General features: G+C 67.7%; 36 protein-coding genes, 1 tRNA gene and 1 pseudogene. 31 read left to right on the top strand and 7 right to left on the bottom strand.

The window, feature by feature from the left end:
- Positions 1-2: 2 nt before the first annotated feature.
- Positions 3-1,130: pseudogene (locus NBW77_RS10525) on the top strand (recombinase family protein); the annotation flags it as partial.
- Between the two features lie 581 nt (positions 1,131-1,711).
- Here NBW77_RS10525 and NBW77_RS10530 read toward each other — a convergent pair.
- Positions 1,712-1,784 (bottom strand) — tRNA-Leu (locus NBW77_RS10530).
- Between the two features lie 173 nt (positions 1,785-1,957).
- Between NBW77_RS10530 and NBW77_RS10535 the strand changes: the two genes are divergently transcribed.
- From NBW77_RS10535 to NBW77_RS10575, 9 genes are all read left to right on the top strand, one after another.
- Complete coding sequence (locus NBW77_RS10535; RefSeq protein ID WP_131746698.1) at positions 1,958-2,557, top strand: ANTAR domain-containing response regulator; 600 nt, start codon at positions 1,958-1,960, stop codon at positions 2,555-2,557.
- A complete protein-coding gene (locus tag NBW77_RS10540) occupies positions 2,554-4,032 on the top strand; it encodes a branched-chain amino acid ABC transporter substrate-binding protein (RefSeq protein WP_242605813.1) in 1,479 nt (492 codons plus the stop codon). Before NBW77_RS10535 ends, NBW77_RS10540 begins: the two co-directional genes overlap by 4 nt.
- 303 nt (positions 4,033-4,335) lie before the next feature.
- On the top strand, positions 4,336-5,499 hold the full coding sequence (locus tag NBW77_RS10545) for a branched-chain amino acid ABC transporter substrate-binding protein (protein WP_131746699.1): 1,164 nt from the start codon (positions 4,336-4,338) through the stop codon (positions 5,497-5,499).
- 97 nt (positions 5,500-5,596) lie between these two features.
- Positions 5,597-6,526: a branched-chain amino acid ABC transporter permease gene (locus tag NBW77_RS10550; protein ID WP_250279636.1), complete on the top strand. Its 930-nt coding sequence runs from the start codon at positions 5,597-5,599 to the stop codon at positions 6,524-6,526.
- A complete protein-coding gene (locus NBW77_RS10555) occupies positions 6,523-7,968 on the top strand; it encodes a branched-chain amino acid ABC transporter permease (RefSeq protein WP_131746727.1) in 1,446 nt (481 codons plus the stop codon). The genes NBW77_RS10550 and NBW77_RS10555 overlap by 4 nt, the downstream gene beginning before the upstream one ends.
- Positions 7,965-8,855: an ABC transporter ATP-binding protein gene (locus NBW77_RS10560; protein ID WP_250279637.1), complete on the top strand. Its 891-nt coding sequence runs from the start codon at positions 7,965-7,967 to the stop codon at positions 8,853-8,855. The genes NBW77_RS10555 and NBW77_RS10560 overlap by 4 nt, the downstream gene beginning before the upstream one ends.
- Positions 8,855-9,565 (top strand): ABC transporter ATP-binding protein, encoded by a 711-nt coding sequence (locus NBW77_RS10565; RefSeq protein WP_131746700.1) that lies wholly within the window; start codon positions 8,855-8,857, stop codon positions 9,563-9,565. Before NBW77_RS10560 ends, NBW77_RS10565 begins: the two co-directional genes overlap by 1 nt.
- A gap of 552 nt (positions 9,566-10,117) precedes the next feature.
- Positions 10,118-12,772 (top strand): DNA polymerase I, encoded by a 2,655-nt coding sequence (gene polA / locus NBW77_RS10570; RefSeq protein WP_250279643.1) that lies wholly within the window; start codon positions 10,118-10,120, stop codon positions 12,770-12,772.
- 500 nt (positions 12,773-13,272) lie between these two features.
- Positions 13,273-16,725 (top strand): EAL domain-containing protein, encoded by a 3,453-nt coding sequence (locus tag NBW77_RS10575; RefSeq protein WP_131746701.1) that lies wholly within the window; start codon positions 13,273-13,275, stop codon positions 16,723-16,725.
- 31 nt (positions 16,726-16,756) lie between these two features.
- Here the strand turns inward: NBW77_RS10575 and NBW77_RS10580 are convergent, their stop codons facing one another.
- The 3 genes from NBW77_RS10580 to NBW77_RS10590 form a co-directional block, all read right to left on the bottom strand.
- On the bottom strand, positions 16,757-21,322 hold the full coding sequence (locus tag NBW77_RS10580) for an alpha-(1->3)-arabinofuranosyltransferase domain-containing protein (RefSeq protein ID WP_250279638.1): 4,566 nt from the start codon (positions 21,320-21,322) through the stop codon (positions 16,757-16,759).
- A gap of 273 nt (positions 21,323-21,595) precedes the next feature.
- Positions 21,596-23,191, bottom strand: coding sequence for a polysaccharide biosynthesis protein (locus NBW77_RS10585; protein WP_165486061.1), 1,596 nt, complete (start codon positions 23,189-23,191; stop codon positions 21,596-21,598).
- An 89-nt stretch (positions 23,192-23,280) separates the two neighbouring features.
- Complete coding sequence (locus tag NBW77_RS10590) at positions 23,281-24,198, bottom strand: class I SAM-dependent methyltransferase (RefSeq protein ID WP_242605815.1); 918 nt, start codon at positions 24,196-24,198, stop codon at positions 23,281-23,283.
- A gap of 334 nt (positions 24,199-24,532) precedes the next feature.
- On the opposite strand from NBW77_RS10590, the gene rpsA reads away from it, so the two are divergent.
- Together rpsA and NBW77_RS10600 are read left to right on the top strand one after the other, a co-directional pair.
- A complete protein-coding gene (gene rpsA, locus NBW77_RS10595) occupies positions 24,533-26,014 on the top strand; it encodes a 30S ribosomal protein S1 (protein ID WP_131746705.1) in 1,482 nt (493 codons plus the stop codon).
- A 219-nt stretch (positions 26,015-26,233) separates the two neighbouring features.
- Entirely contained in the window at positions 26,234-27,448 is a 1,215-nt protein-coding gene (locus tag NBW77_RS10600) for an RtcB family protein (protein WP_131746706.1), read from the top strand.
- Positions 27,449-27,527: 79 nt separating this feature from the next.
- Here NBW77_RS10600 and NBW77_RS10605 read toward each other — a convergent pair whose 3' ends face one another.
- The 3 genes from NBW77_RS10605 to NBW77_RS10615 form a co-directional block, all read right to left on the bottom strand.
- On the bottom strand, positions 27,528-28,685 hold the full coding sequence (locus tag NBW77_RS10605; RefSeq protein WP_131746707.1) for a maleylpyruvate isomerase family mycothiol-dependent enzyme: 1,158 nt from the start codon (positions 28,683-28,685) through the stop codon (positions 27,528-27,530).
- Positions 28,682-29,287, bottom strand: a complete 606-nt coding sequence (locus tag NBW77_RS10610) for an RNA polymerase sigma factor (RefSeq protein WP_242605816.1) — start codon at positions 29,285-29,287, stop codon at positions 28,682-28,684. The genes NBW77_RS10605 and NBW77_RS10610 overlap by 4 nt, the downstream gene beginning before the upstream one ends.
- 192 nt (positions 29,288-29,479) lie before the next feature.
- Positions 29,480-29,677, bottom strand: a complete 198-nt coding sequence (locus NBW77_RS10615; protein ID WP_131746709.1) for a hypothetical protein — start codon at positions 29,675-29,677, stop codon at positions 29,480-29,482.
- 162 nt (positions 29,678-29,839) lie between these two features.
- Here NBW77_RS10615 and NBW77_RS10620 point away from each other — a divergent pair, with 162 nt between their 5' ends.
- The 19 genes from NBW77_RS10620 (at position 29,840) to NBW77_RS10705 (ending at position 52,161) form a co-directional block, all read left to right on the top strand.
- Positions 29,840-30,229: an SHOCT domain-containing protein gene (locus NBW77_RS10620; protein WP_131746710.1), complete on the top strand. Its 390-nt coding sequence runs from the start codon at positions 29,840-29,842 to the stop codon at positions 30,227-30,229.
- A gap of 80 nt (positions 30,230-30,309) precedes the next feature.
- Complete coding sequence (locus NBW77_RS10625; protein WP_131746732.1) at positions 30,310-31,947, top strand: MFS transporter; 1,638 nt, start codon at positions 30,310-30,312, stop codon at positions 31,945-31,947.
- Between the two features lie 988 nt (positions 31,948-32,935).
- On the top strand, positions 32,936-33,163 hold the full coding sequence (locus NBW77_RS10630) for a ferredoxin (RefSeq protein ID WP_131746711.1): 228 nt from the start codon (positions 32,936-32,938) through the stop codon (positions 33,161-33,163).
- Positions 33,164-33,259: 96 nt separating this feature from the next.
- On the top strand, positions 33,260-33,958 hold the full coding sequence (locus tag NBW77_RS10635) for a LuxE/PaaK family acyltransferase (RefSeq protein ID WP_165486062.1): 699 nt from the start codon (positions 33,260-33,262) through the stop codon (positions 33,956-33,958).
- A gap of 80 nt (positions 33,959-34,038) precedes the next feature.
- Positions 34,039-34,527 carry a GNAT family N-acetyltransferase gene (locus NBW77_RS10640; protein WP_165486063.1) on the top strand — a complete coding sequence of 163 codons (489 nt, stop codon included), beginning with the start codon at positions 34,039-34,041 and terminating at the stop codon, positions 34,525-34,527.
- Positions 34,528-34,621: 94 nt separating this feature from the next.
- A complete protein-coding gene (locus tag NBW77_RS10645) occupies positions 34,622-35,404 on the top strand; it encodes a DUF3050 domain-containing protein (protein WP_131746714.1) in 783 nt (260 codons plus the stop codon).
- 560 nt (positions 35,405-35,964) lie between these two features.
- Positions 35,965-38,136, top strand: coding sequence for an MMPL family transporter (locus tag NBW77_RS10650; RefSeq protein WP_131746715.1), 2,172 nt, complete (start codon positions 35,965-35,967; stop codon positions 38,134-38,136).
- A gap of 30 nt (positions 38,137-38,166) precedes the next feature.
- Positions 38,167-38,538, top strand: coding sequence for a helix-turn-helix domain-containing protein (locus tag NBW77_RS22395; RefSeq protein ID WP_349816993.1), 372 nt, complete (start codon positions 38,167-38,169; stop codon positions 38,536-38,538).
- A gap of 81 nt (positions 38,539-38,619) precedes the next feature.
- A complete protein-coding gene (locus tag NBW77_RS10655) occupies positions 38,620-39,165 on the top strand; it encodes an IS30 family transposase (protein ID WP_242605818.1) in 546 nt (181 codons plus the stop codon).
- 181 nt (positions 39,166-39,346) lie between these two features.
- The gene (locus tag NBW77_RS10660) at positions 39,347-40,705 is read left to right on the top strand and encodes a TrpB-like pyridoxal phosphate-dependent enzyme (protein WP_131746716.1); all 1,359 of its coding nucleotides are present in this window, start codon (positions 39,347-39,349) and stop codon (positions 40,703-40,705) included.
- On the top strand, positions 40,702-42,303 hold the full coding sequence (locus tag NBW77_RS10665) for an aldehyde dehydrogenase family protein (RefSeq protein WP_131746717.1): 1,602 nt from the start codon (positions 40,702-40,704) through the stop codon (positions 42,301-42,303). Before NBW77_RS10660 ends, NBW77_RS10665 begins: the two co-directional genes overlap by 4 nt.
- A 4-nt stretch (positions 42,304-42,307) precedes the next feature.
- Positions 42,308-43,762 (top strand): NAD(P)/FAD-dependent oxidoreductase, encoded by a 1,455-nt coding sequence (locus tag NBW77_RS10670; RefSeq protein ID WP_250279640.1) that lies wholly within the window; start codon positions 42,308-42,310, stop codon positions 43,760-43,762.
- 1 nt (position 43,763) lies between these two features.
- Positions 43,764-45,221, top strand: a complete 1,458-nt coding sequence (locus NBW77_RS10675; RefSeq protein ID WP_250279641.1) for a flavin monoamine oxidase family protein — start codon at positions 43,764-43,766, stop codon at positions 45,219-45,221.
- Positions 45,214-46,365 carry a saccharopine dehydrogenase family protein gene (locus NBW77_RS10680; RefSeq protein WP_250279642.1) on the top strand — a complete coding sequence of 384 codons (1,152 nt, stop codon included), beginning with the start codon at positions 45,214-45,216 and terminating at the stop codon, positions 46,363-46,365. The genes NBW77_RS10675 and NBW77_RS10680 overlap by 8 nt, the downstream gene beginning before the upstream one ends.
- A 2-nt stretch (positions 46,366-46,367) precedes the next feature.
- A complete protein-coding gene (locus NBW77_RS10685; protein ID WP_131746720.1) occupies positions 46,368-46,751 on the top strand; it encodes a hypothetical protein in 384 nt (127 codons plus the stop codon).
- Entirely contained in the window at positions 46,748-48,130 is a 1,383-nt protein-coding gene (locus tag NBW77_RS10690) for a flavin-containing monooxygenase (RefSeq protein WP_131746721.1), read from the top strand. The genes NBW77_RS10685 and NBW77_RS10690 overlap by 4 nt, the downstream gene beginning before the upstream one ends.
- Positions 48,131-48,135: 5 nt before the next feature.
- Positions 48,136-49,848: a class I adenylate-forming enzyme family protein gene (locus tag NBW77_RS10695; protein WP_165486066.1), complete on the top strand. Its 1,713-nt coding sequence runs from the start codon at positions 48,136-48,138 to the stop codon at positions 49,846-49,848.
- Positions 49,849-49,914: 66 nt separating this feature from the next.
- Positions 49,915-51,351 carry a flavin monoamine oxidase family protein gene (locus NBW77_RS10700; RefSeq protein ID WP_165486067.1) on the top strand — a complete coding sequence of 479 codons (1,437 nt, stop codon included), beginning with the start codon at positions 49,915-49,917 and terminating at the stop codon, positions 51,349-51,351.
- A 234-nt stretch (positions 51,352-51,585) separates the two neighbouring features.
- Positions 51,586-52,161: a spheroidene monooxygenase gene (locus tag NBW77_RS10705; protein ID WP_131746724.1), complete on the top strand. Its 576-nt coding sequence runs from the start codon at positions 51,586-51,588 to the stop codon at positions 52,159-52,161.
- The last annotated feature ends 137 nt before the right edge of the window (positions 52,162-52,298 follow it).

Genomic DNA, 52,298 nt, shown 5'->3' on the forward strand with positions numbered 1-52,298 from the left:
TCATGCGTCAGCTCGAACGGTGCAAGTCCGTCCTCCCCGAATCCTGGCTGATCGTCGGCCATTATTACGATGTCGAATCCGGGCGGAAGGAACTCGACGCGCGCGGGCACGGAGCGGACGTAGCCCGGTTCGATATCCCGATCGCCCGCGACGGCGGGATCGACGACCTGCTCGCCGAAGCCGCGCATCCGAACCGGCGATTCGACGTGGTGATCTGCGAGTCCATGTCCCGGATCGCCCGGCGGATGTATGAGAATCTCTCCATCGAGCGGGCGCTCGAACGTGCCGGGGTTCCGCTGTTTGCCTGGAACGAACCGATCAAGATCGACGGCCCGCGGGCCTCGCAGATCCTCCAGCGGCGGATCAATCAGTCCGTCGCCGAGTACGAGGTGTGGAACACCCTGGAGAGCTCGTGGGGCGGGCTGTGCATCCACGTCCGCGAGGGGTGGAACATCGGTAAACCGCCGTATGGATACCGGGCCAAGAACTACCGGCATCCCAACTCGGCCAAGGCGGACCGTGGGATGACCAAAACTCGACTCGAACCCGACGGGACACGCGGGGAGACCGTCACCCAGATCGCGCACTGGCGCTACCACGAGAATCTCGGTTACGGCACCATCGCCGACCGGCTCAACGCCGACCCCGAGCGCCACCCTCCGCCTGAACCGGTCGGCGGGCGGTACCGGGCGCGGGGCGCCTGGTCGAAGTCCACCGTGGCCGACCTGCTGCGCAACCCCAAATACACCGGCTACCAGGTGTTCAACCGGCGTGCCAGCCGTTCTGGAAGTGGCAAGGTCAACGGTCCGGAGAAGTGGGTGTGGTCACCCGAACCCGTTCACGAGCCGCTGATCCCAAGGTGGATGTTCGACGAGGTGAACGCCCGTCGGCAGGCTCACCGCGGCTCCCGCGACGGCAACGAGCCCAACACCCACCCGGCCACCCTGCGCACCTATGTGTTCCGGGAGATGACGCTGTGTGCGTGTGGACGGCGGATGTGGGGTGAGTACCGGCGGCCCGGCAACATCGTCTACTACACATGCTGGCCCCGGGCGAACAACCGGGGGAGGGAGGACAAACTTGTCGGACACCCCAAAACCGTCCGTATCCGCGAGGACGTCCTGCTCGATGCCGTCGCCGCCTTCTATGCCGAGCGGGTCTTCGGCCCCGACCGCATGGCACTGCTGGCGGCCGAACTTGCCACGGTCGACGACCGGGCCGCCCACGAACGCACCGCCGAACGTGACCGGCTCCGGCGAAAGATCGCCGATCTGACCCGGCGACAGGACAACCTTCTGCGCCAAGCCCAGACCGGCGACCCGGACGACCCGTTCACGCAAGGGCTCCGCCGCACCTACAACGATCTCGACGCCGAGCACCGCGCCGCAGTCGCCCTCCTCGCCGAGCTTGACGCGACTGACGAGTCCGACCCCGCACGACCCGGGCCCGACAGCCTCGCGCTTCTCGACGCCATGCCGCATCTGCGGCTCAACCTCGACCGCGCACCTGAACGGCTGCAGCGACGCCTCTACGAGATCACGCAGCTCACCGTCCACGTCCACCCCGACACGCAGGAGGTAGCCATCATGATCAAAATTCCGGTTGGCGAGTTCGGCCAGATCGCAAACCTCGCAGAGACGGTCGCCGACACCCCTGCGTACGGCACAACAGCTGCCGCGGCGACCCCGGTTTCCCGTGTAGATGCTGTATGTGCCCCCGGTGGGATTCGAACCCACACTGTCGGTGGTTTGAGCACCGTCTCTCTGCCGTTGGAGTACAGGGGCCTGTCGTCCGAGTTCGTAGGTATTGGTGTTGAAGGTGCTACCGGACCGGTCGATGTGCAGGTAGTGCTTCCTCCCCGACTCTAGCCGGGTAAGGTGCGGATCGACCGCCCACCCCCGTCCCGCGGTGGGTCGACACTGTGATCCTAGCCCTGCGAGCCCAGGAGTCCGACTCGATGAGCCAGCCATCCTCGACCCCCCGCCGGGTGCTGATCGCCGAGGACGAGGCGCTGATCCGTCTCGATCTCCGGGAGATGCTGCAGGAGGAGGGCTACGAGGTGGTCGGCGAGGCCGGCGATGGCGAGATGGCTGTCAGCCTTGCCTCCAAACTCCGTCCCGACCTGGTCATCCTCGATGTCAAGATGCCCCGGATGGACGGGATCGAGGCCGGTGCGCACATCGCCAAGGAGCGCATCGCGCCGGTCGTGATCCTGACGGCCTTCAGCCAGCGGGAGCTTGTGGAGCGGGCTCGTGAGGCCGGGGCGATGGCCTATGTCGTCAAGCCGTTCCAGAAGAAGGACCTGCTGCCGACGATCGAGATGGCCATGAGCCGTTTCACCGAGATCGTGAGCCTGGAAGCCGAGGTCGAGGACCTACAGGGCCGCCTCGAGGCAAGAAAGATCATTGAACGGGCGAAGGGTGTCCTGCAGACCGAGCACGGTATGACCGAGCCGGACGCCTTCCGCTGGATCCAGCGCACCTCGATGAACCAGCGGCGCACGATGCGAGCGGTGGCCGAGACGGTGCTGTCCGGCGAGGCACTACCGGGAACGTGACCGGGCGGATCCGGCCTCGCCGGCCGTCGCGTTCCCGGATCCAGCCTTTCCCGCTGCCACGTCTGCGGATCCTGTTGCGGACGCGGCGGGTCCAGGTTCTTCTTGCCTGCGCGGTGGCGCTGGTCGTGGCGGCCGTGGCGGTCCTTACGGCGGTGTCGCGCGCGGGTTCGCCGGACGGCGGTCCGTCCGGATCGCAGACCCGGACGGCCACCATCGGGCTGATGGCTCCGATGTCGGGGGATCTCGCGTCGGTGGGCACGGCCGTGCGCAACGCGGTCCGGCTCGCGGTGGACGAGGCGAACGCCGACGGAGCAAGCCCCGGCTGGAAGATCCGGGTGAGCGTCCAGGACGACTTGTCCCGGCCGGACGGAGGCGCCCAGGCGGCGGGTGAACTCGCCGCCGACGACACGGTGATCGGCGTTGTCGGCCCGTTGAGTTCCACGGTGGCGATGGTTGCCATGCCCACGCTGAGCGCTGCCGGGATAGCGGTGGTATCACCGTCCAACAGCCAGCCCGGGTTGACCGGCCTGGACACCGCACCCCCGCGTGCGCGTCCGTACCGCACCTACTTCCGGTTGAGTGGTACGGACGCGCTGCAGGCCCGGACCGGTGCCGAGTACGCCGTACGGACCATGGGCCGCAGTCGGATCGCGGTGGTGGACGGCGGCCCCGACTTCGGAGTCTCGCTCGCGGAGCGGTTCGCGTCGGACGCCCGCGATCTCGGTGCCACCGTCACCGGCATCCACAAGGTGCACGGCAGCACGGACGACCCGGCCGAGCTGGATGCGGTGGCCGGGCAGCTGCGGGATGAGATTCCGGATCTGGTCTACGTGGCAACGGGTTACGCCTTTGCCGCGAAACTGCGCAACGAGTTGGACGCGCACGGCCCGTCGGTGTCCGTTCTCGGTTCTGACGGGCTGTTCGACCCCCGTTATCCCCGGCGGACGCAGAGCGCATCCGAGGGTGACGTGGTCACGGACCTCGGTGCGCCGCTGTCGGAACTGCCGCAGGCCGGGTCGTTCGCGGCGGCCTACCTTCAGCGTTGGGGCGGTGACGTCACCAACCATGACACCAACCGCGACGGCAGCGGTCACGGCAGTGGCGGTGACCGGACAGCGACATCGGCGGCGACACACGGCAAGGTGCCCCGGGCGAGTGACAGGCCGAATCCTGCGGCGTCCCCGTTCCCGTCCCCGTCCCCGTCGCCGGACGTCGACGCGATCCCGCCGGTCGCCGCCTACGCCTACGATGCGACGCGGACGCTGCTGCGTGCCGCGGGCGGCGTCCTTCCCGGCCGCGGCCAGGTGGATGCGGCGACGAGGGCCGCGATCGTCACCGCTGTCGGGGAGGGCCGTTTCCCCGGGGTGACCGGTGAAGTCGGTTTCGACGTGTGGGGCGACGCCGTGGCGCCGGTGGTGACCGTCTACGCCGTTCGCGTCCAGCTGTTCGTGCCTGTCGGGGTGTATCGGCCGTAGAGCCGGGTCGGACCGCGTCGATCTGCAAACTGTGACGACACGGGCACTTCATGCTTCCGACTACTTGCCGTAGCGGATAGGTTGCCGACAGTCCGGTAAACGAGCCGGGCAGGGCAGGCACGGCAGGTGGAAACGGCGGCTCCGGCTCACCCGGGCACAACGCACCGCGGCAGTGCCGCGGTGCGGCGGTACCGGCCGTGGCCGGTCGGACGACCTTCCTGGTGGGGGCAGCGGACGCCGTCCGCGCCATGCCCTGCGGGAACTGTCCGGGATGCCCTACCGGAACGGGTGAAGGGAAAAGGCATGGCCAGGCGAACAACGACGGGTCTCGCCGTCGGACTGCTCGCGGTTACGCTGACCGCCGGCGGATGCGGGGGAGGGTCCTCCGGCAGCGGGCACAAGGAATACCTCATCGGGTTCCAGGGCCCGCTGTCCGGGGAGAACCAGCAGCTCGGCATCAACGCGATCGACGGCGTCCGAACGGCGGTCGACGTCGCCAACAGCAGCGGTCAGCTTCCGTTCACCCTCCGCCTGGTCGAGGCGGACGATCAGGGTACGCCGGAACAGGGTCCAACGGCCGCCCAGAAGCTGATCGATAATCCGGACGTCATCGGTGTCGTCGGCCCGGTCTTCTCCGGCGCCACCAAGGCGAGTGAACCGCTCTACACCCAGGCGAAGCTGTTGTCCGTCAGCCCGTCCGCGACAAACCCACAGCTCACCGCGCTCGGCTTCGGGACCTTCTTCCGAGTGATCGCCCCCGACACCGTGCAGGGTGCCGCTGCCGCCAACTACGCCGCAAAGGCACTCAAGGCCAAGAAGATCTTCTCCCTCGACGACAAGAGCGAATACGGAACGGGCCTTTCCGAGGTCTTCGAGAAGGAGCTTCGGGCCGAAGGGGTGAACGTCGTGCACGACGGCATCAACCCCACCAAGGACTACACGTCCGAAGCCACGAAGATTATATCGGAGAAGCCGGACGTGCTGTTCTACTCCGGTTATTATGCGGAGTTCGCGCTGCTGACCAAGGCGTTGAAGGCAAAGGGATTCACCGGCGCGGTCATGAGCGGCGACGGAGCCAACGACGACCAGTTCATCGCGCAGGCGGGCGCCACCACGGCCGAGGGCGCGTACCTGACCTGCCCGTGCGGTGACGCGAACAGTGACCCGAAGGCGGCCGGGTTCGTCGCGGACTTCAAACGGTCCAACAACGGCGCGAATCCGGGCACCTACTCGGGTGAGGCCTACGACGCCACGAACGCGATCATCTCGGTGCTGCGCAAGCTCGGGCCGAACGCCACCCGTGATGCGGTGGTCCAGGCGTTCGGGGCCGTCGACATCACCGGGGTGACCAAGCAGATCCGCTTCCAGCCCGACGGCGAGGTCACGGGCTCGACCGTGTACGTCTACCAGGTTCGGGGCGGCCGGCGAGAGGTGCTCGGAACCACCACGGAACTGATCAAGCCGTAGCTCGGGCCGGGCACGCCGGGCCTGCCTGGGCGTGCCCGGCGTGGCCGTGGGCCACAGGCACACCGGTACGGCGATCGGCGATCGGGGATCGGTCTCAATGGGCTTCGCGCACGAGTTCTGGCAGCTGACGGTCGACGGGGCGACCATCGGCTCCCTCTACGCGGTCATAGCGCTCGGTTACACCCTGGTGTACGGGGTTCTCACACTCATCAACTTCGCCCATAGCGAGGTCTTCATGCTCGGCGCGTTCGGTGGTCTTTTCGCCGCGCGGGCGCTGGTGTCCGGTGGCCCGACGCCGTCGGGGCCCGCGTCGGTCGCCCTGGTGGCGGTGGGCCTCGGTGTCGGCGCGGCATCCGGAGGGCTCGCCGCATTCGCCCTCGAACGCGGCGCCTACCGTCCGCTGCGCCGACGTGGCGCACCCCGCCTCGCCTACCTCATCAGCGCCATCGGCGCCTCCCTGTTCGCCTACAACCTGGCCGGCAAGGAGTTCGGCCGCCAGAGTGTGCCCGTTCCCGACCTGTTCACCAACGGGACCGTGATCGGGGTTCTGGGCGCCGAGATCTCCACCCAGGCACTCGTCATCTTCGGGGTGGCGGCAGTGATGCTCGTACTGGTCGACCGGGTGGTCACCGTGACCCGGCTGGGCCAGGCGATCCGCGCGGTCGCGCAGGACGCCGACACCGCGAGTCTGATGGGGGTCGACGTGGAGCGGGTGATCGTAGCCACCTTCGTGATCGGGGGTCTGCTCGCAGGCGCCGGCGGCTTCCTGTATGCGATGACGTTCAACGCCTCGTACACGATGGGATTCGTCCCCGGTATCAAGGCGTTCACCGCCGCGGTGCTCGGCGGTATCGGCAACGTCCGTGGCGCGGTCGTCGGCGGACTGCTCCTCGGCCTTGTCGAAAGCTACGGAGGTTACGTCTTCCAGGCGTCCTACAAAGATGTGATCGCCTTCCTCGTACTCGTCGGAGTTCTGCTGGTCAGACCGTCCGGGTTGATGGGCGTACGGCAGCTGAGAGCCGCATGAACACCGGCGATGCGGACACCTTGGACGTGAACGCCGACGGCGCGAGGACCGACGGCGGCAGGACCGACGGCGCGAGGACCGACGGCGGCAGGCCGAGCCGTGGCCGGACGCGCGAACTCGCGCTGTTGCTGGGCGCCGGTGCACTGCTCGCCGTCGTCACCGGACCGTCCGCAGACGCGGGGCATCCCTTCGCCGGTCTACAGGGATCGCTGTTCGCCCCACGCATCCTTGCGTTCTGGGGTCTCGCGGCCGGGGCCTGGGTGGTCATCGGATGCGCCAGGCGGCTGCGCACCGGTGGCGGCACCGGTGGCGGCACCGGTGGCCGGCTCGCCGAGCTGTCCGCGCGGGTCGCGGGTATCGCCAGCACCGACCGGGCAAGGGCCGCGACGACCGCCGGCCTGCTGGGCCTTGCCCTGGTAGTGCCGCTGGGGTTGTCGACGGCGGCGACGCAGTCCCTGGTCAGCGATATCGGGATCTACGCGCTGCTCGCGCTGGGCCTGAACGTCGTGGTCGGTTACGCCGGCCTGCTGGACCTCGGCTTCATCGCGTTCTTCGCGATCGGCGCCTACACCACGGCCTACTTCACCTCCCAGTCGGCCATGCCCTGGCACTCGCCGGTCGTCCTCAACCCGTTCGTGGTGTTCCCGATCGCGGTGGTCGCGGCGATGACCGCGGGGGTGGCTCTCGGCGGGCCCACGCTGCGCCTGCGCGGCGACTACCTGGCCATCGTGACACTCGGGTTCGGCGAGATCGTGCAGCTCCTCGCGAACAACTCCGACGGCGTGACGAATGGTTCACGTGGGGTGTTCGGTGTGCCGCCGCTGTCCTTCCACGTCGCGCGGGTCCACTACGCCTGGGGCCTGCGTCCCCTGCCCTACTACTATCTGCTGCTGGCCATCATCATCGGGGTGATGGCCGTCTTCGGCCGGCTGGAACGGTCCCACATCGGTCGGGCATGGGCCGCGATCCGCGAGGACGAGTTCGCCGCCGAGGCCTGCGGGGTCGCGACGGTACGCATGAAACTGCTGGCATTCTCCATCGGCGCGTCCGTCTCGGGTTTCGCCGGCGTGCTCTTCGCCACCAAGCAGTTCTTCAATCCCCAGACGTTCAGCCTGCAGGCGTCGATCCTGGTGCTCACCATTGTGATCTTCGGTGGGATGGGTTCCCGGCTCGGGGTGGTACTCGGCGCGGCGGTTCTTCAGGGCCTGGCGTTCATCCTGCGTGACATCGTCCCCCCGGCCGACCGGTACATCTACTTCGGGGCTGTCGTGGTCATCATGATGACCTACCGGCCGCAGGGTCTGCTCCCGCCCCGGCGCCGTGAGCGGGTAGGGGTGTCCGCGTCCGACGACGCCGGTGCCGCGGGTGTCGGTGGCATCGCGGGTGTCGGTGGTGTCGGCGGTGTCGGCGGCCGGTTCCCCGTCGGGGGGCAGACCGGATGAGCCGGACGAGCGAGAGGAGCGGTACCGCGCATGATGGCCCCGGGCCCGTCCTCGACGTACACGGCCTCGTCCTGCGCTTCGGCGGGATCACGAGCCTGGACGGGGTGTCACTGCGTCAGCAACGGGGTGAGATCCTCGCGGTGATCGGGCCGAACGGCGCGGGCAAGACGTCCCTGTTCAACTGTCTCACCGGCGTCTGCCGCCCGCAGGTCGGCAGCGTGACGCTGTGGGGCCGTGACGGCCGGCGGACCGACCTGCTCGGCCGTCGCCCACATGTGATCAGCCGGCTCGGGGTGGCCCGGACGTTCCAGCACATCCGGTTGTTCCCCGGGTTGAGCGCGCTGGCGAACGTTCAGATCGGTGTGGAGGCGCGGGCCCGCCCGGGGGTACGGCGGGTTCCGGAGACACTGCGGGTTCCGGAGACACTGCGGGTGATGCTGGCCACGCCCGGGACCCGACAGCAGGACGCCGAGAACGCCCGGCGGTCGATGGAACTGCTCTCCCTCGTGGGTCTGGCCCACCGTGCGCACGTCCCGGCCGCGGCGCTCGCGTACGGTGAGCAACGCCGCCTGGAGATCGCGCGGGCCCTGGGCACGGATCCCTGCCTGCTGCTGGTGGACGAGCCGGCCGCCGGCGCCAACACCGTGGAGAAGGCGGAGATGGCAGGGCTGCTGCGTCGCGTCGCGGCGGACGGGATCTCCATCCTGCTGATCGAACATGACATGGGCCTGGTGATGACGGTCGCATCATCGGTGGTCGTGCTCAACTTCGGGCGGGTCATCGCCGGCGGTCCGCCGGCGCAGGTCCAGCAGGACCCGGCCGTACTCGAGGCCTACCTCGGAACCTGCGCGGCGAGTCCCGTCCCCGACGGGGACGGACCCGGCTGATGGTTCTCGAACTCGTCGACGTCGAGGTCCGGTACGCCTCGGTGACCGCGCTGCGGGGGGTGAGCCTGCGGGTCGGCGCCGGTGAGGTGGTGACTCTGCTGGGGGCGAACGGTGCGGGGAAGACCACGACGTTGCGCACGATCTCGGGGTTGCTGCGGCCGGTGTCGGGTGAGATCCGGATGGACGGGGAGAGCCTGGCGGGACTGCCCGCGCACGAGATCGTCGCGCGTGGGATCAGTCATGTTCCCGAAGGCCGGCGGGTGTTCCCGGCCATGTCGGTCCGGGAGAACCTGCTGATGGGAGCCTATCGGGACCGCCGCAACGCGCGGACCGGCATGGACACGGTGTTCGCCATGTTCCCGCGGCTCGCCGAGCGTCACGGGCAGGCGGCCGGGACGTTGTCCGGCGGTGAACAGCAGATGCTGGCAATCGGCCGGGCCCTGCTGGCACGGCCGCGGGTGCTGCTGTTGGACGAGCCGTCCATGGGGCTTGCGCCCCTGGTCGTGGCCAGGATCTTCGAAGCGATCACGGAGATCAACCGTGCCGGTGCGTCGGTGCTGCTGGTGGAGCAGAACGCCCACCAGGCGTTGACGGTTGCCGGTCGCGGCTATGTGCTGGAGACCGGCCGGATGGTACTGGCCGGTCCATCGGGTGTTCTTCGTGCGGATGACCGGGTCCGGCAGGCGTATCTGGGGGAGAACGTCGTCTGAACGGCCCTGTCGTCACGGCCCTGTCGTCAAAATGGCCCTGTCGCGGACGGAAATGACGCGGCGACCAGACGGCGAAAGCTACGGATGAATACAGTGAATCCCGGGACGGTCTTTGGTGCCGTCCGCACCTTCCCCGTGTCCAGACGTTTTCTACTCGTCCGTCCCAGGTCCCACCGGTAAGAACGCTAGGCCGTAACCGCTGGTCGCGTCAATTCGCCGGGCGGAGGACATCCGCCTGTTGTCTGCATAATTTCTTCCGCGAGCGGCAGCTGATACCAATTGTCGGCGTTACCGGCCACGGTGAGTGACGCGGCACCGGGGCGGCCCGCGGGCACCGGGGCGGCCCGCGGGCACCGGGGCGGCCCGCGGCGGGCTGCCTTGGCCGGCCCCGGACGGTGCACAAATAGACTCGTGGTCGTGTCCGCCACAACCGCCGCTCCCGGCAACCCGGCACCCGGTCGTTCCGCACGTTCAACCGGCGGCAAGGCACCGGCCCCAGCCCACGGACCCGCCGCCCGGCCGGCCGCTGCCGGCGGCGGTGAGCCGCGGCTGCTGCTCCTCGACGGCCACTCCCTGGCCTATCGGGCGTTCTTCGCGCTCCCGGTCGAGAACTTCTCCACGACGACCGGACAGCCGACCAACGCGGTCTACGGTTTCACGTCGATGTTGATCAATGTGCTGCGCGATGAGCGCCCCACCCACGTCGCGGTGGCGTGGGATCTGCCGACGCCCACCTTCCGGCACGCCCAGTACGCCGAGTACAAGGCGGGACGCGCCGAGACGCCCGCGGACTTCGTCGGGCAGGTCAGCCTCATCCACCAGGTGTGCGACTCGCTCGCGGTGCCCGGGGTCAGCGCCGAGGGCTACGAGGCCGACGACGTCATCGCGACGCTTGCCACCCAGGGCGCGGCCGTGGGCATGCAGGTGCTGGTCGTCACCGGTGACCGGGACGCGTTGCAGCTCGTCAACGACCAGGTGACGGTGTTGATGACCCGGCGTGGGATCAGTGACATGACCCGGTTCACGCCGGCGGAGGTCGAGGCGAAATACGGTCTCACCCCCGTGCAGTACCCGGACTTCGCGGCGCTGCGCGGCGACCCGTCGGACAACCTGCCGTCGGTGCCGGGGGTGGGGGAGAAGACCGCCACCAAGTGGATCCAGCAGTTCGGGTCGTTGGCCGACCTCGTAGACCGGGCGGACGAGGTCGGTGGCAAGACCGGCGTATCGTTGCGTGCCCACCTGGCCAGCGTGATCCGTAACCGGGCACTGACCGAACTCGCCCGTGATGTGCCCCTAGACGTCGGCCCCGATGACCTCAGGCTGCATCCGTGGGACCGTGAGGCCGTCCACCAGCTTTTCGACACCCTTCAGTTCCGGACGCTGCGGGAGCGGCTGTACGTGGCGCTGGCCACGGTCGAACCCGAGGCCGACGAGGGCTTCGAGGTGACCACGCAGGTGCTGGGGCCCGGCGAGGTGCCCGAGTGGCTGACCGAACACGCCCGCACCGGCGAACGCACCGGCGTTCACCTCCGAGGCACCTGGGGCCGGGGCACCGGCACCGTCACCGCGCTCGCGCTTGCCACCGCCGACGGTGCCGGCGCGTGGATCGACCCGACCGGGCTCACCGCCGACGACGAGAAGGCGTTGGCCGCGTGGTTCGCCGACCCGGCCCAGCCGAAGGCCGCCCATGATGTCAAGGGCCCGATGCTGGCGCTGGCCGCCCGCGGTCTCTCGCTCGCCGGGGTCACCAGCGACACCGCGCTCGCCGCATATCTGGCGCTGCCCGGGCAGCGCACCTTCGACCTGGCCGATCTCGTCCTGCGCTACCTGCGGCGCGACCTGCGGGCGGAGACGTCCGAGTCCGGGCAGCTGACCATCGACGGATCGGACGAGGCGGACGCGGCCAGCGCCGATGTCGTGCGGGCCCGTGCCTGCCTCGAACTCGCCGACGCACTCGACGCCGACCTGGTCCACCGCAGTGCCACCGCGCTCCTGCACAACGTCGAACTTCCGCTGGTCACCGTGCTGGCCGGGATGGAGCGGGCGGGCATCGCGGCGGATACCGATCATCTTCTTGAACTCCAGAAGCACCATGGCGCCGAGGTCACCGCGGTGGCCGCGCAGGCTCATGAGATCGTCGGGCGGCCGTTCAACCTCGGTTCACCCAAGCAGCTGCAGGCGATCCTGTTCGACGAGCTGGGGCTGCCGAAGACCAAGAAGATCAAAACCGGGTATACCACCGATGCGGACGCGCTGGCGTGGCTCGCCACCCAGACCGACCATCCGCTGCTGGCTGTGCTGCTGCGCCACCGCGACGTCGCGCGCCTGCGGACGGTGGTGGACTCCCTGATTCCGATGATCGACGATGCCGGCCGCATCCACACGACCTTCAACCAGATGATCGCGGCGACCGGTCGGTTGTCCTCGGCCGACCCGAACCTGCAGAACATCCCGGTGCGTACGGCCGAGGGCCGCCAGATCCGCCGGGCGTTCATCGTCGGCGCCGGCTTCGAGTCCCTGCTGACGGCGGACTACTCCCAGATCGAGATGCGCATCATGGCGCACCTGTCCGGCGACGAGGGCCTGATCGAGGCGTTCGCCTCGGGCGAGGACCTGCACACGTTCGTGGCTGCGCAGGCATTCGGTCTTGCGGTGGACGCGGTCGACCCGGAGCTGCGTAGGCGGATCAAGGCGATGTCCTACGGCCTTGCCTACGGTCTGTCCGCGTTCGGTCTCGCCGGTCAGCTCGGCATCCATCCGGAGGAGGCCCGCGCCCAGATGGAGGCTTACTTCGCCCGTTTCGGCGGGGTGCGCGAGTTCCTTCGGGGTGTGGTCGACCGGGCCCGTGGGGACGGTTACACCGAGACGATCCTCGGCCGCCGTCGCTACCTTCCAGATCTAACCAGTGACAACGCGCAACGCCGACAGATGGCCGAGCGGATGGCGCTCAACGCACCCATCCAGGGATCCGCGGCCGACATCATCAAGATCGCGATGCTCGGTGTCGACCGGACGCTGCGGGAGCGCCGGCTACGGTCGCGGCTGCTGCTACAGGTTCATGACGAGCTCGTCCTGGAGATCGCCCCGGGTGAACGCGCCGAGGTCGAGGCGCTGGTGCGGTCCGAGATGGGCACGGCCTACCAGATGTCGGTTCCCCTCGACGTCAGCGTGGGATCCGGCCCTACGTGGGATGACGCCGCGCACTGATCCGTCGGCCGGTCCGCGCCGACTCCCGGTGGCGGAAATCGTCGCCCTGTCGCGCCCTGTCACGTTGTGCAGTCAGATCATTCTGGCGTCATTCGTGCCGGAATGATCTGTGTCGTCATTGGTCGAGCCGCGGGGAATGCCCGTCATGGGTTACCGTGATGATACGGCCTCGTGTCCCGGTAGTAATTCGTATATCAACTGAATGTTCGGTCCGACTTGCTTTTGCGGCATCGAGTCGGCGGTTGATCGCTCTGGGTGGCAGGGTCGGGGTATTGACCACGTAGAACCGCTGTCCGACCGGATGCGGCTGTCCTACGGAGGGCTATCGTGCGGCTGCGAGTAGTGGGTTAGCGGTTGGACTTCGAGGTGAATCTTTTTCGGGGTGGTTTCCTTTCCGTGATCGAGTGTTTCGGGTCAAGCGGATGCGGGGGAACTCGCATAGGTGCGGTGTCGCGTCGGATCGTGGCACCGCGTCCCCGGCGACAGGGGGACCCTTCACGATGAGCGCTCCACTTTTCACGGACCGACGGCGGTTTCTGTTTATTCTCGCAGGGGGAGGCGTCTTCGTTTTCACCGCGCTCGCGCTGCTTCCGGGGTCCGCGGGATACCACAGGCCAGGGACGTGGCTCGCGGTGGGGATCAGCGTGGCGAACCTGGCCGCGGCCCTGTTACTGAGGCGGATCCGACCGGCCGTGCACCGCATCCTGGTGTTCTCCTCGGTTCTCGCGGTCACGGCTGCGCTGGCCGACAGTGATCCTGGTCGCGCGTCCGATGTGTACCTCCTCTGGTATCCCTGGGTGGCGGGCTATGGAGCGATGGTCCCCCGGTTGCGTGTCGCGCTCGGCAACGCGGTGCTCATCTGCGCCGCGGTGATGATCGGGTTCATCGTCCAGGGTGATCTTGTTGGTGCGGCGCCGCTGATCGCAATGATCGTCTTTACGGTCGTGGCCGCTACCCTGGTGGTGTTCGGGTTCGCCCGCTGGAGCGAACTCCTGGTGGACCGGGACCCGCTGACGACACTTGCGAATCGGGCCGGGCTTGTCCGTTGCGCACAGCCGGTGGTCGCCTCGGCGCTCGCGGCCGGCCGGCAGTCGGTTCTCGTCCTGCTCGACATCAACCGCTTCCGCGAGGTCAACGACGCCCTGGGGCACCCCGCCGGAGACCGGCTGCTCCAGATCCTTGCCGAGCGGTTGCGCTGCGTCACCGTGAACTCCGCCTTCGCCGGCCGTCTCGGCAGCGACGAGTTCGCGGTCGTCATGTGCGGGGTCGACCTGCCCGACAGCCCCGATGCCGCGAACGACCAGATGCGCGCGATCGGCCGGACGGTGATCAACGAGCTTCGTGGTCCGTTCCGGATCGACGGGGTCGACGTCGAGGTCGAGGCAAGCGCCGGGGTCGCCGTCGCCCCGATGCACGGCACCAGCGTCGACGCGCTGCTGCCAGCCGCGGATGCGGCGCTGCACGCGGCCAAGCGCGACGGCGAACGGGTGGGCGTCTGGGACCCGGGCATGGCCGGGGTCCGGCCGTGGGAGCTGGCCCTGCACGCCCAGCTGCGCGCCGCGGTCGTAGATGGGGAGCTGGTGCTGCACTACCAGCCGCTGCTGTCCGCGCGGACCGGCCGGATCGCCGGGGTGGAGGCGCTTTTGCGCTGGGCGCACCCGACACGGGGACTGCTCGCTCCCGCAGCCTTCCTCCCGATGGCGGAACGATCCACGCTGATCATCGACGTGACCGAATGGGTGTTGGACGAGGCACTGCGGCAGTGCGCGGATTGGGCGTCCGCGGGGCATCACGTCCCGGTGTCGGTGAACCTGTCGGCCCGCATGCTCGTCCGTGGCGACCTGCCCACACTGGTGTCCGACACGCTGGCCAGGCACGGGCTGCCCGCCGACGTCCTTACTCTGGAGATTACCGAGAGTGCTCTGGTCACCCAGCCGACCCGGGCTGCCGCCATGCTGCGGGAACTGCGGACGCACGGGGTCAAGTTGTCGCTGGACGACTTCGGGACCGGATACAGCTCGATGGAGATCCTCAAGGCGCTCCCGTTCGACGAGGTGAAGATTGACAAGGGGTTCGTGTCCGACGCGCACGGGAGCCTGCCTGACGTCGCGATCGTGCGCTCGGTCCTGGATCTCGGGCATCGCCTCGGCCTGAGCGTCGTCGGAGAGGGCGTCGAGGACTCCCGAGCCCTGCGGATGCTGATGGAACTGGGCTGCGACATCCTGCAGGGCGAGGCGATCTCGCGTCCCCTGCCGCCGTCGCAGGAGCTGCTCGTCATGATCAGTTCCGGTGTGTCCGTCATGTTGTCGGATTCGGGTCGGCGTCGGCCAGCAGCACCTGGTCGATCTGCCACCCCTCGAAAAGGGCACCCGGACCGCGCCGGACCCGCGGCGCGTCCCTTTCCGCCACGGTCGGTCATGCCTGGACCTGCGGCGTCGATGCCGGCGGACGAACCGGCCCGGATCGCCGCGTTGCACCGTTACGAGATCGTCGACTCCGACGGCGAGGCTGCGTTCGATGAGATCGCCGCGCTCGCGGCCCGTCTGTGCGACACCCCCATCGGTTTCGTCACCTTCCTCGACACCGATCGTGAGTGGTTCAAGGCCCGATACGGCTCAACCCTCACCGAACTGCCGCGGGACAAAGCGGTCAGTCAGTACGCGCTTGCCGGGCCGATGGTGTTCGAGGTCCCGGACCTCGCCGCGGACCCACGGTTCATGCGTCTGTCCGTGATCGGGCCGAACACTTCGTTCCGCTTCTACGCCGGAGCCCCGATCGTCACTACCGACGACCAGGTGATCGGCCACGTCGTCGTGATCGACCGCATCCCGCGCACGCTCACCTCGGGCCAGAAGGAGTCGTTTGCCGCGCTGGGCAGGCAGGTCATGGAACTGCTGGAGGCCCGCCGGGCGAACCGGATGCTCGACCAGGTCACCAGCGCGCTGGACGTGCTCGATCAGCTCTGGTACCCCGACAACCTGGACTCGGCCGTGTCACTGGTCGCCGAGGTGTGTCGGGCGCTGCTGGACGCGGATGCGGTCAGCCTGCTGCTCGCGGACCTGCCGGGATCGACCGTGTTTCACGCGGCCGCGTCCGCGGTGAAGTCGGACCAGGAGCCAACGATCTCACCGAACATGCGTTTCACCGAGCAGGACGGTACCGCCATCGGAGCTGTCCTGCGTACCCGGGCTCCCGTGTTCTTCGCCGACGTCTCGGCCTCGCCGCTGTTCTCACCGGAGGCCGTGCGGCGGTTGCGCGTCGCATCCGCCCTGGTTGTGCCGATTCCCGGCGAGGGCGGTCTGATCGGCATCGTCGCGGCTCGTTGGGCGGCCGGACGGGAAAGGGCCGACAGGGCGGGGCTGCGAGCGGTCACACTGTTGGCCGGACAGGCCGGTCACACCCTTGCCCGGTTGCGTACGGCCCAGGTCAGGGTCCGGGATGCCGGTATCGATCCGACCACCGGCCTCACCAGCCGTGACCGGTTCCTGGCCATTCTGCAGGGCCTGCCGAGCGGAACCGTGGTGTGTCTGCTCGGTCTGCTCGGTCTGCCCGGCTGTGAACGGGAGGGAACCCGGATCCGTACCGAGGAGCGCATCCTCACCCGCTTCGCGAGCCAGCTGCGCTCCGTCGCCGGCCCCGGGGTGGAGGTTGCGCGCTGGTCGCAGGAGCGCTTCGTGGTGGCCTTTCCCGGCGGGAGTCACACCCGGGCCGATGAGATGGTCCGGCGGTTGCGGGCCGGCTGGGACGCGGAATCGATGCCGCCGTTCGCGGTCGGGGGTGCGGTGACCGGCGCCGACCAACCGGCCAGTGCTGCCCTGAGCGCCGCTGAGGAGGCGCTGCGCGATGCTCTGCATGTGATCGGTTCGCGGCCGCCGGCCCGAACGAGCGCCGGGTCGGTCGGTACCGACCCGGCGGACGCCGCTCGTGACGACCGCACCGGCGCCCGAGCCTGATCGCGGCCCGATCCCAGCCAGGCGCAGCTGGTCAGCGGGGGGTGTGGTGGTAACGGCGGTGCACCGCCGTTACCACCACGTCGGTGGCGAGGAACAGGATCGCGATCCACGAGACGGTCGCGACCCGTCCGAACTCCTTGACCCACTCCCCGTCGATCGGTATGTGGTGACGTACCTGGACCTGGATGACGTAGCCCGCGCTGACGGCCAGCAGGCCCACCGGGCCCATCCTGAGCAGGAACCGGCCATGTGGGACCGCCAGCGCGACGAGCGTGGCGACACCGACGGTGATGCTCGCGACCTCGTTCACGAGCGCGTACGCGGCAAGCGCCATGGCCCCCGCCACCGGCATCGCGACGATGATTGGAACGTGCGGGCCGCGGGGCGCGGGTCCGGAGAAACTCGGGAGATCGGCCGGCCGGACCGGGGCGGAACCTGACGACCGCCGGCGTCTGCGTGCGGTCACGATCAGCAGGGCGACGCTCGCCACCAGCGCGGTACCGGAGACGGCCAGGGCCCGCCACACCAGCCGCTGAGGGGCCCAGGTGAGGTCGACACGGAAGTCGGTGGCCCCGGGGGTGATCCGCCAGCCGTTGGCGTAGCCGTCCAGGAGCTGTGGTTTCCCGAAGTCCGTGCCGTTCGAGGTCGCCTTCCATCCGGCGGACAGGCTCTCCCCGAGCACCAGCCAGAACGGCTGGCCGGGGCGCGCGCCGGTGATCGTCAGGGCGAGCGAGGTGTCGCCACTGTGGGTGACTGCCACTGTGGGTGCTGGCGCGGCCGGTGCTGGCGCGGTGGCGGCAGGTGATCCGGCGGGCGTGTCCGTCGAGGTATCGGCCCGCATCGTCGCGATCGACCCGTCGGCGGTCACCGGCGACGGCCTGCCGCCGGGCTCCGAGGCGAGGATGAGCCTGTCCAGGTCGTACCCGGTTCCCATCCCGGCCGCGGTGCGCAGCACATGGTCGCCCGCGCCGAGCGTGAGGGGATCCTGGCAGAGGGACACCGCCAGCCCCTTGCGGGCGAGCGCGTCCGAGCTGGATCCGGTGATCCGGACGGATACCGGCCTGCCGTCGACCGTCACCAGGTCGTTGCGGCATTTGTCGGACACGGCTGCCGCGGGCCGCGGTGTGCGCAGGCCGGCGATGTCGACATCGGTCAGCCCCACCGGCATCGGGATCGGGTTCCCGCTGATCGGGTCACGAGTGGCCACGTCGCGGACACTGTCGATGACGAGACGGATGTTGCTGCCTCGAACCTTCGGGAAGCTGAGCGTGACCGTCCGGCTGTCGCCGGGCCGTCCGCTGTCGCTGACCGGCGGAACGGCGAGCGTGTCCACTCGCCTGCCGTCCACGACGAGGCCCAGCGTGGTCGGCACCGAGTGGCGCCCGTCGGCCGCCAACGACAGGGTCATGGTGGAGAAGCTCACCGGTTTCGGCGAGTTGACCTGGATCCAGGCATCCTGCTGGGCGCCGAAGCCGGGGCTCCACATCGTGGCCGGGTCCGCGTCGAAGGCACTCGCGCTGCCGTCCGCCAGGGCACCGGGCAGCCGTCCGGAGGACTCCGTGCTCACCCCACCCGACGGCCGGCCGGTCGAAGCACCGAGTACCAGGTCATTGGCGTTGGCAGCTACCCGGGCCGTCCCGGTCAGCGCGAAGGTCCGCGCGGTCGGCAGCGTGAACGTCCGTGCCACGGCCGGCTCCGTGTCGGACTTGAACGGCTCGGCCGGGTTGGCGCGGTCCCGCGTGATCTGAAGGATGAGCCGGTGGCCCAGGGATGCGCTGCCCGCCGCGGTGAGCAGGTCGGTGGGCATCCGCAGCAGCTCCTGCGCATGCGGTGAGGTGCCATCCGGCCGCACGATGTCGACCTCGGCGAAACCGACGCTGGACAGTCCCGCGTAGTTCGCGCGAACTCCGACATCGGTCTCGTCGATCGTGAGGTCCAGCCGGCTGAAGCTGCGCTGCGGAAAGGTCACGACCTGCCCGGACGCGACCCGCGACGCGGCGGTGAGGTCCACGGTCACTGGCGACCCGCCGTCGAAGCGCAGCGTCGCCTTCGTGATCCACCGGTTGTTCGACTCGCCCAGCGGCTGGACGAGCCGCACCCGGTCCGAGGTCACCGGACTGGCAAGGTCGATTTGCAGGCGCTGCCCGGCCGGGTCGGAGAACGCGCCGACCCGCCACATGGTGTCCAGGTTGCCGTCGACCGCGCCCATCGGGCCTTCCGGCGGACTGTAGGAGAACGCGTTGCCGTAGTCGGTCGCGCTGATCCCGGCGATCTCCGCGGGCTGGCCGGGGTCGTGCAACTGCGCGACGGTCTGCGCCGCCGTTGTCTCGTCCGGGAAGACCGGCAGCCGGTTGTCGTTCGGGTCGGGTGTGAGCGTGACCGTGTCCGGGCTTTCGACGTAGCCGTAGCCGTCACGGATCGAGCTCCAGCGTTCCGCCCGCAGCCGGTTGCTGTCAGTGACAAGAAGATCGGCGCCGTCGGCCAGAGCCTGGTTCAGAGCCGCGGGGTCGGCGGCCATCGACGCGGTGTAGAGGATGGGCCGGTCCGCCGCCACCGGGCCGGCGAGCAGCCCCGCGGCCGCGGCGTCCACCAGCCCCTCACCGTTTCCGCTGACCAGCAACGGCTCCTGCGGGGTCGCCGTCCGCACGATCGGCTTCGCGTCCTGGACCCCGAACACGGCGAGCGCCGGCGGTTCGACCGCGCCGACGGGGGTCCCCAGGGCCATCTCGTCGGCGAACGGGATCCGCGGCGTGTCGGCGACCGGCGGCCCGAAGCGGCGTGGCGGGTCCAGACCCGCGGGCACCGGGTCGGTGAACAGCTGCCAGGTGAGCGCGGGACGCGGAGTGCGGAAGCGCTCGTACTGCAGGTTGCTGCGCAGCACGATGTCGCCGACTCCCATCAGCCGGGCGATGTCGGCGAGCGAGCCGGTCTCGAACACCCCTTCCTGCAACCGGCGGTCCAGGGCACGCAGCAGATCGGCGGATGCGGCGGCGCTGAAGGGGATCAGTTCGCGGACCAGGTAGGGACGATCCGTCAGCCCGGGCATGACAGGATCGAGAGTGGTCCCCCACCGGTAGTGGGAGAAATCCGCGCCGGGAAGTTCCAGGACACGGGTGGCGGACCCGGCCGCGTCGAGAGCCGCGGCGACCTGCCGCTCGTAACCGGGGATCGTCTCGGGGCGGTCGAGCCCCCCCTGGACGAACTGGCCGCGCCACAGCGGGCTCAGGTTCGCCACGATCAGGACGACCACGACCATCCACGCCGTGCCGGGAGCCAGGCGGAGCAACCGCGCCCGGGCGCCGTCCCGGCCGGGGGAGCCGCCGGAGCGCGCACGCCGGCGTTCGCCTACCTCCGCAAGCCGGGCGGCCAGCCGTTCGCAGACCGCGGCGAGCCCACCGGCGAGCAGCACCGACAGGCCGAGTGCCACCAGCGGCACCGCGCGGGGCATGGACCGCAGCGCGAAGCCGGCCGTGGACGCCTGGGCGAACGCGCGGAACGCCGCGCCCAGCGGTGAGGGGCGGTCGTAGGGGTAGACGCCCACCGCCACGGCTGTGCCGACCAGCACCAGCAGGACGAAGTAGGTCTTGTACCCCCACCGGGAAAGCGCGGCCGCGGCCAGTGCGAGCAGCGGCACGGCGAAGCTGACCGCAACTACCCACATCGTCTGGGTGTAAGCGTGTGACGGGGAGATCCACGTCCCGAGCGCGTCCCCGCCGTAGAAGTACCAGTTGCCGAGGCCTCGCAGCACCTCGGACGCCTGAGAGGCGCTCGCGACGGTCTTGAGCGTCTCGCTGTAGGCGAGGATGTCCACACCGTAGCCGGCCTGGGTGACCAGGCCCGCGATCCACCAGGCCGAGCACAGCACGACCATGACCACGGTACGGATGATCATTCCAAGGGCCGGGATGAGTCGGACCTCGCGGGTACCCCACAGGGCGAAGGGCAGCCACAGCATCGGTGCCAGCAGTACGAAGATCAGGCTGGACGCGTTGCTGCTGCCGACCAGCGCGACGGTCAGCCCGAACGCGGCCGGCCAGCGCCAGCCGTCCGGCCACCATGCCGCCAGCCCGCCCCGGGCCTCACGCAGGCCACGGACGGTGATCCCGACCAGCCAGCCCAGGCCCGTGTAGGGCAGCAGGATCGCCGACATCCGGGCCTCGTACTCCAGGACGTACGGGGTCAGCATGTAGCCGGCGGCGGCGACGAAGGCGAATCGGTCCGGCCAGCGGAACGACCGCATCAGGAACAGCACGCCCGCGCCGGCCAGGAACAGCACCGAGCCGGTCCACAGCCGCTGGGCGACCCAGGTGGGCAGGCCGACGAGGTCGAGGAGCCGGAAGAAGGCTCCCTGCGGGAGCAGGAAGCCGATGTTTTGGTGGGTGACCACACCCATCCCGGCGTTTGGATCCCACATGATCCCCGCGTGGCTGATCAGCCGCCTGGGTTCGATGTAGAGATAGGCCTTGGTGTCGACGCCGACCCGTCCGGGAGCGGTGCACAGCAACGGGATGTAGGTGATCGCCGCCAGCAGCAGCGGAGGCCACGAGGGCACCCACCGACGACGGCGGCCCGGCGACCCGGTGTGGGTGGACGGCACGCCAGTCAACCGGCGGGCGATACCTCGCCGCGTGTGTTCCGATGGTGCGGTCAAGGTCAACGGTCTGGCCCCATCATCCTGGTTCGGCCCCCGGCCGCTGGTGCCGTGGGTGTGGAATGGAGTTGACGGCCCGCCCGCCCCACGGGTCTGCGAACAGCACCCGTGGGGTGCGTCCGGAGTATTTTAGTGATCTCCTCAGGGCCCGCTCCGGGCGGGTTCGGATGGCAGCGTGCGGTACCTCACGGCCGTAACGGTGGTCACGGCGGTGCAGGATCACCGGGTCGAGGGGACACGGCGGCCCGCTGGCCGTGGCCGTGGCCGTGGCCGTGCGGTGGGCCGCGCCGTGGACAGGACCAGCAGACCGGTACCGGCTGCCAGCGCGGCGTGCAACGCAAGTTCCACGTAGACGATGGTCATCGGACGGCCGTGTGCCCACAGCATGAGCGGGATGGCAAGCGCGGTGGCGGCCGCGAGGACCAGCAGGACACCGCGCGCGCCAACGGCCAGCAGATAGTGGGTGAAAAGGACGGTCACCCCGAGGCAGGCCATCGCCCCGGCCAACGGTGCGAGCGCCGCCGCGCAGGTGGTGAGACGCTGCCCGAAGGCGAGGGCGAGGCCTGCCCGCGGGGCGGTCAGCGCGATCCCGATGAGTCCGAGTGCCGGCACGGCGAGGATCGCCAGTGTCGCGCCCAGCTGCGCGAGTGCGTGCTGTCCGTGATGGCGGCGGGTCACGGTCTCCGGCAGCAGAAAACCTCCCAGGACCACCGCGGCGAAGACCAGCGCCTTGCAGGCCACGGACACCGCCGCGTACGAACCGGCATCCGGGGATCGGTGTGCGCCGATCACGAGCACGTCGACGTTCTGCAGGACGCCCAGCAGCACCAGTGCGGTGAGCGCTGCCCCGAACTCGACGGCGAGCCGGTTCGGTGGCGTCCCCGGGCACCGCGGGCCGCCGGACTGCGCGTCGTGTGTCTGCCCCGAGACCGCCGAGCCCGAGACCGCCGAGCCCGAGACCGCCGAGCCCGAGACCGCCGAGCCCGAGACCGCCGAGCCCGGGGACGCCGGGTGGAGCAGCGGGCCGGGGTCGGTCCGGTGGCGACCGGTGGCCTGGGCAAGGACCCGACGTGCGTGCCCGAGCCCGATGAGCACCCCGAGCAGGATCGCCAGTGCGACGCCGGCCTCGCCGAAACCCGCCAGGACCAGCAGGACCGCCAGGACGCTTCGGGACAGACCCTCGATCAGGAGGTTGGCCGCGAGCCCGGGGTAGCGGCAGGCGGACTGCAGCAGGCCGCGGTCGATGCACAGCAGACACCAGGCGGCGCCCGCTGTCAGCATCTCCGCGACGCCACCGGGCCCGGGCAGGGACAGCGCGGCGGCGATGACGTCGCGCAGGAGCAGGCCGACAATCCCGGTCAGGGCCACCAGTGCGATGCCGATCCGGCGTACCCGCGTGACCCACTGGTCGATCACCGCGGCCCGGCCGGCCTGCTGCCAGGCCGTCACCTTGCGGACGACTCCGACAAGCAGGGCGCTGCCCGGCATCGAGGCCACGAAGAACAGCGCGAGCAACTGGGCCAGCGCGCCGTAGGACCGACTGTCCAGATGCCGGGCGAGGACCAGCGTGACGAGCAGGTTCGCCGTGTTGGCGACGATGCCGGCGACCGCGAGCGGGGAGGCTGTGCGCACGGCGCCTCGGACGGCCCGGTCGGCCCGGTCGGCTGGGTCGGCCGGGCCGGCCGCGGCGCCGAGCTGTCCGGCTCCGGCGGTCGGCCTGTAGCCGCGACCGGGCGCCGGATGAGTGGGTGCGATAGCCGGGACGGCGTCGATCGTCCCCGAACGCCTGGCCGTCCTGTCGTCTTCCCGTACCACGAAGGTGACATACCCATTACTACATGTAACAAGCGCGATCGGGAAGTTCGCGGCCCGAGTACGGCCCGGGTACGGCCGCGCCGGTGGCGTCAGCCGGACCGGGCGGGTTTCTCGGTGACGAAGATCGAGGTTGACGGGAAGAGCCTGCCCCGCACCGGTCCCCACTGACCCCACACCCGGTCGTGGCCGGCCGGCCATTCCGGTTCGATCAGGTCCAGTACGCGCAGCCCGGCGGCGACCAGCTCCCGGACGCGGTCACCGACCGTCCGGTGGGTCTCGGTGTAGGTCGCCCGCCCGAACCGGTCACGTTCCACATAGGCCCGCCGGTCGAAGTAGCTGCGCACGACCGTGAGTCCGTCCGTTCCCGGGCTGTCGGGAAAGGACCAGATCATCGGATGTGTGGTGGAGAACACCCAGCGTCCGCCGGGCCGCAGCACCCGGGCGACCTCGCGCATGACAACGGCACTGTCCGCGACGAACGGGATCGCGCCGAAGGCCGAGCACGCCACGTCCACGCTCGCGTCGGTCAGCGGCAGCCGGGCCGCGTCCGCCTGGACCAGGGAAACCTCCACGCCGGTGGCGGCGGACAGGGACCGTGCATGCCGCAACTGACCCGCGGACAGGTCCAGTGCCACCACTTCCGCGCCGTGGGTGACCAGCCAGCGTGCGCACTGCGCGCCCCCGCAGCCGATCTCCAGCACGGTGCGACCGCGGATCTCGCCGAGCAGGTGGGTGTCGGCCTCCCGCAGCCCCTCCGGGCACCACAGGAAGTCGGCGTCGCCGAGGAACTCGCCGTGTTCGGCCTGGTAGTCGTCGGCGGTGGCATCCCAGTAGCCACGGTTGGCCCGGCGGGCGGTGTCATGGTCGACCTCGCTGTACCCGAACTCCGCCGGATGGTAGCGACCCGCCGGGTACTGCGGCGCGGCCGGTCGGGGTACGGCTGGTCGGGACGTCGCCGGTGGCGCCGGTCGGGGTGCCACCGGTCCGCCCGATTCTGATCCGTTCACGGCATCGATCCTCGCAGTAGTTTGTGATCTTCGGTCGGGGGGTGGTTCGTTCATGGGGCGTGCGGTACCCGTGGGACGGGGCGAGGTGGCGGTGTTCGACGAGATTCACCTCGATCTGGGGCGAGGTCGACCCGCGATGGCGTTGACCACCCTGGACACCCGTCCCTAGACTGGGGTCTGGCACGAGAGTCTGTGGATCTCAGACCTAGCAGATCCGCTCGAGCGTCGTTCGCGGTACTGACAGTGTTCGTTTTGCACGGTCCCTGTCCCTCCGTCCCGGCGGTTCGATCCGGCCCTCGTGTATACGACGAACCCCGCAGCCGGAGCCGACCCCTTGACGAGCACCACCGACGTACGACCCGTGGAGACCGTGACCACACCGCCTACCCCGACCACCCCACAGGTCGCGGTCAACGACATCGGCTCGGCTGAGGATTTCCTCGCCGCCGTCGATAAAACGATCAAATTCTTTAACGACGGTGACATCGTCGACGGAACCATCGTCAAGGTGGACCGCGACGAGGTGCTCCTCGACATCGGCTACAAGACCGAAGGTGTGATCCCCTCGCGGGAGCTTTCGATCAAGCACGATGTCGACCCGCACGAGGTCGTGACAGTCGGCGATCATGTCGAGGCTCTTGTTCTCCAGAAGGAGGACAAGGAGGGCCGGTTGATCCTGTCCAAGAAGCGTGCGCAGTACGAGCGCGCCTGGGGCACGATCGAGAAGCTCAAGGAGGAGGACGGCGTCGTCAACGGCACCGTCATCGAGGTCGTCAAGGGCGGCCTCATCCTCGACATCGGGCTGCGCGGCTTCCTGCCCGCGTCCCTGGTGGAGATGCGGCGTGTCCGCGACCTGCAGCCCTACGTGGGCCGCGAGCTCGAAGCCAAGATCATCGAGCTGGACAAGAACCGGAACAACGTGGTTCTGTCCCGTCGCGCATGGCTGGAGCAGACACAGAGCGAGGTCCGCTCGGAGTTCCTTGCCCAGCTCGCCAAGGGCCAGATCCGCAAGGGCGTGGTCAGCTCCATCGTCAACTTCGGTGCGTTCGTCGACCTCGGTGGTGTCGACGGTCTCGTGCACGTCTCCGAACTTTCCTGGAAGCACATCGACCACCCGTCCGAGGTCGTCGAGGTCGGCCAGGAGGTCACGGTCGAGGTTCTCGACGTCGACCTCGAGCGCGAGCGGGTATCGCTGTCGCTCAAGGCCACCCAGGAAGACCCGTGGCGTCAGTTCGCCCGTACCCACGCGATCGGGCAGGTCGTCCCCGGCCGGGTCACCAAGCTCGTGCCGTTCGGCGCGTTCGTCCGGGTGGACGAGGGCATCGAGGGCCTGGTGCACATCTCCGAACTTGCCGAGCGGCATGTGGAGATCCCCGAGCAGGTCGTCAACGTCGGCGACGAGATCCTCGTCAAGGTCATCGACATCGACCTGGAACGGCGGCGGATCAGCCTCTCCCTCAAGCAGGCCAACGACTCCAGCGCATTGGTCGCCGAAGGCGAGTCGTTCGACCCGTCCCAGTACGGGATGGAGGCCAAGTACGACGAGGCGGGCAACTACGTCTACCCCGAGGGTTTCGACCCGGAGACGGGCGAGTGGCTGCCGGGCTTCGAGGAGCAGCAGACCGAGTGGGAGCGGCAGTACGCCGAGGCCCAGCAGCGGTACGAGGCACACCAGGCGCAGATCCGGGCCGCCCAGGAGGCCGAGGCCGCCGCGGCCGCCCCGTCGTCCTACACCTCCGCCGAGCCGGACCAGCCCGCCTCCGCGATCGACGAGGATGCGCTGCGTCGTCTTCGGGAGCAGTTCGGCCGGGAGTAGCCCGGCCGGAACGCGCGAGCCGGTAGTACGTGAGAACAGCAGTACGTGAGAACGGGGCCTGTGGGAGATTCCCGCAGGCCCCGTTCGCGTCCGGTGACGAAAAAGTCCGATGGCGGAAAACCATTCGAAAAACCCAGACGAATCGGGCACTCTTCTCCTCGTGGGGATCCCGGGCGTCCACTCCCCGGGTATCGGATGACGAAGAGGAGCGATCGGGTCATGGCTGCCGTTGCGGAACTCGGGGGTGCGCGGGCTCCTATCTGGATGTGGACGCATCCGCAGGAGGTGGACAGCGGCGCGCTCGACCAGCTGCGCACCATCGCGGACCTCCCCTACATCCACCACCATGTTGCGGTCATGCCCGACGTCCACCTGGGCAAGGGCGCGACCGTCGGCTCGGTCGTGGCCATGCGGGACGCGGTGTCACCGGCGGCCGTCGGCGTCGACATCGGCTGCGGGATGGCCGCCGTCCGTACGAACCTCACCGCCAGTGATCTTCCTGACGACCTCGGTGCGGTGCGCGCGGCGGTCGAGGCCGCGATCCCGGTCGGGCATCTCGGCCATCCGACGGTCTCGGCCCGGGTGCGCTCCCACCGGGATCTCTGGGACGGCTTCGCCGACCTGCACCCGTTGGTCTCGGGGCGGCTGGACCGGGCCATGGCGCAACTGGGAACCCTCGGCTCGGGCAACCACTTCCTGGAACTGTGCCTCGACACCGACGATCAGGTGTGGCTGATGCTGCACTCGGGGTCCCGCAACATCGGCAAGGAGCTGGCAGAGGTTCATATCGGGATCGCGAAACGCCTGGCGCACAACGCCGACCTGCGTGACCGGGACCTGGCGGTGTTCCTCGCGGGCACGGACGAGATGCGAGCGTACCGGCATGACCTGGTCTGGGCACAGCGGTACGCGAAGCTGAACCGGGTGAGGATGCTCGATCTGTACCGGGATGTGCTGCAGGGTTTTTTCCCGGGGCTGCGGGCGCCGGTCGCGCCGCAGACGGGCCCACATGCGGGGGAACGCGCGTTCGCCGAGGTGAACTGCCACCACAACTACGTGTCCGAGGAACATCACTACGACGCGGACGTGCTGGTGACCCGTAAGGGCGCGATCTCGGCACGGGCGGGGGAGTACGGCATCATCCCGGGTTCGATGGGCACCCGGTCGTACATCGTTCGCGGGTTGGGGAATCCGGAGTCGTTCCACTCGGCGTCGCACGGGGCGGGTCGGCGGATGAGCCGGTCGAAGGCGAAGAAGACGTTCACCACTGAGGACCTGGCCGCGGCGACCGCCGGGGTGGAGTGCCGAAAGGATGCTGGTGTGATTGACGAGATCCCGGCGGCTTACAAGGACATCGAGCAGGTCATCGCCTACCAGCGGGATCTGGTCGAGGTCGCGGTGGAACTGCGCGCCGTCCTCTGTGTGAAGGGCTGATGGGATATCCCGCTGGCTGTAGGTGGAAACCGCTGCTGTGCTGACGGTTTCCACCTACAGCAGTGGACGCCGCGGCGGGTCAGGCACCGGAGAGGGACGGTGCGAGGCCGAGCATCGCCCAGCCGACATCGGTGTCCCCCGCCAGCCGGACATTGACATCCTGCGCCCGCGTGCGGTCGGCCACCAGCAGGCAGAAGTCGACGATGTCCGCGGACAGCCGCGCGCTGACGGCAGGATCATCCCCGGTACCGGGAATGGTCCGCGCAACTTCCGGGGTGACGTGCCAACGACCTCCACCGGCGCCGGACAGCGTCACCAGGACGGTCACATCTGTTGACGTGGGCGGCAGTGCCGCCCGTAGCAGCGGGTTGAGCATGCGGATCGCCGAGTCGGCCATCCGGTGCAGGTGGTCCGCGGGAGGCAGCGGCATGGCCAGACCGACCCGTTCGGCGATGTCACGTCCGTGGATCCAGGTCTCGAAGGCCCGTGCCGTCAGATAGTCGTACAGGCGGGCGGTGCGCTTGTCGGCCGTAGCCGGTGGCGCTGCGCCGGACCGTGCGGCCTGCCCGAGACGCTCGGCGATACGGCTCGCTGCGTCATGCCAGGCCCGCCAGGTGCGTTCTGCCGACCAGTCGTGCTGGTAGGCGTGGACGGCCGCGGTCCGCTCGTCGAGGTCGGTGCTGCGGACGGGCGGGTCCACGGGAAGGCCGATCCCGGCCGCGACCAGCCCGTCGGTTGCGGCCAGGTGCGCGACCAGCTCCCGGGGGTTCCACCCGTTGACGACGGGCAGTGCCCAGTCGTCCGCGGTGAGCTCGGCCAGCAGGCGGTCGATGGCGGCGACTTGGGTGACGTACACGTCCGCGATTTCGGATACAGGGGGCATGGCGGGACGGCGTGCCAGCGCCGCGGCCATGACCGCTTCCATGCGGGCAGCCCCGGTCAGCTCGGCTCCTCGGGCCGGATCGTCCGGGAACGCGGCGGTGGCCGGCGGTGCACCGGCCAGTCCGACCAGGCCGAGACCGAGCGTCTCGGCGGTCGCGGAGCACTGCACGCACCGGCCGAGATGCGTTTCGACGATGATCGTCTCGTCGGGGTCGACGGCTCCGAGGAGGTATGCGCCGAGGATGTCGTCGACGTGCTGCCCGTACCGGGCCTCGGACCGGGCCTCGGACAGGTGTACGGACGGGTGCGGGTGGGCAAGGTCGCCGGGACCGGCACCTGCCTTCCGCACGCTCATCCGTGAACCCCTTCGCGGTCCAGCTGGTCGGCCAGCCTCCGTAGTGCCGTCCGGATCCGGGTTTTCGCCGTACCTTCCGGAATTGTCAGACGTGTCGCTACCTCACGGTAGGTACATCCATCAAAAAAAGCGAGTTCCACTACTTCCCGTAACGGATGGGGCAGATCCACCACGCCGCGGCGCACCATTGCCGCGGTGGCCTCTCTCACCACGACCGTTTCGGCCGCCGGGTGGTCGGGCGCGTCCGCGAGTTTACGGGCGACCGCCTCGCTCGGCCGGCGCGCGCGTTCCCGCCGGACCCAGTCGATGGCCCGCCGCCGGGCGAGGACGACCAGATAGGCTCGCAGGCTGCCACGGTCGGGGTCGAACCGAAGCGGGTGCTCCCACAGGTGAACCAGGACGTCCTGTACCACCTCGTCGGCGGCGTCGCGGTCCGCGGTGACCCTTACGGCCACGGCCGTAAGGTAGCGGGCATAACGGGTGTGGATCTCGGCCAACGCTGTGGCGTCGCCGGCGGCCAGCCGGCCGTGTAACTCACGTAGGTGGTCATCTTGAAGATCATCTTTATGCTGTGGAGGCCTGCGTATGGAGGGGGCGTCCACGGGCGGATCGTCCGCGCCGCGGGGTGCGGCCGCGGAAAGCACGGGCCGAAGTGTCCCATGACCACGCTGAGAGGTCCACGACTACCCGTCCGGATACCTGACCGCCCATCCCGACACCCGTCCGGACCGTTGGTGGCTCGGGAGCGGGCCTGCTCCCAGGCGGCACATGGTGGTCCGGGACCCGGTGGGCGGTCACGGTTCGAGTCGGAACGGCGGGTAGGCGTCGGTGGACGGGTAGTCGTCCCGCAGAACCAGCAGGTATGCAACCACCCGGTTCTCGAAACGAAGTAGGTTGAGGTTCCATCTGGAGAAAACCGTTACCCGGTTCCGGACCTCCGCCGGGTAGTCCACGGTGAACTGAACCGGGTATTCGCTTGGGCCCGCCGCCACGGTGGCGACCGCCTGAACTCACCCGGTGGGGGTGACGAGTACGACCCCTGTTTCCTGCATCGTTGGGTACGGCGGCACGACATCGCGGCTGACACAGCCCTGTACAGACCGGCGCAGGTCGGGCAACCGGAACGGAAAAGTGGCCCGGCCAAGGAGGTCATCATGGAGACCGGCTATCCGCTTCTCAGCGTTTTCTGGACCATGTTGTGGATTTTCCTGTTCGTCGTGTGGTTCTACCTTCTGTTCATCGTGATATCCGATGTTTTTACGAGTCATGATTTGTCCGGTTGGGTCAAGGCCGCATGGATCGTCTTTGTCATCGTGCTACCGTTGCTCGGTATTCTCGCATACCTGATCGTCCGTGGTGGCAGCATGCATGAACGGCTCGAGCAGCGGGCGGCAAGCCAGGACCGGGCGTTCCGCGACTACGTGCGCACGACCGCCGGGACGCCGAACACCGCGGAGGAGATCACCAGACTCGCCGAACTGCGGGAGCGTGGCACGATCTCCGATGAGGAGTTTCAGCGGCAGAAGGCAAAGGTTCTCGCCTGATTCTCCGTTGATGTGTCCGGCACCTGATGTGTCGTGGCGCCTGACATGCGGTGGCGCCGCCGGTAATCACTGGGGGGCTGGTGGGCAGGTGGAATGCGCTGGTCGTCCTCGGCGCCGCGCAGTTCCTCATGGTGCTGGACGCCTCGGTGATGAACGTCTCGATCACGCAGCTGGTCGAGGACTTCGACACCGAGGTGACCGCGATCCAGGCGGTCATCACCCTTTACTCCCTGGTGATGGCCGCCTTCACGATCACTGGCGGTAAGCTCGGTGACCTGTGGGGCAGACGGCGTGCGTTCACCGTCGGCATCATCGTCTACGGGGTCGGATCGTTGATCACCGCTACCGCGCCCACCCTCGGCGTGCTGACACTGGGCTGGTCGGTCATCGAGGGGCTGGGCGCCGCACTGGTGCTGCCGGCGTTGGTGGCGCTGGTGGGCGGCAACTACTCCGGGCGGGATCGGGCGGTGGCCTTTGCGGTCATCGGCGGCCTGGCCGGTGCCGGCATCGCCGTCGGCCCGCTGCTCGGCGGCTGGGCGACCACCGCGCTGAGCTGGCGGGTGGTGTTCGCCGGCGAGGCCGTCGTGGTCGCGGCGATCGTGGCCACCGTCCGGTGGGTCCGGGACACCACGCCGGTCAGCGGCGGTGGGTTCGCGACTTTCGACACCGTCGGCGCGGTGCTGTCGGCGCTCGGGTTGGCGCTGGTCGTCCTCGGGATCCTGCAGAGCAGTTCGTGGGGGTGGCTGCGGCCGAAGAACTCACCGGTGGAGCCGCTCGGGTTCGCCCTCACCCCGTTCGTGGTCGGGGCCGGGTTCGCCGTCCTGGTGATGTTCCATTCCTGGGAGCGGCACCGCGAGGAGACCGGCCGGGACCCGCTGGTGCGGTTCACGCTGCTCGAAGTCCGACCGCTGCGGTCGGGATTGTCCGTGCTGGCCGTCCAGAACGTCATCCTGCTCGGAGTGTTCTTCATCATCCCGCTCTACCTGCAGATCGTGCAGGGGTTCGACGCGCTCCAGACCGGGCTGCGGTTGCTGCCGGTGTCCGCAACGATGCTCCTTTCCGCCATGAGTGGGCCGCTGCTCGGTCGGTTCACCGGCCCCCGCCGGATCGTACGGATGGGTCTGCTGGTGCTGATGGGCGCGTCGCTGTTCCTCGTCGGCACGGTCGAACCGCACATCGACGATGTGCGGTTCGCCGTGGCGATGGCCGTGCTCGGAATCGGGATGGGACTGTTGGCCTCCCAACTGGGCAACGTCGTCCAGTCCGCGGTCGGCGAGTCGTCCCGCAGTCAGGTCGGCGGCCTGCAGTACACCGCGCAGAACTTCGGTTCAGCCGTGGGTACCGCGCTGATGGGCGCGATTGTGATCAGTGGCCTGGCCGCGGCCCTCACGACCCGGATCGCCGACGACCCGCGGATCTCCGAGCAGGTCCGGGCGCAGGCCGGGGTGGCCCTCGAGTCCGGGGTGAGCTTCGTGTCCACGGACGAGGTCCGGGCGGCGCTGGCGAACACGACGATTCCCCCGGCCGAGGCGGACGCGCTCGTGGCCGGCTACGCCGACGCGCAGCTCGCCGGCCTCAAAGCGGCCCTGCTCGCGGCAGCGGGGATGGCGCTGGTCGGTCTGGCCTTCACCCACGCCCTGCCGACTGTTCCGATCACGGCACGGGAGTCTGAGGCGTCGCGCGAGCCGGCGCTCTCATCCGGAGCCGTCCCGGAATAGGCGCCGTCCCCACCCTGCCACCGAGCCACGGCCCCTCACCCGACTGTCATCACCCACCGTCACCACCCGAGGTGGTGATCACCTGCTGGCCGACCGCCGTCCAGATTTACGGACAGTCACCAGATCTCGGCCGGCCCAGGTTCACCCCGTCGCCGACCGCTACCCACCCCACCGCGCCCCCGCCACCATCCTGACGGCACGGAAAAGGCCCATTGACCTGCGGAAACGACTTTGCGGGTCACCCTGCACGCCCATGCGCACGACATCAATCTGAACCCGAAACCCAAACCAGCGTGTTAATAATCTGCAAGCCCTAAACGGCATTGCCTCCACACCCAGCGGTACAGCCATCCGATCCAACACCTGGCCCAGCTCTGCCGTGTCCCCACCGGAGCCGCTCACCCGGGGGGTCGTCCCAGCGGTGACGATCTGGCAACATACCCGCCAAGGTAGTGACTTACATCACAAGACTTAGCGGGCCGCCTGCGTATCTCAGGCTCGCTACGGCACTCTCCGTACCTGGAGGATCGCTCGTCGGCCGACTTTGCGGTCTCGCTAAATGGGCTGGTCAGTCGTGCTCAACCACCCAACAGCGAACCTACCGGAGTGCCACCTGCATCGATCGCTTTCCTTGCTCTCTGTATATATTCCCGACGGCTGGGCCATTACTCCCGATGCTGCACGGCCCGCAATTCTCGATAACCGGCAGGGAATCGGCTGTACAGGCCAGCTCGGTCATGCTAAGTTACCGATAGTAACCTGACCTTCAGCGCTCGGGTTTTCCGCACGCCACTCTAGATTGTCAACGACTTGAGTTCGCTTGCTGTTCGATTCCATTGGAGGCTTGAGTTAGCGAGTACGCCGAGCGCGTCAACGTGGCAGTACGGTTGTTGGAGGGCGGCGTCCCGGTCGTGGACGCCGTTCCTGTTCGCGCACGGACACACTCTGGGGGTGGGAATGGGAAAAATTCGCCAGGAAGGGCTGTCCGGTGAGTGTTTGGGTCGACCACAAACTGTGCCAGGGGTCTGAACTGTGCATCGAGCTTGCCGGTTCCGTGTTTGCCACGGACGAGGAGTACGTCTCGTACGTTAAGCTGGCACAGAAGGACCAGCCGGCCGATTGTGAGGCGCGGACGGTCGAGGTCACGGACGAGCAGGCGGAGAGCGTACGGCAGGCGGCGTTCGAGTGCCCGTCGAAGTGCATCAACATCATCTGAGCCGGTAGATCCGAGATCTGATGGAGACGCGCGGGCGAGGCCTTGTCGTACGCTTAGGGGCGATTGTCGATGTCTGCTGCAAGTTTGAACGTATCCGTGTTAACGTCGCTGGACGCGGTGGACGACGTCGTTTACCAGCGTGAGGACGTCTTCGAATTGGCGGGCCGCGAACTGGCGGACCTTCAATACTCCTTGCTGCGTGACGCGGTGCTGCACCACTGGGATGCCTGCGACGCATACCGCCGGTATGCTGCTGTCGACGGCTGGTCGCCCGCCATGCTGGACGGACCGGACGCCGTCATCTCGATACCCTTGCTGCCTGCCACGGTCTTCAAACGGCGCGACGTGCTTAGCTGTGACCGGTCCGACGTGGTCAAGATCTGTACCAGTAGCGGCACACAGGGCTCCCGGAGCCGGATATTCCGCGACGACACAAGCCTGGAACGCTTTCTTGGGAGCATCGACCAGGGCGCCGATCTCTCGCTGCCCAACCGGGCCGCCCCGCGCCGGCTTCTTGTGCTCGGGCCCGACACGGACGAGGCCTCGGACCTCTGGTTCTCCTATGGGGTCCGGTTTCGGCGCGGTATCCAGATGCGGACGGCGTGGGGGGCGTCACCGACGCGGTCGGCACGCCTAGCCTGTGACCATGCAGAGCCATCCCTTTACGCTCGTGGACGACTCCCGGCCCCAGAACACGGCATGGCGCAACATGTCCTGGCCACCGGACCCGGAGTCGTGCCTCCAGGGACCGATGGTCGAACTCAGGCCACTGATCGTCGACCACGACACCGATGAGCTGTACGCGGCCCTGGACCACGATGCCGTCTGGCAGCACTTGCCCGGCCGCGCGACCGGGCCTGTCCGCGTACGCCGACATGTGGCGGCAGCGTCAGCTGGAAGGCCGGGTGCCGTGGATGGTGAGGCTGCGCGCCCCAGTGGCCGGACGGGAGGCCGGCGCCGTGGTGGGCACGTCGTCGTACCTCAACGCCTCGGTACCGGATAGCCGGCTCGAGATCGGCGCGACCGCCTTCACTCCCGCCGTGTGGGGAAGCGGCGTCAACACCGACGCGAAGCTCCAGTTGCTTGCTTACGCCTTCGATGAAATCGGCGCCGGCCAGGTGCAGTTCGTGACCGACGTTCGCAACAGGCGCTCCCAGCTGGCCATCGCCCGGCTCAGTGCCCGCTACGAGGGCACGCTTCGGCGCTACCAGAAAAGGACGGACGGCACGGTGCGGGACAGCGTGCTGTTCTCGGTGATTGCTGAGGAGTGGCCCGTGGTGCGCGAAGGGTTGCTGGAGCGGCTTCGTAGCGCCCCGATGGCATCCGTAGCGCGTGCCGGTGAAACGACGAACGCGTCGAAGTAGGCAAACGTCACACCTCAAAGGCCGGTTCAAGGCCTGCTTTTCCCGACTGACAGGCGTCGGATAATCACCCTGACCTGATCGAAGGAGCCGGACGATGAGCAACCGATATAACTGGGACGGTTCCCACGCAGGCCTCATCAGTCTGAAGCGAGCCATAGATCCCATACGCGCCCGGGTGGTCGCCCATCGCGTCTACGCAGAGCTGAACAGCCTGGAGCGGGTGCGCTCGTTTCTCGGAAACCACGCCTTCGCCGTGTGGGATTTCATGTCACTACTCAAGACGCTTCAACGGAATCTGACATGTGTCGAGGTGCCGTGGATTCCGGGTGGTCCGATGGCAAGCCGTCGGTTGATCAACGAGATCGTGTTGGTGGAGGAGAGCGACGAGTTGGCAGAGGGGTACATTAGCCACTTCGAGCTCTATCTGGACGCGATGACGATGGCGGGCGCGGATACCAAGCCGGTGGAGGTATTCCTGGAACAGCTGCGGGCGGGTACCCTGGTACCGAAGGCCTTGACGGTGGCGGAAGTGCCGCAGGCCGCTGCTGATTTCGTGGCGACGACGTGGCAGATCATCGAGTCCGCTCCGGTGCACTGCCAAGCGGCGGCGTTCGCGTTCGGGCGGGAGGACCTGATTCCGGAGATGTTCGAGCAGGTCATCAGGATCGAGTGCGCCGTCGGCACCTTGGACCTCTTCAAGAACTACCTTGTGCGGCACATCGAGGTGGACGGCGAGCAGCACACCCCTATGGCGACGCAGATGCTGATAGACCTGTGCGGCAACGATCAGGCGAAGTGGGATGAGGCCGCTGAGACCGTGCGCACAGCCCTTGAGGCACGGCTGGCTTTGTGGGACGGGATAGTGGCGACGTTCTAGTACTACAGCCACAGTGAGCTTTGACGCGCGGTCGGTCGACCCCGGTGGCTACAATCCGCAACCCCAGCCACCCCGCAGCCCATAGCCGGGTAACTACGACATCCGGCCTACTGCGAAGAGCCCCGGACCTCGCCCCAGCCCACCACCACCTCTACGGTGCGATGTCGGGCGGCGCCCGTCGACCAGGCCGCCGCGGGAGCTCGCAGCCGTAGTGCCCAACGGTGACTGGGCGGTCTGTCGGACTTACCCCGGCGCCGACTGGGCGCAGCCGGGCCTCAGAGCGCGGCAATACGCTAAGCAAAAAGGCGCCCGGACCTGCAAGATTAGCGGAATCTCCGACGGTGGGGCATACTGACGGTGAAGCTCCGCATACGAATCAATTGACTTAGATCTTGGATACAGGGTACCCACAGAGCCTAACCAGACACGATCTAGCTGGGGGACAAAATTGGCGACGCATGCGCGGTTAGCCGGTCCTGGCACGGCAGATCGTCGTGGATTGATGGAGCCTGGGTTGCCTGATAAGCTACCGTTGAACCTGACCCCCGGGAGCTAAAAACGTGCTGGCAAACCTCGGGTACTTTCTTCACCGCCGCCGGAATCTGGTCGGTGCCATCTCCCTGGGCTTCGTGATCCTGGCTGGAGCATGGGGCGGTAACGTGCAGAGCAAGATGAGCATCGCACGTGACTCCTTCGACGCCCCCCACGCCGAAAGTGTGGTCGCGCAAAAGGAACTGCAGCGGGTCGGCGGAGCGAGCCCGGAGCCTGACTTCGTGGCGCTGGTGCGCAACCCGCGGGGGATCGCCAGTTCGGACGGAAACGCGCAGGTCAAGCGTGTCGTCGATGTCATCGCCTCGCAGAGTGCGGTAGCCCGGTTAGCCGCCCCTTTCGGGACGCCTAACTCGCTGCGCACCCCTGTCTCCGCCGATGGCCATGTGACCTATGTGGCCGCCTTTTTCAGACCAATCGACGATACCACCGCCCAGACTGACGCTAAGCAGATCAAGAAGTCGCTGGCCGCCATTCAGGGCGTCGAGGCCGGTGGTCCGTTGCTGGTGTACTCGCAGCTAAATGACCAGGTCAAGCACGATGCGACGCTGTCGGAGCTGGTCGCCTTCCCCGTGCTGTTCATTCTCAGCTTCATCTTCTTTCGCGGAATGGTTGCGGCCGCAATGCCCCTGGTCATCGCCGCGGTCTCGGTCGTGGGCACCTTCGCGGTGCTGCGCACGGTCGTGGAGTTCACGAGCCTGTCCGTATTTGCGGTCAACCTCGTTACCGCGCTCGGACTGGGACTGGCGATCGACTACTCGCTGTTCATCGTCAACCGTTACCGGGAGGAGTTAGCGGCCGGGGGGCCGCCCGACTCGGTCCTGGCTCGCACGTTGGCCAGCGCTGGCCGGACGGTCGCATTCTCCTCCCTGACCGTGACGCTGGCGTTCCTCGCCCTGCTGGTCTTCCCCCAACAGAGCATCCGCTCGATGGGCGTCGGGGGGCTTGCCGTGGCGGCAATCTCGGGCATCGCCTCGCTCATCGTCTTGCCGGCGTTGCTTGCCAAGCTCGGCGAGCGGGTCAACTCCTTCGCGCCGGCGCAACTGCAGCGCGCCGCACGCCGCAGCGCACAGCCGGACGAGAGCGGTCCGTGGTACCGCCTGGCCTCATTCGTGATGCGTCGGGCGGCGGCGGTTGCCGTGGCCACGGCACTGCTTCTGATCGCGATCGGTCTTCCTGCGCTCGGGGCGAAGTTCGGACGACCCGACGCGACGGTCCTGCCCGCTGGTGCCAGTGCTCGCCAGGTCTCCGAGCAGATCAACACAGCTTTCGGAGCCAATGCCTCCGCTCCGATCGTCGTCGCCGTGCATGCGCCTCCAGACGCTTCAGCGCAAGTTCTCTCACTCGCTGGATCGGTCCGCGGGCTCCCTGGCGTCGTGGCGGTGCAACCGCCCCAGCAGGTCGGCCCGGGGCTCTGGCAGCTCAACGTGACCAGTCGCGGGGACGCCGTGTCGAGCAGCGCCCAGACTGCTGTTCGGAGCCTGCGTTCGATATCGGTCCCGCCCCTGCAGCTGAAGGTGAGCGGCGAGCCGGCCCGCTACGTCGACCAGCAGACCTCGATCGGCCACAAGCTACCGGCGGCGCTGACCCTGCTCGTCGTCACGTCGTTGGTGGCGCTGCTGTTCATGACCGGCTCGGTGGTGCTGCCTATCAAGGCGCTGGTGATGAATCTACTCACGCTGAGCGCAATGTTCGGGGTGCTGGTTCTGGTCTTTCAGGACGGGCACTTCCAGGGCGTGCTCGACTTCACCAGCTCTGGGGTGCTTGAGCCGGAGACGATGGTGCTGCTGTTCGTTGTCGCCTTTGCGCTGACCACCGACTACGGCGTTTTCTTGCTTAGCCGTATCAAGGAGGCGAGGGACACCGGCATGTCCAATACCGAGGCTGTGGCTCATGGACTTGAACGCACCGGACGCATCGTCTCGGCCGCGGCTCTGCTGATGTCCGTGGCCTTGGGAACGCTCGTGATCTCAAAGATCGAGTACATCAAGGAGCTTGGCCTCGGTGCGGCGTTCGCGATCGCCATCGACGCCTTGGTGGTCAGGCCCTTGCTCGTGCCCGCTCTGATGAAACTGCTCGGCCGCTGGAATTGGTGGGCGCCACCGAGGCTTCGTGCGATCGGGCAACGGGTCGCCGTCGAGGCGGCGGGGTCAAACGGTCGTAGCGACACCTCGATAGGATGATCGTGTTAGTGTCGAGAGACTGAACGGTGGATGGGTCGGCGAGAGCAGTTGAGTATCGAAGAACGGGAATTAATCTCTCGCGAGCTAAGCCGGGGCCAGTCGGTGAGACAGGTTGGGAAGCTTCTCGGTCGGCACCATTCGACGATTTCCAGGGAGATCTGCCGGAACGGCGGTGCGGTGGACTACCGGGCGGTCGGGGCGCAGCATCGTTGTGACACAAACCGGCTTCGACCGAAAGAGAGAAAACTGCTTGCGTCTGCACGGCTGCACGACGCGGTGAACGACGGCCTGCGAGAACAGTGGTCACCGAAGCGGATCAGCGTGAGACTGCGGAAAGAACATCCTGACGACGAGGGCATGCGGGTGTCACACGAGACGATCTACGAGTGCCTGTACCTCTAGGCCCGCGGCGAGTTGCGGACCGAGCTGAAGCTCGCGCTGCGCAAGGGCCGGACGAGGCGGGTGAACCGGTCGCGGACGACCGTGGCCAGGGGCCGGATCGTGGACATGGTCAACATCGACGAGCGGCCGAAAGAGGCCGATGACCGTGTTGTTCCCGGTTTCTGGGAGGGTGACCCCATTCTGGGTAAGGGAAACAAGTCCCAGATCGCCACGCTGGTCGAGCGTACCACCCGCTTCGTCATGCTCGTTCGCATTCCCTACGCCCGGAACGCCGAGAAGGTCGCCTACCTGCTGGCCCAGAAGATGGAAACCCTGCCCGACTTCAAGAAGAAGTCCGTCATCTGGGATCAGGGCAAGGAGATGGCCCGGCATGCGAAGTTCACCGTCCGCACCGGCATGCCGGTGTACTTCTGTGACCCCCATTCACCTTGGCAGCGTGGATCGAACGAGGACACCAACGGGCTGCTGCGGCAGTATTTCCCGAAGGGCACCGACCTGTCGTTGCATTCCCAGGAAGAGCTTGATAGTGTGGCCGCACAGTTGAATGGGAGGCTGTGGCAGATGTTGGACTGGTGGAAGCCGGTCGAAGTCTTCAAAGATTTGCTAGCAAAGCACGCGTCGCCTTGACCGCTTGATTCCGCCAAACCTCCGGGTCGGGCCTTAGGGAGATGGGCAGGATCGCGGCAGGGCGCCACGAAAACGTGCTGGCCGCGCGGAGCGAATCAAGCTGCTAGGTCGAAATTCGTCCGCGGTTTATTCGAGTGCCACCGCATCTTTCGGTAGCCACGCTCTGTAAGGGAAAGGAAAAATGAAGAACTCAGGGTTTGTCGACCGCATCGATCTTCCTATCGATCGGATTCCGAGCCGCTGGTACAACGTCATTCCGGACTTACCCCGCCTTCCTGAGAATTACATCGACAACTCCACCGGCGAGCCCGTGACGCAAGAGTACATGGAGCGGCTGCTGGTCAAGGCACTGGCCGCGCAGGAAAGCTCGATGGAACGCTGGGTCGCAATCCCCGAGCAGGTGCGAGAGGCGTATAAGCTCTGGCGCCCGACTCCCTTGGTCCGCGCTGTGGCGTTCGAACGGGAACTCGGTACGCCAGCGCAGATCTGGTTCAAGTATGAGGCGACCTCCCCGACCGGGAGCCACAAGCTCAACTCGGCGCTCGCGCAAGCCTACTACGCGAAACGGGACGGCCATACGCGCCTGGTAACGGATACCGGTGCGGGGCAGTGGGGAAGCGCGCTTTCCCTCGCCTGCAAACTCATGGGCCTCGATCTTCTCGTATTCATGGTGCGTGCGAGCTACCACCAGAAGCCATACCGCCGATACCTGATGGAGACTTACGGCGCCGAGGTCCGTCCGAGCCCGAGCAATACGACGGATTTCGGTCGGAAGATTCTCGCGGAGCGCCCTGACCACCCGGGCAGCGAGGCGACTGCCGTCAGCGAGGCCATCGAGTGTGTGTATGATGACGAAGGCGCTCGGCTCTCGGTTGGCGCCTTCTCCAACCACTGCCTTCTCCATCACACGGTGATCGGGCAGGAGCTACGCGAACAGCTCGCCCAGATCGGCCGGACTCCCGACTTCCTGATCGCTTCCGTCGGATGTGGCTCCAACCTCGGCGGCTTCGCGCTGCCGTTCCTGGAGGACAAGCTCAACGGAGCGGACATCACCATCCTGGCAGCCGAGCCGGAGGCATGCGCCCCGTTGACGCATGGCGAATACCGCCTCGACTTCGCCGACGCCGGCGGCCGGGGACCGGGGGTGTACACCTACACGCTCGGCCACGACTTCGTGCCTCCGCCCATCCACGCCGGCGGGCTGCGCTACCACGGTTGTGCCCCGCTCGTGGGTTTGATCCGGCACGAGGGCCTGCTCGATGCCGTGGCCTACCCCCAAACAGAGGTCTTCGACGCCGGGACCACGTTCGCGCGACTCCACGGCTACCTGCCGGCTCCCGAGAGCGCGCACGCCATCCGGGCGGTCATCGACGTGGCCAATGAATGTACGCGGACCGGACGCGAGGCGACGATCGTCTTCAACTACAGCGGACACGGACTGCTCGATCTCGAGGCCTACAGCCGCTACAACGCGGGCCTGCTCCGCGACGTCGAGGAGGAAGACTTCGCCGCTCCCAGCATGGAAGCGCTGCAGGTATGAAGTCATACTCGCTCTACATAGACGGCAAGGATATCGACGGTAGTCGATGGACATACGTCGTACGCGCCTCGGCTCTCCTCCACGATGCTAAAGTCGCGTTCCAGCACAAGCGGGCGCTCGAGCTCGGGCAGCCCGTCGAGCCGAACGAGGACGTCGTCGGTCGCTGCGCGATAGCGAGCCCCGAAGACAACGATCGCGCCCTTCAAGCGGCGCGGCGAGCAAGCCGCACTTTCCGGCTTCTCCCCCAGAAAGTCCGCAGCGAGATCGTCATCGAGTTCAACGAGACGCTGGCTGAGCGATCAGACGAGCTGATCGAGATCCTGATGGCCGAGGGCCATCCCCGCCGGCTCGCCCAGTGGGAGGTGAGCGGCATGTTGCGCGGCTGCGACGAACCAACCATCAGGTGGTATGAAAGTCAACTTCACCAGTCGTTCGAATCGGACGGCCGCCGGCTCGAGCTGGTTAGGAAGCCCGACGGCGTGGTCTGCGTCAACCCGCCCCAGAACGCGTCTGGATCAAACTCCGGGCTGGGAGTGCTGGCGATCCTGGCCGGCAACGCGCTCGTCGTGAAGGCACCTCGGTCGTCACCGCTGAGCGTGATGTTCGTCTACCGAGACATCCTCGCGCCCATCCTCGAGCGGCGCGGTGCGCCGCCGGGCACACTGAACCTGATCAGTGGCAACGCGAGAAACATCCTTCAAACCTGGACGCGCAGCCCACTAGTCGACGACATCTTGTTCTTCGGCGACAGCGCGGCGGGTCTCAAGCTCGGGGAGGAGTGCGTCAAGAACGGCAAGAAGGCGATTCTCGAGCTGGCCGGCAATGACGGCTTCGTCGTCTGGCGCGACGCGGATCTCGACGCCGCGGCACGCGCCCTCGAGGAATGCTTCTACGGGTCCAGCCAGATCTGCATGGTTCCGAAGTGCGCGGTCGTCCATCCAGACGTCGCCGATAGCTTCCTCGAGCTCTTCCTCGCACGTGTGAAGAGGCTCCGCCCGGGTTACCCGGAGGACCCGGAGATCCTACTGAGCCCGGTGTTGAAGGTCGATCGCTACTTCGACTTCCTGGCCGAAGCGCGCGGAAATGGGGGCGACGTTCTCTGCGGGGGCGAGCGGGTGGACGTCGACGGGGTGCCGTCGACCACGGGCCTGTTCCTGGAACCCACAGTGGTCCGCATCCGCGGCCTCGAACGGGCAAACGGCCTTTCCTGCGTCCGCGAGGAGACGTTCTTCCCGCTGCTCCCGATCGTCGTCCCCGAGCCAGCCTCCGACGGCAAGTTGCTGGAGGACGTGATCGAGTTCCTCAACGGGAACGAGTACGGGCTCCGCAACTCGGTCTGGACCGGCGACGAGCGGATCGCTCACCGGTTCACCGAGGACGTGATGAACGGTGGTCTGCTGAAGATCAACGACTCCCACATCGGGTTCATCTCGTATCTGTCTACCCACGGGGGCACTGGCCGAACGGGGGGTCCTTACGGAGAGCTCAACTACGTCGGACTCCGGACCACGCACATGCAGGGGATTTCGTGGGGTGACGGAGACCCGCGGCCGCTGGATCCGCGGGTCGTGCCGGTCGCCAAGACGGTGCAGGGGTAGGGCCATGTCGACTAACGGTCAGGCCGCGATCCCGTCGGGGGAAAAGCACACGGCCAGCGGGCACTACGACGTGATCATCGTGGGCGCTCGCTGTGCCGGATCGTCGCTCGCCACATTGCTCGCACGCGAGGGCATGAGAGTCGCCGTGGTCGAGCAGGCGAAGTTTCCGAAGGAGACACTCTCTTCGCATCTCATGGAGGCGGACGCGCTCTTGTTCCTGAAGCGGCTCGGTGTGCTCGAGTCGGTGCGAGAGACCGGCGTGCGCTTCATGACGCAGGTCGACATGAGGCTCAACGACCTCCGGATCGCGTCGCGCTTCCCGCTTCGATTCGACGATGTCGGCGGGGCCGCGTTCCTCCGTCGTCACCTTCTCGACTCGATCCTCGCCGATGCCGCGGCCGAGGCGGGTGCCGACGTCCGGATGGGTACGAAGGTCGTTGAGGTGCTCTGGCATCGCCAGCGCGTGTCCGGTGTACGGGTCCAGCACGAGACCTCAGAGACCAGGCTTTACGCGCCCCTGATCGTCGGTGCCGACGGCCGGGCGTCAACCGTCGCCTACATGTGCGGTTCGCGTAAGTACAACGTCCGCCCCAACGAGCGTTCGTACTACTTCACCCTCTTCGAGGGCGCCCACCCGTCGTCTTCCGACCGGTTCGTGTTCCATCGGTGGGGTGACCGGATGGTGTGGGCCGGGCCGGCGGACAGCGGGCTCTACCTCGTCGGAGTCTCTCCTGAGGCGCATGAACGCGACTATTTCCGGAGCAATACCGAACTGGGCCTCATGGCCCACATGCGAAGCTGCGACTCCACGGCGGAAGTGCTCGCTGACGCGTGCCTCGCGGCGAAGATCTCCGGCATCAGGAGATTTGACGGATACTTCCGGCAGGCTTCGGGTCCCGGCTGGGTTCTCGCCGGCGACTCGGGGCACTTCAAGGATCCCGCTCTCGGCAGAGGGATAGGCGACGCCTTCATCCAGGTGGAGGCACTCGCACGCGTGATCAGCTCGGGCCTCGACGGGTCCGGCGGCCTGGACCCGTCGCTGCGCCGGTGGGGCGAGTGGAGAGACAAGCGGTTCGAGGGCCATTACTGGCTCGCGACCGACCTCGGCGGGGCCGGCTCCTTCCCGACGATGGTCCCGGAAGCCCTCCGGCGCTTGGAGGAGCGCGGGGAACTCGACCGTTTCTTCGACCTCTTCAGCCACCGTTCGCGCTACTACGACGTCTTTCCGCTGCGTGACGTTGGGGTCGCAACCGGGCGCCTACTCCTGTCCGGGCGCTGCAAGCGTGCCCCGCTGGTCAAGGAGGCCGTGACGCTCCTGGCCCGTGAGCCCCGCCGCCGGTGGATCAACCGCCATCCGGACCTCGCCGCCTCGGACATCACCGCGGCGCCGGCCAACCGGCCGCGGACCGTCGAAGGCACGACCCCCGCGCCGACCTTGGCCACCGATGGAAGCCGGTGACGTGGACGGGTCGAGGGACAACGGACGTCTGGACGTGCGGCACGTGACAGATGAGGCCCGGTTCGAGGCCGACACGATCGTGATCGGCGCCGGGCTCGCCGGGCTGACTGCGACGCGGGAGCTGAAAGAGGCCGGGTGGACCGTACGGCTGCTCGAAGCTCGTGAACGCGTGGGCGGACGACTCAAGGGCTACTCGCTAGGCGACGGCAAGGCCGTGGATCTTGGCGGGGAATACTTCGGCGACAAGAGCACCGCGATCGCGGAAGTGGCGCGATCAGTGGGGGTCAACGGGTTCCGAACCTATGACAAAGGCAAGCGGGTCTCACTTATCAACGGACGTCGATTCGAGTACACGGGTCTGTTCCCGTGGCGGATGGGGCCGGCAACGCTGGCCGACCTCGGACAGGCGGTGCTGAAGATTGAGCGGCTCGCACGCACGGTTCCACCCGACGGGCCGTGGAAAGCCCGGAACGCCGAAGAGCTGGACAGCCAGACGTTCTGGTCGTGGTGCCGGCGCAACGTGGCCACATCGACGGCGCGCGCGTTTCTCACCATGGCGACCGAGGCCGCGTACTGTGCGTCCCCGGCTGACTTGTCACTCCTGCACGTCCTGTACTACGCGAACGCGTCGGGTGGCTTCCGCTACCTCCTAGAGATCAGCGGCGGCATCCAGCGCTACCGCTTCGACGGGGGCGCGCACAGCATTCCCACGAAGTTGGCGGCCCGGCTAAGGGACGAGGTGCGCCTCGGCGCCGTCGTCCGGAAGATCGAGCAGCGGCCGGACTCGGTCGTCGTCACGGGACCCGGCTTCAAGGCGCAGGCGCGCTGGGTCGTCGTCGCCATACCGCTGACCCTGGCCGGGCGGATCACCTACGAGGAGGCGTTGCCCGGCTACCGCGACCAGCTAACGCAACGCATGCCGGCGGGTGCCGCGATCAAGTGCATCGCGATCTACGACGAGCCGTTCTGGCGCGACGCGGGGCTCAGCGGCCAGGTGACAATCAACGACGGGCCGTTCCGCGTGGCGTTCGACACCTCCCCGCCCGACGGCAGCCCCGGTGTTTTGTCCGTCTTCGTCACCGGATCGGCGGCGTGGACGCTGACCTGCCTCCCACGCGCGGAACGTCGCGTCGCAGTGCTCGACGGGCTGGTCCGGGGGCTCGGACCACGTGCCGGCAAGCCGACCGACTTCGTCGAGCAGAACTGGCTGGACGAGGAGTTCACTCGCGGCTGCTACCACGGGTTCGCGCCTCCCGGGGTGTACACGGCCTGCGGGCCGGCGCTTCGTGCGCCGATCGGGCGCATCCACTGGGCGGGCACGGAGACGGGTGTCCATCAGATGGGCTCCATGGGCGGCGCCATCGACTCCGGGCGCCGCGTGGCCCAGGAGTTGCTCGCACGTGAGGCGAACGCGCTCGGTCCAGGCGCCACGATCGTGGGCGCGGCGGCCCATGGGTAGCAAAGCGAGTTGCCCCGCGTCCGCGCCGCCCCTTCTCGTCGTCGGCGGATACGGCCTCGTGGGCGAACAGGTGTCGCGGCTGCTTCGTCGACGCCATCCGGATCTTCCACTTCTGCTCGGCGGTCGCCATCCTGAGCGTGCCCGTGGGCTGGCGGCCTCGATCGGGGCCTCAACCGTCGCCATCGACGTCAAGGTGAAGCAGCCGCTCGCGTCCCTCGCGGAACACCCAGCGGCGGTGCTCGCGGCGGTCAGCGATCCAGGTGATCACCTGCTCGTCGACGCGATGCGGCGCGGGATTCCGATCGCGGACATCAATCGGGCCGGCCACGCGAATATCCTCGACGTGGCCGTCGCCGCGGCCCGTGAACGCCCGTCCGCGGCGGTACTCCTGTCGGGAAGCTGGCTGGCGGGGTTGTCCGCCCTCATGGCCGCCGCGGCGGTCCGCGAGCTCGGTCAGGCCGAGCGGGTGGACATCTCGGCCCTGGCCTCGTCCGATGACCGTGTCGGTCCTGACTCCTGGGGTTTCAGCGACCGGCTCGCCTGGCCTTACTACGCGATGCACCTCGGCAAGCGGCACCCCGCTCACCCGCTGACGGGCCTGCGCCACGTGCGCTGCGCGGACGGCCGCGAGCGTCCGGCGGCACTCGTTGGGACGCTCGAGCAGACCACGTTGCCGCTTACGCTCGGCGTACCGACGGTCGAGACGCGCATGGCCCTACAGAGCGCGGTCGCGCTCTACGGACTCGTCGGGCTGAAGCGCTCCGGCGCCCTGCGCGCACTTGCGCGGCCGGCACTGCGGCGCATCCGCGCGGCCCTGCTTGAGCGCCCGGGAACCGGCGATTTCGCCGGCATTACGGTCACCGCCGAGGGCCCGACCCGCTCGGTGTCGGTCGATCTGCTCGACACCCGAGGGCAGGCACACCTGAGCGCCATCGGAGCCGCCTGCGCCGCCGAGCGGGTGCTCGGGCCAGGGCTTCCGGCCGGCATCTCGTTCCCCGAGCAGTACGCGGAGCCCGCGGCGGACATCGAAATGTTGCGGGAGGCCGGGGTTATGGTGCGTTTGACCGGCTTTACCGGAAATATTCCTCGCCCTCAGCATCGCGACGTGATGTCACTGAGGGCGGCGCGAGAAGAGGTCGCATAGCCATGAACAGAAGCGACACGCCGAGTCTGCTGCTCTGCACCCTGCGTGCCGTCGGCGGCGCCGCATTCCTGGCGCCCGCGCTCGGGGCAAAAAAGTTCGGCATCAACGACGACGCTGAAGGGACGTACCTCGTCCGCCTCTTCGCCGCGCGCAACGTGGCCTTGGCCGGCGGGCTGCTCGCGAGCAGAGGCGAGGCACGGCAGCTTTTATACAAGGCCGGCATCGCCTGCGATGCCCTCGACATCGCGGCCGGGCTACTCGGATTCCGCGCGGGAAAGGAGCGTTCGGCCGTGGTGGCCGACATGGGCGCCTCAATCGTCGCGACGCTGCTCGGCGTGGCCGGACTGATGATGGATCGGCGAGCGAGGGGGGCGCGTTCCCGATGACGACGGTCTCCCCGAACGTGGAAAGCGACCGGGCCGCTACGCCGACGACGGACCGCGAAGACACGGTGTGCGTCATCGGCGCCGGATCCGCGGGCATCGCGATGTGCCGCGCGCTCGCGCTGAGGGATATTCCATTCGACTGCTACGAGCGCCGCTCGGAGATCGGTGGCCTGTGGCGCTATCCCGCACAAGGCGGCAGCACTTGCGCGTATATGTCGCTGTTCGCGAACACGTCGAAGACGGTCATGCAGTACCCAAGCTATCCGATGCCCGACGGCTATCCGGACTATCCGCACCACACACAGGTGGCGCGGTATTTCGATGATTACGTCGACCACTTCGGCCTGCGTAAACACATCCGGTTGGAGACGGAGGTGACCCGCGTCGAGCCCGCGACCGGCGGCGGCTGGGCGGTAACACTCGGCGACGGGACGGTTCACCGGTATCGCGCAGCAATGGTGGCATCGGGAGGACGCCACGGCGTGCCCGTCTACGGGCAGTTCGACGGAACCTTCACCGGCCGGGAAATCCATGCCGTCGACTACGACGGCCCAGCGGATTTTGCGGGCCAGCGCGTCGTGATTCTCGGACTCGGCGCAACGTCAGCAGACATTGCCACCGAGGTGTCGCGGGTCGCCGCAGCCACCCACCTCTCGGTGCGCACCGGCCACTACGTCGTGCCCAAGATTCTCGAAGGGCACCCGATCGACAAGCTCTCCCCGTTCATGAAGAAGCTGTCGGTCGAGCAGCGACGCCCACTGCTGACACTGATGATCAAGATCGTGCACGGCGACATGACGGCTTATGGCCTCCCGGCACCGCCGTACAAGCCCGGGCAGGGTCCGCTGATCTCCAACAGCGAATTCCTGCCGGCCATCGTGCACGGGCGCATCGCTCCCAAGCCGACGATCACGGCCGTCGAAGGACGTATGGTGCGCTTCGCCGACGGACAGGCGGTCGAGGCGGACGCGATCATCCACTGCACCGGCTACCGGATCGCCTTCCCGTTCCTCGATGACGCTCTTGTCAGTGGCGGAGAAGACGCGCCGCCACTTTATCACCTGGTCGTGCCGCCGGAGATCCCGGGACTCTACTTCATCGGGCTGATCCACTCGATGATGTCACTCATGCCGCTGGCCGAGTTCCAGTCGGAATGGGTCGGTGACCTGCTCACAGATGCGGTCGGACTGCCGTCGCGCGCGCAGATGTGGTCACAGATCAGGCGCGCCCGGCGCCGCCAGGACAAGCGATTCCACAGTTCCTCGGGCCACCTGCTGGTGGACCCCAATGAATACGAGCGGCTCATCGCGGCCGAGCGCCGCACATACGCAACAACCGATCGCGCGGATGTCCGCACAGTAACCCGATGGAAGAGGTGAGTCACATGCGTTCGACCACAATCGACCCGACGGCGAGGTCCATGGTCCCTCTCACCGAAAGGCGTACCGACCCGACGAAGTTGCTCCGCGGCCAGTTCCAGCCGCGGCGCGTGTCGCTGCGCAAGCCGGTCAACGTCGGATTGATGGCTGAACTCGCCGCGGAACGGCACGGCCGCGTCCCGATCTATCTGGATCAACCGTTCACCTGGGATCCCGAGCAGCGGGTCGAACTCGACTATGTCGAGTGCGCGACGCTGGTGGGTCGGATGTCGGCGGCGCTCAAGGAAGCCGGTGTCAAGCGGTGGGACCGCGTGGCGATCGTCAAAACGCCGAACTATGACGTCCAGTCCCTCGCCTGGGCGGCGGCCCGCATCGGCGCTATCCCGGCGCTCATCTCGGCACGCCTGGACGTGGACATCATCAACATCTTACTTGAGCGTCTCCAGGCCCGGTTCCTCATTACCGACCCTGAAGTCGCCCAGCATGCCCGTCTGGACGCGGCCCGCCTCCGTGCCCTGTCCTGCACGGCCATCGCCCGCATTGATGGCGGGATACCGGTGGAAGACCTGTGGGGCGGTCCGGTGCCCGCGCCGAGCCCGCTCAAGGATGACGAGCCGATGATGATCACCCATACCTCGAGCACGACCGGGGTGTCGAAGCTCGCCGAAGCCTCCGCGACAGGCGTGACGTTTTCAGCCTTTATGGAGTCCATTTTCCCGTTCGTCCATTCCGCTGACGAGTTGTTCGCGAGCGCCATCTCGCACGTGCACGTGCGAGGAGCTGTGACCCAGATGGCTTCGTTCTCCCGCGGCACCCCGCTGCTCGGCATCGGCAAGCCCGACGACGACACCATCGTGCGCACGTTCAGCCGGTACCGCCCTACGATCGTGGAGGCACACCCGAACGCCTTCGTTGGCTGGGAACAGCTGGTTGACGACCGCTCACAGCCGTTCTCGAGCGTTCGCGTCTTCTTCAACACCTTCGATGCCATCCACCCGCGTACTATTCGCCGACTCCTGGCCGCGTCGAGGCGTGCGTTCCCGGTGTGGATCCAGTGCTACGGAATGACCGAGACACAGGTGGTGTCGGTCCGCACCTACACGAAGCGCGCGGCAGAACGGCTGGGCAGCCGCGACTCGCGCAGCGTCGGATGGCCGGTTCCCGGAGTACGCGTCCGGATCGCGGATCCGCAGACGGGTCGCCGTCGGCGTTCCCAGACCGAGCCAGGGATGATCCAGGCCAGGACGCGGGCGCGGGCACTCTCGTTCGTCGGCACGCCCGAAAAGTTCTCGGAGCGCCGGCACGGCAAGTGGTTCGACACCGGGGACTGGGGGCGTCGGGGCCGCTGGCACCAGGTCGAGGTGCTCGACCGCGTTGCGGACCGCATCGAGGGCGTCGAGAGCTGTCTGTGGATTGAGGACGTGCTCCTGGACCGGATCCCCGACGCGGAGGAGATCGTGGTCGTGCCGGACGAGCACGGTGAGCCGGTCGCCGTCGTCTGCATGCGCAACGGGAAGTCGCTCGGCGCCGACGCCTGGCGGGCCGCGTCCGCCGGTATCACGGGCCTCGGAGAGCCGTTGGAGGTCACGACCGGCGAGTTGCAGCGGACCGCGACCGTCAAGGCGCGGCGCTACCTCCTCACCGAGATGATCCGAGACCGCAACAACGGGCGCTCGGCAGCGGTCCGCCCGGAGGTCGTGCTGCGCGAGGGGGCGTAAGGGGAAGCGCTGCCTCCGATTCCTAGACGTGAGCGCCGGACGGTGACCCGAAAGATAGGAGAGACATTGCACGACATCAGCGAGAACCCATCGATCGAGGCCGATGTCATCGTCGTCGGTGCGGGTTTTGCCGGGATCACCGCCGCGCGCGAACTGAAGCGGGCCGGCAAATCCGTGGCGATGCTCGAGGCCCGCTCGCGCCTCGGCGGTCGCTCACTCAGCCGGCCGATCGGCGACGGCAAAGTCGTCGAGCTGGGTTGCGAGTTCCACGGCCAGTCCGACTCGGTGAGCGCCCGGACCGCCCGATCGGTCGGCATCGGCTCCCACAAGGTCTACGACGACGGATACAAACTGATTGACGACGGCGGCCGGATTGCCCGCTGGAAGGGCGCGATACCCAAGGTCAGCCCGGCCGCGCTCGTGGACTTCGGGCAGGCGGCGCTCCGCATCGAGCGGATGAGGCGTGAGGTGCCACAGGAAGCGCCCTGGCAGGCTCCCCACGCCGTGCAATGGGACAGCGAAACGATGTGGTCCTGGACTCAGCGCAACATCCGCACCAAGGCTGGGCGGTCGCTGATGCGGCTGCTGATCGAGAGCGGGATGGCCGCCTCGCCGGCCGAGGTATCCGTCCTGCACGTCTTGAACTACTCGAACGGCACTGGCGGCTTCCGGGCGATGACGACGGTCACCGGAGGCACCCTGGAGAACCGCTTCGTCGGCGGTTCGCACGGCCTTGCATTGCGGCTCGCGCAGAGCGTGACGGCAGAGACCTACGTGGGCGCGGCGGTGCGACGAATCAACCACTTCAGCGATCACGTCCGCGTAAGCGGCTCCGGGTTCGAGGCGGTAGGCCGACGGGTGGTCGTCGCAGTGCCAGTGCCGCTGTCCGGCCGGATCGAGTACGACCCCGTCCTGCCGGCGTACCGCGACCAGCTCACCCAGCGTTTGACATTCGGTTCGGCAATCAAGTACCTCGCGCTCTATGACGAGCCGTTCTGGCGCGCCGCGGGACTGACCGGTATGGCGATCAGTCACACTAGCCCGGTCCGGGCGGTGCTGGACGGTAGTCCGCCCGACGGCTCGCCTGGGGTTCTCACTGCCTTCGTGACCGGTCCGGCGGCCCACGCTGTCGGTCGCCTGAGCGAGGGGAAGCGCCGCGAACTGCTGTTACGCGAATTCGTACGCTACTTCGGCCCGCGCGCCGGTAAGCCGTACGACATCATCGAGCAGAACTGGATGGCGGAGCCCTACACTCGCGGCTGCTACCACGCTTACGCACCGCCTGGCCTCTACACAGAGTACGGGCCGGCGCTCAAGGAACCGATCGGCCGCATCCATTGGGCCGGGGCGGAGAGCGTGCCCGTCGAGTTCGGCTCGATGAGCGGGGCGATCTATTCCGGCCAGCGGGTCGCGACCGAAATCATCGCATGCGACGCCGATGACGGCCCCGGGCACCTGACGGCCGGGCCGGGGAAACCAGCGACCAGTCGATCTGTCCTATGACGGGAGATGAGCAACATGCGTGACGAATGGACGAGCATGCGCGAGAAGCTGACGGCTATACCGGACAAACGGGCGAGCTGCAGCTTAACAACACGACACACCTCAAAATAGGGTCGCGTTGTGTTTCTCTCCGCGCATATTGCTGACGTCGGTGTCAAAAAGGCAGTCGCGGCACTGCGATCGCGGCCCGACCCGGACACGATCGACGGTCTCCGCTATGCGGAAACCTGGTTGATGAGTCCCCTCCGGAAGGGATTGTTACCCTCGCCGGAAATCCGCGGCGTCGCCTTGATCGCCGCATGGGACGACGACCAGTCGCTCGACCGGTTCCTGTCCCACCCGCTCGCAAAGCCGTACGAGCAGGGATGGCGGGCTCGGTTCGAGCCGGTCCGCACCGTCGGCGCGTGGCCCGGGTTGCCCGACCTGCCGAGGCGGGAGCGACCCACAGAGGACCAGCCGGTCGCAGTGCTCACGATGGCGCGGATGCGGCTCACGCGAATCAGGGCGTTCGCGGCAGCCGCGGCACCGGCTGAGCGGGAGGCACTTCATCACCCCGCGTTCCTCGAGGGGGCCTCGCTCATGCACCCGCCCAACCTGATAAGCACGTTCACGCTGTGGCGGACCGCCCGAGAGATGCGCCAGTACGCGGTCGGGTCCTATCCGGGAGGACACGTACGAGCGATGAAGAAGCACGAGGAACGCGTGTTTCACCACGAGACGGTATTCGTGCGGCTTCGACCGTATGCGGTAGAAGGACGGTGGAACGGACGCAACCCGCTCGATACCCTGGAACCGCTATCGACGGCCTAATAATACAGTAACACTTTCATGATCTAAAACTTTGGCCGTGCTCGTGACCTGTACTGACGCAGTCGATCTTTGGTGTTGCTCGAACTCGTCGCAGGCGTGTCGCGGACGAAACGCCGGAAGGTGTTGCTGTAGTACTA

The organism is Frankia sp. Cppng1_Ct_nod (assembly GCF_920656135.1).
Taxonomy (GTDB): domain Bacteria; phylum Actinomycetota; class Actinomycetes; order Frankiales; family Frankiaceae; genus Protofrankia; species Protofrankia meridionalis.

Bases quoted from the DNA above. Each gene is read 5' to 3' on its own strand.
- NBW77_RS10660 (WP_131746716.1), top strand. From the start codon at position 39,347: ATGAAGAACTCAGGGTTTGTCGACCGCATCGATCTTCCTATCGATCGG.
- NBW77_RS10685 (WP_131746720.1), top strand. From the start codon at position 46,368: ATGAACAGAAGCGACACGCCGAGTCTGCTGCTCTGCACCCTGCGTGCC.
- NBW77_RS10670 (WP_250279640.1), top strand. From the start codon at position 42,308: ATGTCGACTAACGGTCAGGCCGCGATCCCGTCGGGGGAAAAGCACACG.
- NBW77_RS10645 (WP_131746714.1), top strand. From the start codon at position 34,622: ATGAGCAACCGATATAACTGGGACGGTTCCCACGCAGGCCTCATCAGT.
- NBW77_RS10555 (WP_131746727.1), top strand. From the start codon at position 6,523: ATGAACACCGGCGATGCGGACACCTTGGACGTGAACGCCGACGGCGCG.
- NBW77_RS10560 (WP_250279637.1), top strand. From the start codon at position 7,965: ATGAGCCGGACGAGCGAGAGGAGCGGTACCGCGCATGATGGCCCCGGG.
- NBW77_RS10600 (WP_131746706.1), top strand. From the start codon at position 26,234: ATGGCTGCCGTTGCGGAACTCGGGGGTGCGCGGGCTCCTATCTGGATG.
- NBW77_RS10665 (WP_131746717.1), top strand. From the start codon at position 40,702: ATGAAGTCATACTCGCTCTACATAGACGGCAAGGATATCGACGGTAGT.
- NBW77_RS10640 (WP_165486063.1), top strand. From the start codon at position 34,039: ATGTGGCGGCAGCGTCAGCTGGAAGGCCGGGTGCCGTGGATGGTGAGG.
- NBW77_RS10575 (WP_131746701.1), top strand. From the start codon at position 13,273: ATGAGCGCTCCACTTTTCACGGACCGACGGCGGTTTCTGTTTATTCTC.
- NBW77_RS10550 (WP_250279636.1), top strand. From the start codon at position 5,597: ATGGGCTTCGCGCACGAGTTCTGGCAGCTGACGGTCGACGGGGCGACC.
- NBW77_RS10695 (WP_165486066.1), top strand. From the start codon at position 48,136: ATGCGTTCGACCACAATCGACCCGACGGCGAGGTCCATGGTCCCTCTC.
- NBW77_RS10565 (WP_131746700.1), top strand. From the start codon at position 8,855: ATGGTTCTCGAACTCGTCGACGTCGAGGTCCGGTACGCCTCGGTGACC.
- NBW77_RS10690 (WP_131746721.1), top strand. From the start codon at position 46,748: ATGACGACGGTCTCCCCGAACGTGGAAAGCGACCGGGCCGCTACGCCG.
- NBW77_RS10535 (WP_131746698.1), top strand. From the start codon at position 1,958: ATGAGCCAGCCATCCTCGACCCCCCGCCGGGTGCTGATCGCCGAGGAC.
- NBW77_RS10545 (WP_131746699.1), top strand. From the start codon at position 4,336: ATGGCCAGGCGAACAACGACGGGTCTCGCCGTCGGACTGCTCGCGGTT.
- NBW77_RS10680 (WP_250279642.1), top strand. From the start codon at position 45,214: ATGGGTAGCAAAGCGAGTTGCCCCGCGTCCGCGCCGCCCCTTCTCGTC.
- NBW77_RS22395 (WP_349816993.1), top strand. From the start codon at position 38,167: ATGGGTCGGCGAGAGCAGTTGAGTATCGAAGAACGGGAATTAATCTCT.
- NBW77_RS10705 (WP_131746724.1), top strand. From the start codon at position 51,586: ATGAGTCCCCTCCGGAAGGGATTGTTACCCTCGCCGGAAATCCGCGGC.
- NBW77_RS10605 (WP_131746707.1), bottom strand. From the start codon at position 28,685: ATGAGCGTGCGGAAGGCAGGTGCCGGTCCCGGCGACCTTGCCCACCCG.
- NBW77_RS10620 (WP_131746710.1), top strand. From the start codon at position 29,840: ATGGAGACCGGCTATCCGCTTCTCAGCGTTTTCTGGACCATGTTGTGG.